The organism is Pseudomonas sp. R45(2017) (assembly GCF_002112305.1).
Classification (GTDB): domain Bacteria; phylum Pseudomonadota; class Gammaproteobacteria; order Pseudomonadales; family Pseudomonadaceae; genus Aquipseudomonas; species Aquipseudomonas paraglycinae.
On the sequence record NZ_NEHH01000014.1, the window covers coordinates 1 to 57,671 of the forward strand.

48 protein-coding genes and 1 rRNA gene (1 of these 49 running past the window's edge) are annotated in these 57,671 nt (G+C 60.9%); 34 read left to right on the forward strand and 15 right to left on the reverse strand.

All coding sequences use genetic code 11. From position 1 onward, the window contains the following. Positions 1–97 (forward strand): 5S ribosomal RNA (gene rrf / locus CAF74_RS26565); the annotation flags it as partial. Between the two features lie 204 nt (positions 98–301). Continuing rightward, entirely contained in the window at positions 302–2,194 is a 1,893-nt protein-coding gene (gene mrdA, locus CAF74_RS26570; protein ID WP_085748317.1) for a penicillin-binding protein 2, read from the forward strand. A gap of 12 nt (positions 2,195–2,206) precedes the next feature. Here mrdA and CAF74_RS26575 read toward each other — a convergent pair whose 3' ends face one another. After that, a complete protein-coding gene (locus CAF74_RS26575; RefSeq protein WP_085748318.1) occupies positions 2,207–3,166 on the reverse strand; it encodes a LysR family transcriptional regulator in 960 nt (319 codons plus the stop codon). A 144-nt stretch (positions 3,167–3,310) separates the two neighbouring features. On the opposite strand from CAF74_RS26575, the gene CAF74_RS26580 reads away from it, so the two are divergent. The 3 genes from CAF74_RS26580 to CAF74_RS26590 are packed head-to-tail and all read left to right on the forward strand — an operon-like array spanning position 3,311 to position 6,290. Continuing rightward, complete coding sequence (locus CAF74_RS26580) at positions 3,311–4,612, forward strand: MFS transporter (RefSeq protein ID WP_085748319.1); 1,302 nt, start codon at positions 3,311–3,313, stop codon at positions 4,610–4,612. Next, positions 4,609–5,364, forward strand: a complete 756-nt coding sequence (locus CAF74_RS26585) for a class II aldolase/adducin family protein (protein WP_085748320.1) — start codon at positions 4,609–4,611, stop codon at positions 5,362–5,364. Before CAF74_RS26580 ends, CAF74_RS26585 begins: the two co-directional genes overlap by 4 nt. Beyond that, positions 5,361–6,290, forward strand: coding sequence for a glyoxylate/hydroxypyruvate reductase A (locus CAF74_RS26590; protein ID WP_085748321.1), 930 nt, complete (start codon positions 5,361–5,363; stop codon positions 6,288–6,290). Before CAF74_RS26585 ends, CAF74_RS26590 begins: the two co-directional genes overlap by 4 nt. Here CAF74_RS26590 and CAF74_RS26595 read toward each other — a convergent pair. Beyond that, complete coding sequence (locus CAF74_RS26595; protein ID WP_085748322.1) at positions 6,284–7,219, reverse strand: LysR family transcriptional regulator; 936 nt, start codon at positions 7,217–7,219, stop codon at positions 6,284–6,286. The genes CAF74_RS26590 and CAF74_RS26595 overlap by 7 nt on opposite strands. Positions 7,220–7,382: 163 nt before the next feature. Between CAF74_RS26595 and CAF74_RS26600 the strand changes: the two genes are divergently transcribed. The 7 genes from CAF74_RS26600 (at position 7,383) to CAF74_RS26630 (ending at position 16,682) form a co-directional block, all read left to right on the forward strand. Beyond that, positions 7,383–8,693 carry an MFS transporter gene (locus CAF74_RS26600; RefSeq protein ID WP_085748323.1) on the forward strand — a complete coding sequence of 437 codons (1,311 nt, stop codon included), beginning with the start codon at positions 7,383–7,385 and terminating at the stop codon, positions 8,691–8,693. A 22-nt stretch (positions 8,694–8,715) separates the two neighbouring features. Next, positions 8,716–9,954: a Zn-dependent hydrolase gene (locus tag CAF74_RS26605; protein ID WP_085748324.1), complete on the forward strand. Its 1,239-nt coding sequence runs from the start codon at positions 8,716–8,718 to the stop codon at positions 9,952–9,954. A 3-nt stretch (positions 9,955–9,957) separates the two neighbouring features. Next, positions 9,958–10,983 carry a histone deacetylase family protein gene (locus tag CAF74_RS26610; RefSeq protein WP_085748325.1) on the forward strand — a complete coding sequence of 342 codons (1,026 nt, stop codon included), beginning with the start codon at positions 9,958–9,960 and terminating at the stop codon, positions 10,981–10,983. Positions 10,984–11,100: 117 nt separating this feature from the next. After that, positions 11,101–13,005 carry a sigma-54-dependent Fis family transcriptional regulator gene (locus CAF74_RS26615; protein ID WP_085748326.1) on the forward strand — a complete coding sequence of 635 codons (1,905 nt, stop codon included), beginning with the start codon at positions 11,101–11,103 and terminating at the stop codon, positions 13,003–13,005. Next, positions 13,005–14,723, forward strand: a complete 1,719-nt coding sequence (locus tag CAF74_RS26620; RefSeq protein ID WP_085748327.1) for an ABC transporter ATP-binding protein — start codon at positions 13,005–13,007, stop codon at positions 14,721–14,723. The genes CAF74_RS26615 and CAF74_RS26620 overlap by 1 nt, the downstream gene beginning before the upstream one ends. Continuing rightward, a complete protein-coding gene (locus tag CAF74_RS26625; RefSeq protein WP_085748328.1) occupies positions 14,713–15,390 on the forward strand; it encodes a S8 family serine peptidase in 678 nt (225 codons plus the stop codon). Before CAF74_RS26620 ends, CAF74_RS26625 begins: the two co-directional genes overlap by 11 nt. Beyond that, positions 15,387–16,682, forward strand: coding sequence for an NAD(P)/FAD-dependent oxidoreductase (locus CAF74_RS26630; RefSeq protein ID WP_085748329.1), 1,296 nt, complete (start codon positions 15,387–15,389; stop codon positions 16,680–16,682). The genes CAF74_RS26625 and CAF74_RS26630 overlap by 4 nt, the downstream gene beginning before the upstream one ends. Positions 16,683–16,698: 16 nt before the next feature. Here the strand turns inward: CAF74_RS26630 and CAF74_RS26635 are convergent, their stop codons facing one another. After that, positions 16,699–18,189, reverse strand: a complete 1,491-nt coding sequence (locus CAF74_RS26635; protein WP_085748330.1) for an aldehyde dehydrogenase — start codon at positions 18,187–18,189, stop codon at positions 16,699–16,701. 356 nt (positions 18,190–18,545) lie between these two features. On the opposite strand from CAF74_RS26635, the gene CAF74_RS26640 reads away from it, so the two are divergent. From CAF74_RS26640 to peaD, 5 genes are all read left to right on the forward strand, one after another. Next, entirely contained in the window at positions 18,546–18,743 is a 198-nt protein-coding gene (locus CAF74_RS26640; RefSeq protein WP_007953098.1) for a hypothetical protein, read from the forward strand. Between the two features lie 603 nt (positions 18,744–19,346). Next, a complete protein-coding gene (peaA, locus tag CAF74_RS26650) occupies positions 19,347–20,927 on the forward strand; it encodes a quinohemoprotein amine dehydrogenase subunit alpha (protein ID WP_085748331.1) in 1,581 nt (526 codons plus the stop codon). 94 nt (positions 20,928–21,021) lie between these two features. After that, the gene (gene peaB, locus CAF74_RS26655) at positions 21,022–22,452 is read left to right on the forward strand and encodes a quinohemoprotein amine dehydrogenase maturation protein (protein ID WP_085608195.1); all 1,431 of its coding nucleotides are present in this window, start codon (positions 21,022–21,024) and stop codon (positions 22,450–22,452) included. Position 22,453: 1 nt separating this feature from the next. Then, positions 22,454–22,777, forward strand: a complete 324-nt coding sequence (qhpC, locus tag CAF74_RS26660) for a quinohemoprotein amine dehydrogenase subunit gamma (protein ID WP_008016081.1) — start codon at positions 22,454–22,456, stop codon at positions 22,775–22,777. Positions 22,778–22,800: 23 nt separating this feature from the next. Further along, positions 22,801–23,922: a quinohemoprotein amine dehydrogenase subunit beta gene (peaD, locus tag CAF74_RS26665; protein WP_085748332.1), complete on the forward strand. Its 1,122-nt coding sequence runs from the start codon at positions 22,801–22,803 to the stop codon at positions 23,920–23,922. A 114-nt stretch (positions 23,923–24,036) separates the two neighbouring features. Here the strand turns inward: peaD and CAF74_RS26670 are convergent, their stop codons facing one another. Then, the gene (locus CAF74_RS26670; protein WP_085748333.1) at positions 24,037–24,441 is read right to left on the reverse strand and encodes a lysozyme inhibitor LprI family protein; all 405 of its coding nucleotides are present in this window, start codon (positions 24,439–24,441) and stop codon (positions 24,037–24,039) included. 58 nt (positions 24,442–24,499) lie between these two features. Next, positions 24,500–25,417 carry an ADP-ribosylglycohydrolase family protein gene (locus CAF74_RS26675; RefSeq protein ID WP_085748334.1) on the reverse strand — a complete coding sequence of 306 codons (918 nt, stop codon included), beginning with the start codon at positions 25,415–25,417 and terminating at the stop codon, positions 24,500–24,502. Positions 25,418–25,613: 196 nt separating this feature from the next. Here CAF74_RS26675 and CAF74_RS26680 point away from each other — a divergent pair, with 196 nt between their 5' ends. Both CAF74_RS26680 and CAF74_RS26685 read left to right on the forward strand, forming a co-directional pair. Further along, complete coding sequence (locus tag CAF74_RS26680; protein WP_039772808.1) at positions 25,614–26,102, forward strand: SRPBCC family protein; 489 nt, start codon at positions 25,614–25,616, stop codon at positions 26,100–26,102. Then, complete coding sequence (locus CAF74_RS26685) at positions 26,095–26,910, forward strand: aminoglycoside phosphotransferase family protein (RefSeq protein WP_085748365.1); 816 nt, start codon at positions 26,095–26,097, stop codon at positions 26,908–26,910. Before CAF74_RS26680 ends, CAF74_RS26685 begins: the two co-directional genes overlap by 8 nt. Before the next feature lie 289 nt (positions 26,911–27,199). Here CAF74_RS26685 and acnA read toward each other — a convergent pair whose 3' ends face one another. Then, positions 27,200–29,941 (reverse strand): aconitate hydratase AcnA, encoded by a 2,742-nt coding sequence (gene acnA, locus CAF74_RS26690; RefSeq protein ID WP_085748335.1) that lies wholly within the window; start codon positions 29,939–29,941, stop codon positions 27,200–27,202. A 221-nt stretch (positions 29,942–30,162) separates the two neighbouring features. Between acnA and rlmM the strand changes: the two genes are divergently transcribed. Together rlmM and tusA are read left to right on the forward strand one after the other, a co-directional pair. Then, the gene (gene rlmM, locus CAF74_RS26695; protein ID WP_085748336.1) at positions 30,163–31,236 is read left to right on the forward strand and encodes a 23S rRNA (cytidine(2498)-2'-O)-methyltransferase RlmM; all 1,074 of its coding nucleotides are present in this window, start codon (positions 30,163–30,165) and stop codon (positions 31,234–31,236) included. Positions 31,237–31,301: 65 nt separating this feature from the next. Then, entirely contained in the window at positions 31,302–31,553 is a 252-nt protein-coding gene (gene tusA, locus CAF74_RS26700) for a sulfurtransferase TusA (protein WP_011335204.1), read from the forward strand. Positions 31,554–31,603: 50 nt separating this feature from the next. Here the strand turns inward: tusA and CAF74_RS26705 are convergent, their stop codons facing one another. Then, complete coding sequence (locus CAF74_RS26705; protein WP_007953077.1) at positions 31,604–33,013, reverse strand: MATE family efflux transporter; 1,410 nt, start codon at positions 33,011–33,013, stop codon at positions 31,604–31,606. A 180-nt stretch (positions 33,014–33,193) separates the two neighbouring features. On the opposite strand from CAF74_RS26705, the gene pdxB reads away from it, so the two are divergent. Continuing rightward, positions 33,194–34,336, forward strand: a complete 1,143-nt coding sequence (gene pdxB / locus CAF74_RS26710) for a 4-phosphoerythronate dehydrogenase PdxB (RefSeq protein WP_085748337.1) — start codon at positions 33,194–33,196, stop codon at positions 34,334–34,336. A 57-nt stretch (positions 34,337–34,393) separates the two neighbouring features. Here the strand turns inward: pdxB and CAF74_RS26715 are convergent, their stop codons facing one another. Next, positions 34,394–34,573, reverse strand: a complete 180-nt coding sequence (locus tag CAF74_RS26715) for a PA1571 family protein (protein ID WP_085748338.1) — start codon at positions 34,571–34,573, stop codon at positions 34,394–34,396. Positions 34,574–34,832: 259 nt separating this feature from the next. Between CAF74_RS26715 and CAF74_RS26720 the strand changes: the two genes are divergently transcribed. After that, positions 34,833–36,626 (forward strand): ABC transporter transmembrane domain-containing protein, encoded by a 1,794-nt coding sequence (locus CAF74_RS26720; protein WP_176240516.1) that lies wholly within the window; start codon positions 34,833–34,835, stop codon positions 36,624–36,626. A 105-nt stretch (positions 36,627–36,731) separates the two neighbouring features. Here the strand turns inward: CAF74_RS26720 and CAF74_RS26725 are convergent, their stop codons facing one another. After that, positions 36,732–38,660: a transglycosylase SLT domain-containing protein gene (locus tag CAF74_RS26725; RefSeq protein ID WP_007953066.1), complete on the reverse strand. Its 1,929-nt coding sequence runs from the start codon at positions 38,658–38,660 to the stop codon at positions 36,732–36,734. Positions 38,661–38,875: 215 nt separating this feature from the next. Between CAF74_RS26725 and CAF74_RS26730 the strand changes: the two genes are divergently transcribed. Further along, the gene (locus tag CAF74_RS26730) at positions 38,876–40,798 is read left to right on the forward strand and encodes an ATP-binding cassette domain-containing protein (RefSeq protein WP_011335198.1); all 1,923 of its coding nucleotides are present in this window, start codon (positions 38,876–38,878) and stop codon (positions 40,796–40,798) included. A gap of 76 nt (positions 40,799–40,874) precedes the next feature. Here CAF74_RS26730 and CAF74_RS26735 read toward each other — a convergent pair whose 3' ends face one another. Next, positions 40,875–41,312 carry a universal stress protein gene (locus CAF74_RS26735; RefSeq protein WP_011335197.1) on the reverse strand — a complete coding sequence of 146 codons (438 nt, stop codon included), beginning with the start codon at positions 41,310–41,312 and terminating at the stop codon, positions 40,875–40,877. A 103-nt stretch (positions 41,313–41,415) separates the two neighbouring features. Between CAF74_RS26735 and CAF74_RS26740 the strand changes: the two genes are divergently transcribed. The 7 genes from CAF74_RS26740 (at position 41,416) to CAF74_RS26775 (ending at position 49,863) form a co-directional block, all read left to right on the forward strand. Continuing rightward, a complete protein-coding gene (locus CAF74_RS26740; RefSeq protein ID WP_085748340.1) occupies positions 41,416–41,853 on the forward strand; it encodes a hypothetical protein in 438 nt (145 codons plus the stop codon). A 540-nt stretch (positions 41,854–42,393) separates the two neighbouring features. Next, on the forward strand, positions 42,394–44,541 hold the full coding sequence (fadB, locus tag CAF74_RS26750; RefSeq protein WP_085748341.1) for a fatty acid oxidation complex subunit alpha FadB: 2,148 nt from the start codon (positions 42,394–42,396) through the stop codon (positions 44,539–44,541). A 29-nt stretch (positions 44,542–44,570) separates the two neighbouring features. Further along, positions 44,571–45,746 carry an acetyl-CoA C-acyltransferase FadA gene (gene fadA, locus CAF74_RS26755; RefSeq protein ID WP_007953060.1) on the forward strand — a complete coding sequence of 392 codons (1,176 nt, stop codon included), beginning with the start codon at positions 44,571–44,573 and terminating at the stop codon, positions 45,744–45,746. A 99-nt stretch (positions 45,747–45,845) separates the two neighbouring features. Continuing rightward, positions 45,846–46,082: a DUF1653 domain-containing protein gene (locus tag CAF74_RS26760; protein ID WP_007953059.1), complete on the forward strand. Its 237-nt coding sequence runs from the start codon at positions 45,846–45,848 to the stop codon at positions 46,080–46,082. Between the two features lie 114 nt (positions 46,083–46,196). Continuing rightward, complete coding sequence (gene topA / locus CAF74_RS26765) at positions 46,197–48,827, forward strand: type I DNA topoisomerase (protein ID WP_007953057.1); 2,631 nt, start codon at positions 46,197–46,199, stop codon at positions 48,825–48,827. Positions 48,828–48,998: 171 nt separating this feature from the next. Beyond that, positions 48,999–49,523 carry a DUF6586 family protein gene (locus tag CAF74_RS26770; RefSeq protein ID WP_085748342.1) on the forward strand — a complete coding sequence of 175 codons (525 nt, stop codon included), beginning with the start codon at positions 48,999–49,001 and terminating at the stop codon, positions 49,521–49,523. A gap of 106 nt (positions 49,524–49,629) precedes the next feature. Further along, positions 49,630–49,863, forward strand: a complete 234-nt coding sequence (locus CAF74_RS26775) for a hypothetical protein (RefSeq protein ID WP_007953047.1) — start codon at positions 49,630–49,632, stop codon at positions 49,861–49,863. Between the two features lie 86 nt (positions 49,864–49,949). On the opposite strand, the gene sulA is transcribed toward CAF74_RS26775, so the two are convergent. Further along, positions 49,950–50,423 carry an SOS-induced cell division inhibitor SulA gene (gene sulA, locus CAF74_RS26780; RefSeq protein WP_085748343.1) on the reverse strand — a complete coding sequence of 158 codons (474 nt, stop codon included), beginning with the start codon at positions 50,421–50,423 and terminating at the stop codon, positions 49,950–49,952. Positions 50,424–50,433: 10 nt separating this feature from the next. Beyond that, a complete protein-coding gene (lexA, locus tag CAF74_RS26785) occupies positions 50,434–51,042 on the reverse strand; it encodes a transcriptional repressor LexA (RefSeq protein WP_007953044.1) in 609 nt (202 codons plus the stop codon). 230 nt (positions 51,043–51,272) lie between these two features. On the opposite strand from lexA, the gene CAF74_RS26790 reads away from it, so the two are divergent. The 3 genes from CAF74_RS26790 to CAF74_RS26800 all read left to right on the forward strand — a co-directional run bounded on the left by CAF74_RS26790 (position 51,273) and on the right by CAF74_RS26800 (position 53,899). Next, complete coding sequence (locus tag CAF74_RS26790) at positions 51,273–51,980, forward strand: TetR/AcrR family transcriptional regulator (RefSeq protein ID WP_007953037.1); 708 nt, start codon at positions 51,273–51,275, stop codon at positions 51,978–51,980. Positions 51,981–52,150: 170 nt separating this feature from the next. After that, on the forward strand, positions 52,151–53,149 hold the full coding sequence (nagZ, locus tag CAF74_RS26795; RefSeq protein WP_176240518.1) for a beta-N-acetylhexosaminidase: 999 nt from the start codon (positions 52,151–52,153) through the stop codon (positions 53,147–53,149). Positions 53,150–53,161: 12 nt separating this feature from the next. Beyond that, a complete protein-coding gene (locus CAF74_RS26800) occupies positions 53,162–53,899 on the forward strand; it encodes an S-methyl-5'-thioinosine phosphorylase (RefSeq protein WP_007953033.1) in 738 nt (245 codons plus the stop codon). A gap of 41 nt (positions 53,900–53,940) precedes the next feature. On the opposite strand, the gene CAF74_RS26805 is transcribed toward CAF74_RS26800, so the two are convergent. The 3 genes in view from CAF74_RS26805 to mfd are tightly spaced (at most 11 nt apart) and all read right to left on the reverse strand, a layout consistent with a single transcriptional unit that may run on beyond the window. Next, on the reverse strand, positions 53,941–56,631 hold the full coding sequence (locus CAF74_RS26805) for a DEAD/DEAH box helicase (RefSeq protein WP_085748345.1): 2,691 nt from the start codon (positions 56,629–56,631) through the stop codon (positions 53,941–53,943). 11 nt (positions 56,632–56,642) lie between these two features. Further along, entirely contained in the window at positions 56,643–57,209 is a 567-nt protein-coding gene (locus CAF74_RS26810; RefSeq protein WP_007953029.1) for a CsiV family protein, read from the reverse strand. Positions 57,210–57,219: 10 nt separating this feature from the next. Further along, positions 57,220–57,671: the 3' portion of a transcription-repair coupling factor gene (mfd, locus tag CAF74_RS26815; protein ID WP_085748346.1), read on the reverse strand. Its footprint extends 2,998 nt past the window's final position; the window shows 452 of its 3,450 coding nt (coding positions 2,999–3,450); its start codon lies off the right edge, out of view — the gene reads right to left on this strand; its stop codon occupies positions 57,220–57,222.

Below are 57,671 nucleotides of genomic sequence, written 5' to 3' on the forward strand. Positions count from 1 at the left end.
TGGAACCACCTGATCCCATCCCGAACTCAGAAGTGAAACGATGCATCGCCGATGGTAGTGTGGGGTTTCCCCATGTGAGAGTAGGTCATCGTCAAGATTGAATTCCGAAACCCCAATTGCGAAAGCAGTTGGGGTTTTGTTTTGCCCGCAGGAAAGTGGTCCGACCGCCGTTACTGCAACCATTGGGGAAATCCCTCTGAAATGACCGCTCCGTTTTTGGTATGGTGCAGCTCGTTTTTTAACGGACTGATGTCACGCCCAAGGATCGGCGCTCATTTTTTGTCAAAGAGTGGCTGCAGAAATGCCCGAACCCATCCCTATCAAGGATCACGAAAAAGAGACGCGATTGGTCAACAAACGCCTGATCGCCTGTGCCTTGTTCGTCTTCGCTGTCAGTTGCGCCCTGGTTGTGCGCCTGTACATCCTGCAAGTCGTCGAGTTCGACTACCACTCGACTATCTCCGAAAACAACCGCGTCCATGTCCTGCCGATCCCGCCGACACGCGGCTTGATTTACGATCGCAACGGCGTATTGCTGGCCGACAACCGTCCCAGCTACAACCTGACCATCACCCGCGAACGCGCGACCGACGTCAACCAGGAGCTGGATGAAGTCATTAGCCTCCTGCACCTGCCCGCTGAAGACCGCACAGTCTTCGACAAGGCCATGAAGCAGTCGCGTCACCCGTTTACACCCGTAACGCTGTTCTATGAACTGACCGAAGAACAGATCGCCGTGCTGGCAGTCAACGAGTTCCGCTTGCCCGGCCTGGATGTCGAGCCGCAATTCGTTCGTAACTACCCGCTGGGCGCACACTTCGCACACTCGATCGGCTACGTCGGCCGCATCAACGAGAAAGAATCCAAGACTCTCGATTCCGTCGAATACCGCGGCACCCAATCCATCGGCAAGACCGGTATCGAACGCTTCTACGAGCCACAGCTGCACGGCCACGTCGGATACGAGGAAGTAGAAACCAATGCTCAGGGCCGCGTCCTGCGCGTGCTAAAACACACCGATCCGGTACCCGGCAAAAACATCGTCCTGAGCCTCGACGTCAAACTCCAGGAAGCCGCCGAAGCCGCACTCGGCGACCGTCGCGGCTCGGTCGTTGCACTAGACCCATCGACCGGTGAAGTGCTGGCCATGGTCAGCAACCCCAGCTTCGACCCCAACTTGTTCGTGACCGGTATCAGTTCCAAGGAATATTCCGCGCTGCGCGACTCAATCGACCGCCCGTTGTTTAACCGCGTACTGCGTGGCCTGTATGCACCCGGTTCGACGATCAAGCCGGAAGTGGCCATCGCTGGTCTCGATGCCGGCGTGGTCACGCCTCAGACCCGAGTCTTCGATCCTGGCTACTACCAACTCCCGGACTTCGACCACAAATACCGCAACTGGAACCACAGCGGCGACGGCTGGGTGGACATGGACGCGGCGATCATGCGCTCCAACGACACCTACTTCTACGACTTGGCGCACAAGCTCGGCATCGATCGCCTGCATGACTACATGGCGATGTTCGGTCTCGGCGAGAAAGTCTCGCTGGACATGTTCGAGGAGTCACCCGGCCTGATGCCGTCCCAGGCATGGAAGCGCGCCACGCGCCGACAAGCCTGGTTCCCCGGCGAAACCGTGATCCTCGGCATCGGTCAGGGCTACATGCAGGTCACGCCGTTGCAACTGGCTCAAGCCACCGCACTGATTGCCAACAAGGGCATCTGGAACCGTCCGCACCTGGCCAAGACTGTCGACGGTGTAGCGCCGGTGGACGAACACCCGATGCCGAACATCCTGCTCAAGGATCCGCGTGACTGGGAACAGGTCAACCACGGCATGCAGATGGTGATGCACGATGCCCGAGGCATTGCCCGTGCGGCGGCGGCCGGTGCGCAATACCGCATCGCCGGCAAGAGTGGTACGGCGCAAGTAGTGGCGATCAAGCAGGGTGAGCGCTACAACCGCGAGAAAACCCTCGAACGTCACCGTGACAACGCCTTGTTCGTTGGCTTTGCGCCCGCCGAACATCCAAAAATCGCGATCTCGGTGATGATCGAAAACGGCGAGGCCGGTGGCCGGGTCGCAGGTCCCGTGGTACGGCAGATCATGGACGCCTGGCTACTCGACCAGGACGGTCATCTCAAGCCGCAATACGCGGCGCCGACCAAAGCGCCGGGCGATCCCCACGTCTAATCCGCTGCAGCTTCACAGCACAGGCTCACGCAAGCTGAGCATGTGCTGGAAGCTGTCGAGGAACACCGTTTCCGCCTGAGTCATCTTCTGCTCGCGATTCCACAGCAGCTGAATATCGAAATCCACCACCCCATCCTCCGGCGGCAAACGCCACAGCAAGCCCTGTTCGACATCCCGTCGAACCAGGTGAATCGGCAAGCAACCAATCCCGAACCCTGCACAGATCAGGCGGTAAATCTCTTCGAAACTGGTGGAAGAGGCTACGATCTTGCCGGTAAAGCCCTGCTGGTCACGAAACAGCGTCAACGGCGAAAGATTGCCGCCGAGCTGATCGCTGGTGAAACTGACAAAGTTCTCTGCCGCCAGTTGCTCCAGCGTCAGATTCTGTTGCCCGAACAATCGATGTCGCTGTCCGCAAAAGTACGCATAGCGCTCACGAAACAATACTCGTTGTTCCAGCCTCGGCTGCGGTAGACGACACAATCCCACTCCCACCGTAGCGGTCTTCTGCAGCAATGAACTGATGATGTTCGAGCTGCCCATCACCTCGACTTCCAGTTCGATTTTCGGGTGAGTTTCGTGGAAGTCCGCGAGGAACTCATCGTAATGCCGCGCCTGCACGCCACTTACAGTGAGTATGCGAATCTTGCCCACCACGTCGTCATGGCGATTCTCGACCACCGTGCCCAAACGGGAAATATCGCCATAGATATCCGCCGCAATCCGCAGGACTTCTTCCCCGGTTTCCGTCAGATCAAAGCGCCGTCCGCTGCGGGCAATCAATACACAATCCAGTTGCTCTTCGAGACGTTTCAACGCCTGACTGACCGCCGACTGCGTGATGTGCAATCGCGCAGCGGCGCGACTCATGCTGCCTTCCTGACCGATCACCAAATACGTGCGCAGCAGGTTCCAGTCGAGCCGATCATTGAGAAAGCGTCGGCCGATCCAGGGATTAGCGATAGAGGTCATGTAGTAGCCACGCTAATAGTAAAGATAAGTTTTTGAAAATTGACTAATCCTGTCACGGAAGCGATAAAGCCCACAAGCGCCACAGAGCGCGACCGTCAGCCGCCTCGATACCTGCCCAAAACTATAAATACACAGGGTTCTTGCATGCACACCACCGCTCAGCCGCGTCGCGCCGCGGCCGCTGCCTTCATTGGCACGACCATCGAGTTCTACGATTTCTACATCTACGCCACCGCCGCTGCATTGGTACTCGGGCAAGTGTTCTTTCCCAGCAGCGATCCAGTGACCAGCACGCTCGCCGCGTTCGGCAGTTTCGCCGTCGGCTTCATCGCCCGTCCGATGGCCGGCATGGTGTTCGGCCATTTGGGTGATCGCCTCGGCCGCAAGAAAATGTTGCTGGTGACCATGGCACTGATGGGCTTGGCCACGGCGGGTATCGGTCTGTTGCCGAGCTACGCCAGCGTCGGCATCTGGGCGCCGATCGGGCTGATCGTATTACGCCTGATTCAGGGCATCTCCGTCGGCGGCGAGTGGGGCGGGGCGGTGTTGATGGCCAGTGAGCACGCACCGGCCAAACGCAAAACCTTTTACGCCTCGTTCGCCCAGCTCGGCAGCCCGGCGGGTTTGCTGCTGGCGTTGATCGCGTTTCGACTGGTGACGTCGCTGTCGCCGGAAGACTTCCTCGCCTGGGGCTGGCGTCTGCCGTTTCTCGCCAGCGGCGTGTTGATGATGGTCGGCCTGATGATCCGCTCCGGGGTGCATGAGTCGCCGGAATTCGCCAAGGCCAAGGACAACAACGAGACGGCGAAGTACCCGGTGAAAGACGTGATCCGGCAGTGCTGGCAGCAGATCCTGTTTGCTGCCGCCGCCGTCACCATCGGCTCGGCCGGCTTCTTCTTCACCAACACCTTCATGATCACCTACGTCACCCAATATCAGGGCATCCCGCGCTCGACCATTCTCGACTGCCTGTTCCTGGTGACGGTCATTCAGTTGCTCTCGCAACCGTTGTCGGCGCTGCTCGCCGAGCGCATCGGCGAAGGGCGGTTCCTGATGCTGGTCGCGTTGCTGTGCATGGTCACGCCCTATCCGATGTTCCTGCTGGTCGGCACTCAAAACATTCTGTTGATGACCCTCGGCATCGCCGTCGCGGTGGTGATTCTCTCGGCTTTGTACGCGGTGATCGCCGGGTACATGACCCAGGCCTTCCCGGTGCACCTGCGTTACTCGGGCATTTCCATCGCTTACCAATTGAGCTGCGCAGTAGCCGGCGGCACCACGCCGCTGATCGGCACGCTGCTGGCCAGCAAGTTCTCCGGACAGTGGCTGCCATTGGCGGTGTTCTTCACGCTGCTGTCGGCCCTGTCCCTGATCGGTGTCTGCGGCCTCGCGCGCTTGCGGGCCAACCCGGTCGTCCTTCATACCAGCAAAGAGGTGTATTCGTGAGTAAGCCCGCCCATATTGACCCGATCGAATGGCAAGCCCGTTGCGAGCTCGCGGCGTTGTACCGATTGATCGCGCACTTTCGCATGACCGACCTGATCGACACCCACATCACTCTGCGGATTCCGGGGCCGGAGCATCATTTCCTGATCAACCGCTACGGGGTGATTTTCGACCGCATGCGCGCTTCCGATATGGTGCGCATCGATCAGGACGGGCGCATCGTCGATCCTGAATACGCCGGGCATCGGGTCAACGCCGCCGGCTTCGTGATCCATTCGGCGATCCACATGGCGCGGCCGGATCTGAACTGCGTGATCCACACCCACACGGCCGCCGGCATGGCCGTCGCCGCGCAGAAACAAGGCCTGCTGCCGATCAGTCAGCACGCACTGAAGTTCTACGGAAAACTTGCTTACCACACCTACGAAGGCATCGCGCTGTCGCTGGATGAACGTGAGCGTTTGATCGCCGATCTCGGCCCGCACCGAGCGATGATCCTGCGCAACCACGGCTTGCTGGTCGGTGGTTCGAGCGTGGCCCAGGCATTCCAGGAAATCCACTTTCTGGAGCGCGCCTGCCAGGCGCAAGTGCAAGCGTTGGCCGGCGGTTGCGAGCTGCATTTCCCGTCGCCGGAAGTCTGCGCCCACACCGCCGAACAGTTCGACCGCGATGAGCAGGACAACATCATCGACCTGGCCTGGGAGGCCGCTCTGACCCTGATCGAATCCCAGCGCGAGTCCTATCTGTCATGAATACCGTTGCACTGATGTCCCGCGATACGCTGTTGCTCAAACAATTGCAGGAGGCCTTTGCCCGCCGTGCGCCGCAGCTTTCAGCGGTGCTGGCCGACGATCCCCGGGCGGCGAATGCGCAGATCGCGGCGTGCTGGTTTCCGCTGCCGGACAGCCTCGCCGCGTTGCCCAATCTGCAAGTGATTCACTCGGTCGCCGCCGGTATCGATCATTTGGAGCACGATCCGTCGTGCCCGGATTTGCCAGTGTGCAGGGTGGTTGATCCCGGCCATCGCCAAGGCATGACCGAGTATGTGCGCTGGGCGGTGATTCATTTTCATCGCGGCTTCGATCAAGTGCTCGAGCAACAACGCCACCAGCATTGGGAGCGACCGCTGCAGCGCCCGGCCCATGAGTTCCGGATCGGGGTGATGGGCCTCGGCTCGCTCGGCAGCGCGATCGCCCAAGACCTGGCCAGCGCCGGTTACGAGGTGCGGGGCTGGGCGCGTAGCAGCAAGGATTTGCCGGGCGTGCAGACCTTCGCCGGCAGCGATGCCTTCAACCCGTTCCTCGACGGCGTGGAGTTGCTGATCAATCTGTTGCCGCTCACCCAGGAGACTCGCGGCATCCTCAATCAGCAGACTTTCGAACGAATGGCCAACGGCGCGGCGCTGGTCAACGTCGGACGCGGCGGGCACCTGAACATCGATGATCTGCAACAGGCACTGGCCCGTGGAAAACTGCGCGGTGCATTGCTGGATGTCTTCGAGCAGGAACCGCTGCCCGCCGAGCATTCGCTGTGGAAAACTCCGGGTGTAACCGTCACCCCGCACATGGCTTCGGCGGCTTCGCACGACTGCATCGCCGAGCAGATCGCCGAGAACTTTCGCCGTTTGAACGCCGGCGAACCGCTGCTCAACAGCGCGGATCGACTGCTCGGCTATTGATCCGCCAGACAGGCCTGTAAACGCTCGATGAACAGCGTTTCGGCGCGACTCATGCGCTGGTCGCGGTTCCATAGCAGATGAATGTCGACATCGGCAATCCCCTCGTGGGGCGGCAGGCGCCAGAGCAATCCGGCCTCGACGTCCGCCGCCACCACGTGCTCCGGCAAACAACCGATACCGAACCCGGCGATCACCAGTCGCCGCACTTCCTCAAGGCTTGGCGATGAGGCGACGATGCGTCCGCTGAAGCCTTGCTGATCACGAAAAATCGTCAGCGGCGAGAGCATCCCGCCAATCTGGTCGCTGGTAAAACTGACGAAGTTTTCCCGCTGCAAATCGCCTTCGCCGATGTCCTGTCGGCCAAACAGCGCGTGGTGTTTGCCACAGAAAAACGCATAGCGTTGACGCAGAAACAGACGCTGTTCCAGACGCGGTTGCGGGCGCCGATTGAGGCTCAGACCAAGGGTCGCGGTTTTCTCCTGAAGCGCGCTGACGATGTCCGAACTGCGCATCACATCCACCTCCAGATCCACCCGTGGATACTGCCGATGAAAGTCAGCGAGGAAGTCATCGAAACGCTCGGAAAAGATCCGGCTGATGATCAGCAGTCGTACCTTGCCGATCACTTCGGCGGCCGGTTGCTCCAGCAGGCTGCTGACTTGGGACATTTGCCCGTAGATCTCGCCGGCCAGTTCGAAAATCTGCTCGCCGACTTCGGTGAGGGCGAAGCGCGGGCCGCGTCGGGCGATCAACTGGCGGCCCAGTTGCTCCTCCAGACGCTTGAGTGCCTGGCTCACCGCCGGTTGGGTCAGGTGCAGACGCGCGGCGGCGCGGCTGATGCTCAGCTCCTGGCCGATCACCCGGAAGGTGCGCAGCAGGTTCCAGTCGAGGCGGTCGTTGAGCAGGCGTTGTACATCACGTTCAGCCATGGCGGCTCTCTATTATAAGTTTAGGTAATACTCGGAATAATAAATAGAAAATTGACTAATCATAGCCCCGGGACGATAAATCACCCCCACGACAGGCGCCGCCAGAGCGCCTCGGATTTACGTTTTCCTCCTGCCAAAAAAACAATCAAAGGAGCCCGACCCCATGAAGCCCCACGCTTCGAACCAGCCGCGCCGTGCGGCCGCCGCTGCCTTCATCGGCACCATGATCGAGTGGTACGACTTTTACATCTACGCCACCGCCGCCGCGCTGGTGTTCGGCGCGCTGTTCTTTCCTTCCGACGATCCGCTGTTCAGCACCATGGCGGCGTTCGGAACCTTCGCCGTAGGCTTCTTTGCCCGGCCATTGGGCGGGATCATCTTCGGCCATATTGGCGACCGCATCGGCCGCAAGAAATCGCTGATCATCACGCTGTTGATGATGGGCGTGGTCACGGTGTGCATCGGTCTGCTGCCGACCTACGCGCAGATCGGCGCGACGGCGCCGGTGCTGCTGATTTTGCTGCGCATCGTCCAGGGCATCGCCGTCGGTGGCGAGTGGGGCGGGGCGGTGTTGATGGCTGGCGAGCACGCGCCGAAGGGCCGGCGCAATTTCTTCGCTTCGTTCGCGCAACTGGGTAGTCCGGCAGGTTTGATCCTGTCGCTGCTGGCCTTCAGTGCCGTGACCCGTTTGCCGGAAGAAGACCTGATGAGCTGGGGCTGGCGTCTGCCGTTCCTCGCCAGTGCGCTGTTGCTGCTGGTGGGCCTGGCGATTCGCCTGGGCGTGAACGAGTCGCCGGAGTTCCTCGCCAGCCGCGAGCAGGCCAGCAAGCAAATCAAGAAAGAACAGGCGCCGGTAATGGAAGTCCTGCGCACCGCGTGGCGGCCGCTGTTGCTGTGCATCGGTGCCAACACGCTGGGCATCGCTGGCGTGTATTTCACCAACACTTTCATGATCGCCTACACCACTCAGCAACTGGCGCTGCCGCGCTCGCTGATTCTCGAATGCCTGTTCTTCGTTGCGATCATCCAGTTCTGCATCCAGCCGCTGGCCGCGTGGACGGCGGAGAAGATCGGCGCGACACGTTTCCTGTGCCTGGTGTCGCTGCTGGCGATGGCCTCGCCGTATCCGATGTTTGTGCTGGTCAGCTCGGCCCAGGCGCCGCTGATCATCCTCGGCATCGCGCTGGCGGTGGTGTGCATGGCCTCGTTCTACGCGGTGATTGCCGGGTACGTCAGCGGCATGTTCGAGACCCGCGTGCGCTACACCGCGATCTCGCTGGCCTATCAGATTTGCGGCGCGGTGGCCGGTGGGCTGACGCCTCTGATCGGCACGATGCTGGCGCACAAGTTCACCGGGCAATGGTGGCCGATGGCGGTGTTCTACAGCCTGATCGCCGGCATATCGCTGGTCTGCGTGCTGTCCCTCGCCCGTCGTCACGCCAGCGCCCATCGCGCGGAAATGGCCCGCGCCTGACCCGGAATTTCAGGAGAAACTCATGTTGAAAATCAATGGCGAACGCCTGTGGGCGAGCCTGATGGCCATGGCCGAAATCGGTGCGACAGCCCGAGGCGGCAGCTGCCGTCTGGCATTGAGCGACGAAGACAAGGCCGGTCGCGAACTGTTCGCCCACTGGTGCCGCGAAGCCGGCATGACCTTGAGCGTGGACGCCATCGGCAACCTGTTCGCCCGTCGCGCCGGCACCGATTCGGACGCCGCGCCGGTGATGATGGGCAGCCACCTCGACACCCAGCCCGAAGGCGGGCGATTCGACGGCGTCTACGGCGTGCTCGCCGGGCTGGAAGTGGTGCGTTGCCTCAATGACCAGAACATCCAGACCCGCAAACCGCTGGAAGTGGCGGTGTGGACGAACGAAGAAGGCGCGCGCTTCACCCCGGCCATGTTCGGCTCGGCGGTGTTCACCGGGATCATGGATCTGAACGCCGCGCTGGCGGTGCGCGATATCGATGGCATCAGCGTTGCCGAAGCCTTGCAACGTACCGGTTACGCCGGTGATCGCCCGTTGGGCGGCGCGGTGGACGCGTATTTTGAAGCGCACATCGAGCAAGGCCCGATCCTTGAAGACAACGCCAAAAGCATCGGCGTAGTCACGGGCGGTCAGGCGATCCGCTGGCTCGATGTGCGCGTGGAAGGCATGGCCGCCCACGCCGGCACCACGCCGATGCCGCTGCGCAAAGACGCGCTGTACGGTGTGGCGCGGATGATTCAGGCAATCGAAGGTCTGGCCGCAGATTTTGCCCCCGAAGGCCTGACCACTGTCGGCGAGTTGAGCATCAACAAATCCTCGCGCAACACCATTCCGGGGCTGGTGAATTTCACCGTCGATCTGCGTCATCACCGCGACGACGCCATTGCCGCCATGGAGCAACAAGTCCGCGCCCGCTTACAGGCGATCGCCGATGGTCGAGGCCTGAACCTGACGATCACCCCGCACTGGATCAGCCCGGCCACGCCGTTCGACGCCGAATGCGTGGCGGCCGTGCAAGAGGCGGTGGATGCGCTGGGCTACGCTCAGCAGTCGATTGTCAGCGGCGCCGGGCATGACGCGATTCACCTCGCGCGCTATTGCCCGACGGCGATGGTGTTCATCCCGTGCGTTGGCGGCTTGAGCCACAACGAAGCCGAAGACGTGTTGCCCGAAGATGTGAAGCAGGGCACCGATGTATTGCTCAACGCCGTACTGGCCCGTGCCGGTCGAATCGAACAGGGAGCCTGAACCATGCGCAGTTTTTTCCACCCCGAACAATTGCTCCACCATCCACGCAGCTATTACTCGCGCGGGCAGATGCGTACGCCGCAAGAAGTTCCCGAGCGTGCGCAGCGTCTGGTTCAGGCCGCCCACGGTCTGGGCTTCAGTGTCGAGCAGCCCGCCGATGCCGGCCTCGCACCGTTGCTGGTGGTGCATGGCGCGCCGTATCTGACCTTTCTTCAGGAAGCGCACGCACGCTGGAAAGAAATCCCCGAAGACTGGGGCGACGAGGTGATGTCGAACATTTTCGTCCGCGAGCCCAACGCCTTGCGCGGCATCCTCGCCCAGGCGGCGCGCTATCTGGCGGACGGCAGTTGTCCAGTCGGCGAGCAGACCTGGCGATCGGCTTATTGGTCAGCGCAAAGCGCGGTGGCCGGGGCTCAAGCGCTGATCGATGGCGAGCCTGCGGCCTACGCCTTGTGCCGTCCGCCGGGGCATCATGCCCGGGCCGAAGCGGCGGGCGGTTTCTGCTACGTGAACAACGCGGCGGTGGCGGCGCAGGTGCTGCGTGACAAGTTTGAAAAAGTCGCCGTGCTCGACACCGACATGCACCACGGTCAGGGCATCCAGGAGATTTTTTACGACCGCGATGACGTGCTTTACGTCTCGGTGCATGGCGATCCGACCAACTTCTATCCGGGCGTCGCCGGATTCGCCGACGAACGCGGCAGCGGCGCGGGGGAGGGCTTCAATCTCAACCTGCCGATGGTCCATGGTTCAAGCGAAGCGGATTTCCTCGGGCAACTGGACGTCGCGTTGAACGCGCTACGTGAGTTTGGCGCGGAGGTGCTGGTGCTGTCGCTGGGCTTCGATATCTATGAGCTGGATCCGCAAAGCAAAGTCGCCGTGACCCGTGAAGGTTTTGCAACATTGGGCGAGCGGATTCGCAGCCTGGGCCTGCCATGCCTGATCGTGCAGGAGGGTGGTTATCACCTGGAAAGTCTCGAAGACAATGCCCGGGCGTTTTTCGTGAATGGCGAGGTGTGGCAGCGCTGAGGCAATCCACCTGACGAAGCGCCCTGTGGTGCTTGCCATCGCCCTGACGTTAACGTAAACATTGGCGTCAGGGCGCTGATGTAAAAAAGCGCAAAGCGGACCGCTCCGGAGCGCTTGATGACTCTTATAAAAACAACCGATCCCAAGTCTCACCACGAAGCCCGGCTGGCCCGGGAAAAACTCCATCTCGAAGGGCAGGTCCCGGATGGCGTGTTGCGTGCGGAGATCGATGCTTCGTGGCGGCGCAGCCTGAGCCACGGCGTGCATTTCAATGGCAAACATGAGTTGGCGCTGGAGTCGAGCGCCAGTCTCGATGTGTTGCTGGCGAGCAATCGCCTGCTGATCGATGCGGCGATACCGGCTATCGATTACCTGGCCGAACGTCAGGGCAAGGAAGGCCTGATCATCCTCGCCAATTCCGACGCCACCATCCTTGCGGTCGAGGGACGTGCCGACCGGCTCAAGGGCAGCGGTCTGCAGGACATCACCCTCGGCGCCTGCTGGAGCGAAGCCGCTCGTGGTACCAACGCCCTCGGCACGGCGTTGGTCGAAGCGCGGCCCACCCTGATTGATTGCGGCGAACACTACCTCGACCGCCTCACCGATTTTTCCTGCACCTCGGTGCCGATTCATTGCCCTCAGGGCGAAATTCTTGGCGTCCTCGACCTGACCCGCGAAGGCCCGCTCGGCCGCGTCCACGACAGCACCGCGCTGCTGAGCATGGCGGTCAGCCAGATCGAGAGCCGGGTGTTCAACAACAGCTTTCCCGATCAAATCGTCCTCGCCTTCCACAGTCGCCGCCAGTATCTCGAATCGCCATGGCAAGGCCTGCTCGCGGTCAGTCTCGGCGGGCAGATTCTGGCGGTCAGCGCCCAGGCCTGCCAGTTGCTGCGGGCCGAACGTTCGGCGCTGGTCGGACGGCGTTGCGAAGAATTTCTCGGGGTCGATGGCGTGCAATTGCTGACCCGTCTACAACAGGGGGGCGTCGGCAGTGTGCAGACCGCCAAGGGCGAATTTTTCTACAAGACCCTGCGAGCCCCAGCGCGTTCGGTCAACCTCGGCGGCCCGCCGCGCAGCGTGGCGAAAACCGCCAAGGCACAGCCGGATCTGGAAGCACTGGCCGGCAACAACCCTCGCTACGCTCGAGCCCTGCGCATGGCCCGCCAAGGTCTCGCCAATGAACTACCGGTGCTGTTGCTCGGCGAAACCGGCACCGGTAAAGAAGTGATCGCCCGTGCCCTGCACCTGGCCGGCAGCCGCAGCGACAAACCGTTCGTGGCCGTGAACTGTGCGGCAATTCCCGAAGGCCTGATCGAGTCGGAACTGTTCGGCTACCGCGAAGGCGCATTCACCGGATCGCGCCGGGGCGGCATGATCGGGCGCCTGCAACAGGCCCACGGCGGCACCTTGTTCCTCGATGAAATCGGCGACATGCCGCTGGCCTTGCAGGCGCGTTTGCTGCGCGTTTTGCAGGATCGTAAGGTCGCGCCGCTGGGTGCCGGGGAAGAGCAGGACATCGACGTCGCGCTGATCTGCGCCACCCACCGCGACCTCAAGCGTCAGGTCGAAGACAAGCAATTTCGCGAGGACCTGTTCTACCGGGTCAACGGCATCAGCGTGATGCTCCCGGCCCTGCGTGAGCGCGATGACTTCAGCGCGCTGGTCACTCGGCTGCTGAATAAACTCGACGCGCCGAACGCCGTACTGCACGACGACCTCAATCGCCTGCTCGCGGGTTATCACTGGCCGGGCAACATCCGCCAACTGGAAATGGTCTTGCGCACCGCTTTGGCCATGCGCGAACCCGGTGAAACGGTGCTGACCCTCGATCACCTGCCCGACAGCATGCTCGACGAACTGTCCGCCACCGAGAAACCCCACACCGGCAGCATTCGCGAGAACGAACTGGAGATGATCCGCCAGTCCCTCGACACCCATCAGGGCAACGTCTCGGCCGCGGCCGACGCCCTCGGCATCAGCCGCGCGACTCTGTACCGCAAACTCAAACAGTTGCGCTCGTGATGCAGCGCCTGTTCGTGCGGCTGATCGACAGCCAGAACCCCGCCGCACTGCAAGCGGCGTTGCGTTGGCTGTACGGTTTCGTGCGGCCGCAGCGTTTGGCCATTGCCGGCCTGCTCGGTCTTTCGGTGTGCGCGTCGCTGCTGGTGCTGGTGCAGCCGTGGCTGATCAAACTGCTGATCGACGACGGGCTGCTGGCGCGCAACTTTCCGATGCTGGTACTGATCGCGGTGTTGATGATCATCGCGGGACTGCTCGGCACGGCGTTGTCGGGGATCAACCGCTATCTGCACACGCGCCTGTCCGGGCGGATTCTGTTTGCCCTGCGCGATGACCTTTACCGGCATTTGCAGAAGCTCTCGCCGAGCTTCTACGGTCAGCGCCGGATCGGCGATCTGATGTCGCGGCTCGACGGCGATGTGGCGGAGATTCAGCGCTTTGCCGTGGACTCGTTGTTCTCGACGGTATCGAGCGTGATCGGCTTGGTGGTGGCGATCGTGATGCTGCTCACTCTGTCTTGGAAACTCTCGTTGCTGGCGCTGGTACTGATCCCGCTCGATGTGCTGTGGCTGCGCTGGATGCGGCGCAAGGTCGAGCGCGATGTGCGGCAGTTGCGCGAGCGTTCGGCGGACATGTCGTCGTTCATGGTCGAGACCTTGCCGGTGATGAAATTCATCCAGTCCGCCGGCCAGCAACAGCGTGAAGCGCGGCGTCTGGAAAGCCTCGGGCAGGGCTACATGAACCAGTTGCTGCGCCTGCAAGTCACCGAGTTTTTCACTCAGGCCGTGCCCGGTACGTTGACCTCGCTGTCCCGCGCCTGTGCGTTTCTGATCGGCGGATATTGGGTGGTGCAGGGCACCTGGCAACTCGGCGCGCTGATCGCGTTTTCCACCTATTTGGGGATGGCGGTCGGGCCGGTGCAGAGCCTGTTGGGGTTGTACGTGGCGATCCAGCGGATGACCGTCAGTCTTGGGCGAGTCATGGAGTTGCGTGGCGAAGAACCCACGGTGTTTTCACCAGCCGCGCCGAAACCGTTTCCGACTTCGGGCGAGCTGCGTTTCGACGCGGTGCACTTCAGCCATCCGGGCCGCCCAAGTACGTTGAGCGGGATCGAAGCGACGATTCCCTACGGTTTGAAAGTCGCCTTGAGTGGCGGCTCCGGCGTTGGCAAATCGACTCTGATCGATCTGCTGCAACGGCATCACGATCCGCAGTCCGGGCGGGTGTTGCTCGGCGAAGTGGACCTGCGTGAACTGGAACTGTTCGAACTGCGCCGACGCATCGCCGTGGTCAGTCAGGACATCGTGCTGTTTCGCGGCAGCCTCGCCGACAACCTGGCTTACGCGGTGCCGGACGCCAGCCGCGAAGCCATCGCAGAAGTCGCACGGCTGGCGCAACTCGACAGCTTGATCGCGTCGTTACCCGAGGGCCTCGACAGTCCTTTGGGCGAGCGCGGTCAGCAACTGTCCGGCGGGCAGAAACAGCGGATCGCGATTGCCCGGGCGCTGTTGCAGGATCCGCTGATTCTGGTGCTCGACGAGGCTACATCGGCCGTCGACGAAACCACCGAGCGCGAAGTGATCGAAGCCATCGACCGGTTGTTTGCCGGGCGCACGCGGATCCTCATAAGCCATCGTCCGTCGACCCTGGCCGATGCCGATCTGCGTTTCGAATTGCTCGACGGTGTGCTGATTTCGAAAACGGTGCTGCATGAAGCCTGAGTTGCGGATTGGTGTGGTCGACAGCGGACACTCCGCAGCGCAACGGGTGCAGGTGATTGCCGGGCGGCGATTCTCGTTGCTGGAGGATGGTCTGGCTGAATCCGATTTGCGCGACGATCCCCTCGGGCATGGCAGCGCGGTGATCGAAGCGATCAGTCGTCGGGCACCCGCCGCACAGATTTGCGTGGCGCAGGTATTCGATCAGCGCGGCGTTACCAGTGCATTGCAGATCGCCTCGGCCATCGACTGGCTGGTGGCGCAGGACGTGCGGCTGATCAATCTGAGCCTGGGCCTGCGCCAGGATCGCAGCCTGTTGCGCGAAGCCTGCGCGGCGGCGGTGGCCCGTGGAGTGTTGCTGTGTGCGTCGAGCCCGGCACAGGGCGCGGCGGTGTTTCCGGCGAGTTATCCGCAGGTGCTGCGGGTGACCGGCGATGCCCGTTGCACCGATGAGCAATGGTCATGGCTCGATAGTGCGCAGGCGGATTTTGCCGCGTGTGTTCGTGGCACTTATCCGGGGCAGTCCGGGGCCAGTCTGGGGTGTGCAGCGTTGAGCGGGCATATTGCCCGTTATCTGCTGGAGCATCCGCAGGCGAGCAATGCCGAAGTTATCGACTGGCTGAAACAGCACGCTCGTTATCGTGGTCCTGAACGGCGTTTCGGCCCATGACTGCGAGCCTGATTCTCGGTGCCGGTCCGGCCGGTGCAGTGGTTGCATTGGGGCTGCGACGACTGGGTTACCCCGTGACGCTGGTCAGCGAATGGCGGCGGTTTGCGGCGCTCGAAGGTGTCTCGCAACGGGTGCTGGAGGCGTTGCGCGGTGCCGGGTTGAATCATGCTTTGGCGAATGCCACGTTGCCGTCCCAAAGGCAGGTTTCGTGGAACGGTCAGCAGCATGCGCAGAACATCGAGTTTCTGCTGGATCGCCCTACCTTTGATCGCGGTTTGCGGGAAGATCTGCGGGTGGCCGGAGTTGAGGTGATTGAAGGGCGGATTTTGAATGTTCAGTCCTCGGCCGACGGCCATCAGGTAGAACTTGATGGCGGGCAGAGGCTGACGGCAGATTTTCTGGTGGAAGCCCGTGGGCGACAGGCGCCAGCGTCGGGCAAAGGTCTGCGCGGGCCGGAGACGGTCAGCCTGCTCAATCGCTGGCAAGGCACGCCGGGTGTGACTGCCAGTGCCGTGGAAAGCCTCGAGGACGGTTGGGCGTGGATGGCTCGACGGGACGATGGTCAGTGTTATTGGCAGTGGACAGTGGATGTGGCCAGCGCCCAATTGCCGGGCAAGGCGCAGTTGCTCGATTACTGCCGCGCGCGACGTCTGGCCTCGGATTTTACTCAATCCTTCTTCGCCGGCGGGCAGGAATTGGAGTTGCAACTGCACGCTCGCAGCAGCACCGCGATCCTTGCCCCGAAGGTCTGTGGCGAAAACTGGATTCGTGTCGGCGATGCAGCGATGGCAGTGGACCCGCTGTCGGGCAACGGGATCTTTCAGTCGCTGTCCTCGGCGTTGCAGGCGCCGGTGGTGATCAACACGCTGTTGCGTAAACCTGAGCGGGCGGCGCTGGCGCAACGTTTTCACCGGCAACGTGTGGAGCAGTTGTTCCTGCGCTTTGCGCGGATCGGTCGGGACTTTTATGCCGATGAACAGCGCTGGCTCGATCGGCCGTTCTGGCAGGCGCGGCGACAGTGGCCGGACGCTGAAGTGGCCCATGCTGCGGTGGATTTTTCCGCGTTGCGGATCGAACGAATGCCGGTGTTGCGTGACGGGTTTGTCGATGAAGCCGAGGTGGTGATCACGGCGGATCAACCGCTGGGGATCTGGCATGTGCAAGGTGTCGAGCTGGCTCCGCTGGTGCGGCGCTTGCGCGATGAACCGGCGGATCAGGTGTTGGCGGGATTGACGCTTGAGCAGGGGCGAGCCGTTCGCGGGTGGCTGTTGGCCCAGGGTTTCAAACCCTGAGCCGTGAGCGCAGTCATTACAACTTGATCAACACCGACTTCAGTTCGGTGTAATGCTCGATCGCCGCATACCCCATCTCGCGCCCGATCCCGGACATCTTGTAGCCGCCAAACGGCAGCGCCGGATCCAGCGCGCTGTGGCAGTTGACCCACACCGATCCCGATTTGATCCGCGGAATCATCCGGTGCACCGCCGCCAGATCGTTCGACCAGATGCTCGCGCCCAATCCGTAAGGGCTGTCATTGGCCATGCGCAGCGCATCGGCCTCGTCATCGAACGGAATCGCCACCAGCACCGGCCCGAAGATCTCTTCCTGCACCAGCGAATGCCGCTGATCGACATCGACAATCACCGTCGGCTTGACGAAGAACCCCGGCCCGAACTGCTCGCCACCGCAGGCGATGGTCGCGCCGCTTTCCCGGCCCATTTCGATGTAGTTGTAGACCCGCTCCTGCTGGCGCGCGGAAATCAGCGGGCCCATATCGATGCTCGGGTCGAGGCCGTTGCCGAGTTTCATCGCATTGGCGATGTCGCTGATATCGGCCACCACATTGTCGAAATGCTTGCGCTGCACATACAGGCGCGAACCGGCGCAGCAGACCTGGCCCTGGTTGAAGAAAATCGCACTGGCCGCACCCGCCGCGGCGGTTTTCAGGTCGGCGTCGGCCATGACGATGGTCGGTGATTTGCCGCCCAGTTCCAGGGTGACCCGGGTCATCGAGTCCATGGCGATCTTGCCGATCTGCTTGCCGACGGCGGTCGAGCCGGTGAAGGTCAGCTTATCGACCAGCGGATTGTGGGTCAGGGCGGAGCCTGCGGTGATGCCGGTGCCGGTGACCACGTTGAACACGCCTTCCGGGTAACCCGCTTCCAGCACCAGCTCCGCCAGTTTCAGCGCGGTCAGTGGGGTTTCGTCGGCCGGTTTGAGCACCACGGTGCAACCGGTGGCCAGCGCCGGGCCGAGCTTCCAGCAGGCCAGCAGCAACGGGAAGTTCCAGGCGACGATGGCGCCGACCACGCCCACCGCCTCGCGCCGGATGAAGCTGTGGAACTGATCGCCGGGCATCAGCGGCAACGAAACGTCGACGCTGGAACCTTCGATCTTGGTCGCCCAACCGGCCATGTAGCGCAGGAAGTCGATGGCCAGTTGCACGTCCATCACCTGCGCCACCGCCGCGCTCTTGCCGTTGTTCAGGCATTCCAGTTGCGCCAGCAGCTCGGCGTCGCGCTGCATCAGGTCAGCGAGTTTCCACAGCAGGTTCTGCCGCTCGCGCGGACGGGTTCGGCTCCAGGCTGAATCATCGAAGGCTTGCCGGGCGGCGAGCACCGCGCGGTCGACATCTTCCGGCGTGGCGCGCGGTACCACGCACAGCACTTCACCGGTGGCCGGGTTGTGCAGCGGCATGGTCTGGCCGTCGGTGGCTTCGACCCAGTCGCCGCCGATCAGCATGCGTGGCGGGCGCTGGATAAAGGCCGAGGTGGCAGGGAGCAGATAGGGCAGGGGCATGGCGAAACCTCTTGTTGTTCGATGGGATCGAGAGGGGCTTTCGCAATGGTTGTGCCAAATGCTCGAAGGTGGCGCACAGCCCGGTTGCACGGGCGAAAGGAGGAAGAGTTTGAGTTGCAATGAGGGTGAATTTGTCTCAAAACGCGACACCCGTTGAGAAGCAAGATACGCGTCCTACAAAGCCAATCCAGCTGTCACGGAGCCTTGGCGAAATCGGGCCGTTTCAGGTGTAGGAAAAGTCGCGCGTCTGACAGTTTTTACCGACTGGTGGAGGCATGAGGTACGAGCTAAGTTGCTTGGTGTATAGGGTTTTCCTGCCATGGATTTGGCGGGTCAGTGTCTTCACAGGGATGTCGATGAACAACTTAACCATTCGATGGCTAACCAATTTTACGATGGGCGTGGGGACTGGATTTCTGGTGACAGGGATTGCGGCGCTATTGATCGGCGACTTGACCGATGTCGATACGATTCGGGCAGGTGCGTGGATGGCTTCAACCAGTTTTTTCGTAATCGTTACCTCATTCGGTGTTGCCATGATGGAGGGAAAATGATGGCGGCTTTAATTGTGGGGCTGTGGTGTATGGGCGTCAGTATGCTGCTCATGTATGCGTATCACCGGGATCGTCGAATTCAAGCGGCCCAGCGTGATTCCGCGGCATTGGCAGCCAAGGCCGGCGCCCACTGTGAATGCTCGATGGTTTGCAACCATTGTGGGCGTTACAAGGTTCACCCGGACAACTCTGTTCGCTAGGCGCGGGTAAACAACCAATACAAGAGCCCCGTCATTGGTGGGGCTTGTTTTCGTGCGGGTTCGGCAGGCGTCACTCTTCTGGAGGTTTTTCATGGGGGATACTGTCAGCTCCGGGTCATCTGTCGCGTGACGCAATGTCGCTGACGCCGCAACAACTATGCTTGTCTCAGACTGCAACAGCTGTCGCGAAATTGGACGCCGGCAAGCACCGGCGGCACCGCCACTTCGCCTTGATCTTCACGTAACTGCTTGATTGAAAAGCTTATCGGCAAGCTGGCACGCTCCGTGTATTGCTCACAGCAGACGTTTCGCTTGCCTCCGTTCGTGCATCGCCACGAACGGCAGAAACCATAAAAACGATAAGCCACAACAATAAGAAAGCACCGTGCGAGGTTCGACGTTGATGAAGAGAAAACTCCGATCAGGCATGAGCGCCAGCCTGCTGGCCGTGGCCGCTTGCGTGGCCCTGCATTCGCCGTACAGTCTGGCAGCCCGCGATGCCCAGACCATCCTCAAGGAAACCTGCCAGGGCTGTCACACCCCTGAAGCCGGCGACCAGTTGAGCCGCATCAGCCACCAGCGCAAGACCCCGGAAGGCTGGCTGATGAGCATCGCCCGGATGCAGACCATGCACGGTTTGCAGATCAGTGATGACGACCGTCGCACGCTGGTCAAATACCTCGCCGACACCCAGGGCCTGGCGCCCAGCGAAACCGATGGCGTGCGTTACGCACTGGAACGGCGGTTGAACACCGTCGAGCAGTTCGACGAGAAAACCGCGCAGATGTGCGGACGCTGCCACTCCGGCGCGCGGATCGCCCTGCAACGGCGTCCGGCTCAGGAATGGGAACGTCTGGTGAATTTCCACCTCGGTCAATGGCCGTCGCTGGAATATCAGGCCATGTCCCGTGATCGTGACTGGTTCGATATCGCCCGCAAGGAAATGGTCCCGCTGCTGGCCAAGCGTTATCCGCTGGACAACCCGGCGTGGCAGTCCTGGATCAAAACCGCACCGAAAGCGGAAGCTTTGGTCGGCGACTGGAGCTTCAGCGGCCACTTGCCGGGCAAGGGTGAACTGGCCGGCACCATGAGCGTCACCGCCGATGGCAGTGACACCTTCAAGGTCGCCGTCAAAGGTCAGTACGCCGACGGCAGCCCGTTCAACGGCGATGGCAGCGCAATCCTTTACAGCGGCTACGAATGGCGCGGCAACGTGACCGTCGATGGCGTGACCATGCGTCAGGTGTTCGCCGCACAAGGCAACGCCATGCAGGGCCGGATGTTCGAGGCCGAGCACGATGAGCGCGGTTTGGACTTTGTCGCCGCCAAACAAGGTTCGCAGCGTTTGCTGGCGGTGCAGCCAGGTTATGTGAAGGCCGGCAGCGAAACCGAAGTGACCCTGATCGGCAGCGGTCTGAGCGGCAAACCGAACTTCGGCAAAGGCGTGGACGTAGTCGAAGTGGTCGAGCAGAACGCCGACCGGATCAAGGTCAAAGTAAAAGCGGCAGCCAATGCCCAGCCGGGCCTGCGCGCGGTCAGCGTCGGCAGCCTGAAAGGCCCGAGCCTGTCGGTGTACAGCAGGATCGCCTCGGTCAAAGTGGTGCCGGAATTCTCGGTGGCACGGATCGGCGAGGGCGGCGGTTCGACGCCGAAAGTCCAGGGCCGCTTCGATGCCGAAGCCTGGGGCAAGGGTGCCGACGGCAAGCCGTATCGCATCGGCGTGTTCCCGGCGCAATGGAAAGTCGAAGCCTTCGACGAGCGCGCCAAAGAGGACGAGGACGTCAAGTTCGCCGGCACCATGCAGACCGACGCGGGCGTGTTCACCCCGGGCGATGCCGGGCCGAATCCGGCACGCAAGATGTCCACCAACAATGCCGGCAACCTCAAGGTGATCGCCGCCGTCGACGACGCAGGGAAATCCCTGACCGGCGAAGGCCACCTGATCGTCACCGTGCAACGCTGGAACAATCCACCCATTCCCTGATGTTGAAACGTGAGTTGAGCTGAGCGACAGCGATTCAGACACTTTTCGGAATGACCGCAAGTCCCCCAAGCGGGGCTTGCACAGGAGGTTTGCAATGGGCGCTATCTTGAATCTGGTCGAACGTAATCTGCACGAAGTGCACGTCGACGCCGACCGCATGCTGTTCCACATCCCCAGCAGTTCGCTGTTCGCCAGCGATGAACTGACCGGGACTATCATCGATGCGTTGCGCGGCCCCGGTTGCTCCTCGGAAGACCTGATCCAGCGCCTCGGCGCGCGGTTCAACGGCGAGGAAATCAACGAGACCCTGCGCGAGCTGATTTCGCTGGAACTGGTCAGCGACGGCTCGCCGCTGACGCCGGACATCGCGGTCAAACGTGTCGAGCGCACGGCGATCAACACCGTGGTGCTCAACGTCAACACCGGCTGCAACCTGAGCTGCACCTACTGCTACAAGGAAGACCTCGACAAGCCGTCCGCCGGCAAGAAGATGGACGTCGAAACCGCCATCGCCTCGGTGGAAATGTTGCTGCGTGAGTCCCCCGACGAAGAGCGGTTCACCGTGGTGTTTTTCGGCGGCGAGCCGCTGAGCAATCGCAAGCTGATCGAGTACATGGTCGATTACTGCGAAAAGCGGTTTGCCGAGGCCGGCAAGTTCGTCGAGTTCGTGATGACCACCAATGCCACGCTGCTCACCGAAGAAACCGTGGACTACCTGAATGCCCACCGCTTCGGCTTGTCAGTGAGCATCGACGGACCGAAAACCGTGCACGACCGCAACCGCATCACCGTGGGCGGGCAGGGCACCTATGACGTGGTGCGGCGCAAGGCTGAAATGCTGCTTTCGCGTTACAACAGCCGTCCGGTCGGTGCGCGGGTGACCCTGACCACGGGCGTCACCGACGTTGAAACCATTTGGGATCACCTGTTCAACGAGTTGGGGTTTGCCGAGGTCGGATTTGCTCCGGTGACCTCCGGCGATATCAGCAGCTTCAACCTGACCACTGACGAATTGATCGAAGTCTTTGCCAGCATGAAACGCCTCGGTCGGCGTTATCTGGAGGCTGCGCTGGAGCACCGCAACATTGGTTTTTCCAACCTGCATCAGTTGATCACCGATATCCACGAAGGCCACAAAAAAGCCCTGCCGTGCGGTGCCGGATTGAAGATGCTGGCGGTCGATCACAAGGGCGAACTCAACCTGTGCCATCGCTTCACCGGCTCGTCGCTGCCGACCTTTGGCAACGTCCACAGCGGCGTTAAGCAGGTTGAGTTGAACGACTTCCTGTCCCAGCGCCTGGATCGCACCAACACCGGTTGCCATGACTGTCAGATCCGCAACCTGTGCTCCGGCGGCTGCTACCACGAGAGTTATGCCCGCTACGGCGATCCGGCGCACCCGACTTATCACTACTGCGAACTGATGCGTGACTGGGTCGACTTCGGCATTGAGGTCTACACCCGGATCATGGCCAACAACCCTGCGTTCATCAGCAGCTACATCACTCCGCGCAAGGCTCACTGATATGAAACATCTCAAGGCAATCAATAACAAAGCGTTGAAGCTGGATCAGGCCGCGGACGAGAACCGCATCGAAGAAGTGGTGGCGATGAGCTCCGTCGCCGGCTGTGCCTCGACCACCGACCCGGGTTGGGAAATCGATGCGTTCGGCGGGGTGTCGTCGCTGTGCCAGCCGATGGAGGCTGACCTCTACGGCTGCTCCGATCCGTGCTGGTGGCCGGCTCAGGTGCCGGACATGATGAGCACCTACCCGGACTGGAACAAGGATGCCCAGGCGTCCAACGACAACTGGCGCAACCTCGGCACTGTCTTCCCGAAAGACAAGTGATCGCTAAGAAGAAGGATTCCAGCATGCCTAGCCTCAACAAAGCCTGCGGCCTTGCCGCACTCGCGGTTCTGAGCGCCTGTTCGCTCCCGGTTCTGGCCGATGAGAACACCGCGCTGCAAGACGGTCACGAGTACATGTTGACCACTAACTATCCGAACAACCTGCACGTCATCGACCTGGCGACCGACAGCCTGTACAAGACCTGCAAGATGCCTGACGCCTTTGGCCCCGGCACCGTGCAGCTGTCGCCGGATCGCAAGACCGCGTACGTGTTGAACAACCATTATGCCGATGTTTACGGTGTCGAACTGGACAACTGCAAGCAGGTGTTCCACGCCAGCATCACCCAGCAGCCGGGGGAAAAGGCGCGCTCGATGTTTGCTTTCACCGTCAGTCATGACGGCAAGGAGCTGTACACCATCGCCAACCCGACCCAGATGCTCAATGATCGCTACGAGGTCAAACAGCCGCGTCTGGATGTCTACGCCACCGACGCCGGGATGGACGCCAAACCGGTGCGCAGCTTCCCGGCGCCACGGCAGTTGACGATCATGCAGAGTGGCGATGACGGCACGCTCTATGTGGCTGGCGCTGATGTGTACAAGGTCGATGTGAAGAGCGGCAAGTTCGACGTGCTGATCCCCAGCCGTCACTGGAAACGCCCGAACTACAGCGCGCCGGACGTGCTTTACGTGTGGAACCAGCAGACTTACCGCCACGATTTCTCGCTGCTGTACACCGCCGCCAGGTTCAAGGACAAGAAGCAGGACCCGGCCACCGCTGAATACCTGTACGGCTTGTTCAGCGTCGATCTGAAAACCGGCAAGACCGAAACCACCGATTTCGGCCCGCTGACCGAGATCTACTTCAGCGGTATGCGCTCGCCCAAGGATCCGAACCTGATGTTCGGCGTGCTCAATCGTCTGGCCAAGTACGATATCAAGCAGAAAAAGCTGATACAGGCGGCGACACTGGACCATTCCTACTACTGCATTTCGTTCAACAAGGACGGGAGCAAGATTTACCTCGCCGGGACGTTCAACGACGTGGCGATCTTTGACGCCGAGACCATGAAACAGACCGGCAGCATCAAATTGCCGGGTGGGGATATGGCGATTACCACGGCGCAGATTTTTGTTCGGTAATTAGCGGCGTCAGGGATGACGCCTTCGCGAGCAAGCCCGCTCCCACATTTGAAATGCGGTTCAAATGTGGGAGCGGGCTTGCTCGCGAAGGGGCTCTCTAAACCGCCCCGAAAATCAGGCCCCGGGCACTGGGCAGCTCATGTCACCTTCTTCGCATTTCAAATACTGTTTGAGCGCCTCGGTTCGCGTTTTTGTCACCGAGGCGATGCAATTGTTGTAGATCAACGGATAAACACTCCCGCCTGCCACGCCGGATGCCGAAAACTTGCACTCGGCATCGCGAAAGCCGATCCACGCCCGTTGCGCGCTCACCAGCAGTTTTTTGCCATCAGGGTTGTCCTTCAACCGGGCGGTAATCTGCTGATAAACCGTGTTCAACTCCCTGTCCGCCGCCTTGTTTTCCTGCGCAGCGCACTGATTCATCGTCGCCTGATCGCTGGCACTGGCGCAGTCCACGGCAGCGTGAGCAACAGAAGTGAAAAGAAAGGGTGTCAAGGCCAGAAGCAGGCGTGGGGACATGAGTCATCTCGCTTTGGTGAATGAACGTGCCGGGCAGTTTAGCGACTTCGTGGCGCCATCAGGATTTGTGCTGTCTCGATGCGTTGAGCAACCGTTCGGCAGTCGCGGCAATTTCCTCTCCGTCATGCAGTTTTTCCAGCCATCCAAACGGGATTCCCTGCACGCCGTAATGGGCGCCGGCCAACTGGCCGACGATGGCAGCCGTGGTGTCCGCGTCATCGCCCAGATTCGCCGCTTGCAGGACGGCCGCGGCAAAGCTGTCGGTGTGCTGGAAGCACCATAACGCCGCTTCCAGCGATTCGACGCAGTAACCACTGCCGCGAATGTCGCGCTCGGTTTTGTGCAGGTACTCGCCCCGGGCAATCGCCGCCACCTTGGGCTGACTGAAGGCTGTTTGCGGCAGGGTGCGCAGTTGCGCTTTCGATGCGCCTTCCAGGGCCTTGCCAAGCAGTTCGGCAAACAGCTGGCAACATTCGATGGCCTCGGGCGCCGCGTGCGTGGTGCGTGAACTGTCGGCGGCGAATCGCCAGGTTTTCCGGGCATCGGGGAAATAAAACAGCACCACGGGCACCAGTCGCATCAACGAGCCGTTCCCGGCGCTGTAGGGATCGGTGTAGCCGGCAAACGCCTCTCCGGTGTGTTGATAGCGATCCAGCGCCTGACTCACGGTCATGCCAATATCAAAACATTCGCCGGTCGAACTCAGATAGCCCCATTGCCACCAGTTCAGATAGCGGCCCATCTGGTCAGCGGCATCGAAGCCGTTTTTGTTCAGCAGACTTTCCGCCAGGCACAACGCCATCGAGGTGTCGTCGGTCCATTGGCCGGGCTTCAGGCGAAACGGCCCGCCACCGACCATGTCGGTCAGGGGCTGGAAGCTGCCGCGCGGCTGGAATTCGACGGTGGTTCCCACGGCATCGCCGCAGGCCAGGCCGAGGAGGGCGCCACGGTAACGTTCGGGGAGAGAAGGCTGCATGATGACGTCCTTGTGTCGTTCAGTTCGCTGCGAACGTTATCAGTTTCGCAGCGCTGATCCGTGCGCATTCTGACGAACCGGCGCCGCAAAATACTGCCGGATATTTCAATCAGACCTGACCGTTGCACCGGATTGATACAACTTCGGATTGGACATGTGGTCATACAAGCCTACTGTTCAAAACAGGAGGTGACGTATGAAACCAGTACCCAACAGCTTTGAACGTAAAATCATGCTCAGGTCGCCGCGCTCCCATGTCTGGCGCGCCCTGGTCGATGCCGAAGCGTTCGGCCAGTGGTTCGGCGTTGCGCTGGAGGGCCGGCGGTTTATCGCCGGCGAATGGACGCAGGGGCAGGTCACATACCCCGGTTATGAACATGTGCTCTGGAACGTGCTGGTGGAGCGGGTCGAGCCGCAGCAACTTTTCTCCTTCCGCTGGCATCCCTATGCGGTAAATCCGAAAATCGACTACTCGCAGGAACCGACCACCCTGGTCAGATTCGAACTGCAGGACTACGAGAACGGCACGCTGCTGAAAGTCTCCGAGTCAGGTTTTGCACACATTCCCGACGTGCGTCAGAAAGAGGCGTACTACATGGACAGTCGGGGCTGGGAGGAACAGTTGAGTCGACTTGAGCACTTCCTCGCGGAGAGTGACCGGGCCCGCGAGCGTGAAGGTGGCTGATCCCGACCTGTTCACGCCGTGGCTGGAACGCTGGGCGCTGGCGCCGGACGGCGAGCCGATCATCACCCCGGGCAGCCGCCTGTTGCCGGTGCGTCAGGACGATACTCCGGCGATGCTGAAAGTCGCGGTGGACGACGAAGAAAAATACGGCAACCTGCTGATGACCTGGTGGGACGGCGACGGCGCCGCCCGGGTGCTCGCCCATCACGACGAAGGCCTGTTGCTGGAGCGGGCGATGGGCCAGCGCTCGCTGATGCACATGGCGCTCAACGGCGAGGACGACGAGTCCACGCGGATCATGTGCCGAGCGCTGGCGCGCCTACACGCACCGCGACCAACGCCGCCACCGCCGTTAGTGGAACTGACGCCTTGGTTCGCTTCATTACGAGTGGCCGCAGCCCGATACGGCGGCCCATATGCCGATTGCCTGCAAACCGCCCAGGCCTTGCTTGCCGAACCGCAGGATGTGGTGGTGTTGCACGGCGACATGCACCACGACAACGTCCTCGATTTCGGCCCACGGGGCTGGCTGGCCATCGACCCCAAGCGGGTGCAGGGCGAGCGCGGTTATGACTATGCCAACCTGATCTGCAACCCGGAATTGCCCACCGCCACCGACCCCGAGCGCTTTCGGAGACAAGTCGACGTGATCTGCGAAGCAGCGGGAATCGAGCGAAAACGCCTGCTGCAATGGGTACTGGCGTTCGCCGGACTGTCTGCCGCATGGTTTCTGGAGGATGACGAGCAAACTGCGGCAAAAGGGCAGCTGAAAGTCGCGCAGCTGGCGGCTTCTGCGCTCGATGCCTGACACGTCTAAGGGTTTTCGGAAGGCCCGCTATAGCGAATGTCTTACACGCGATGGTAGCTATTTCGACTATTGCCGATTGGATCCACAGCGTAATCTAGCCTCATCAACTGAAGCACAGGGAGTGTTTCAGGATCACGGATGATCGACCATTAGCAAGGATCGCTGCCGACAGGGAGTCGATAATGGTCTTGGGAAAAACCCGCTTCGGCGGGTTTTTTTTCGTCCACAGGAAAGTGCCGTGCCCAAACAGAAACACCGCCAATTGGCGGTGTTTCTGCATCTGCAGGTTTTACGAGGCGATCAACTGGCGCAACACGTAATGCAGGATCCCGCCGGACTTGAAGTACTCCACCTCGTTCAGGGTGTCGATGCGACACAGCACTTCGATTTTCTCCTGACGCCCGTCTTCACGGGTGATAACCAGGGTCAGGTTCATCCGTGGCGTCAACTCGACACCGCTCAGCCCCTGAATATCCAGGGTTTCCTTGCCGGTAAGGTTCAGGCTTTTGCGGTTCTGATCCAGCTTGAACTGCAACGGCAGCACGCCCATGCCCACCAGGTTGGAACGGTGAATCCGCTCGAAGCTTTCGGCGATCACCGCTTTCACCCCCAGCAGATTGGTGCCCTTGGCCGCCCAGTCGCGGCTGGAACCGGTGCCGTATTCTTGCCCGGCAATCACCACCAGCGGCGTGCCTGAGGCCTGATAACGCATGGCCGCGTCGTAGATCGCCAGTTTCTCGCCGGTCGGAATGTAGATCGTGTTGCCACCTTCTTCGCCGCCGAGCATTTCGTTGCGGATACGGATGTTGGCGAAGGTGCCGCGCATCATCACTTCGTGGTTGCCCCGGCGCGAACCGTAGGAGTTGAAGTCCCGTGGCTCGACGCCTTGTTCGCGCAGGTAACGCCCGGCCGGGCTGTCTGCCTTGATGTTGCCGGCGGGGGAGATGTGGTCGGTGGTCACCGAATCGCCCAACAGCGCCAGCACTCGCGCACCTTTCACATCGGCGATCACCGGCAATGGCCCGGCAATGTCGTCGAAGAACGGCGGGTGCTGGATGTAAGTCGAATCCGCCTGCCAGACGTAGGTCGCGGCTTGCGGCACTTCGATGGCTTGCCACTGTTCGTCACCGGCGAACACTTCGGCGTATTCCTTGTGGAACATTGCGGTGTTGACCTGATTCACCGCGTCGGCGATTTCCTTGCTGCTCGGCCAGATGTCACGCAGGTACACCGGGTTACCTTGCTGGTCGTTACCCAGCGGTTCGCTGCTGATATCGGTGCGCACAGTGCCGGCCAGGGCGTAGGCGACCACCAGCGGCGGTGACGCCAGCCAGTTGGTTTTCACCAGCGGATGCACCCGGCCTTCAAAGTTGCGGTTGCCGGACAGCACCGATGCCACGGTCAGGTCGGCTTTCTGGATGGCTTTTTCGATCGGTTCCGGCAGCGGTCCGGAGTTGCCGATGCAAGTGGTGCAGCCGTAACCCACCAGTGAAAACCCGAGCTGGTCGAGGTACTGCGTCAGCCCGGCGGCCTTGTAGTAATCGGTGACCACTTTCGACCCCGGTGCCAGCGAACTCTTCACCCACGGCTTGCGGGTCAGGCCCTTTTCCACGGCTTTTTTCGCCAGCAGGCCGGCGGCCATCATCACGCTGGGGTTGGAGGTGTTGGTGCAGGAGGTGATCGCGGCAATCACCACGGCGCCGTTTTTCAGGCGATAGGTGTGGCCGTCGTACTCGTAGTCCGTTTCGCCGACCAGATCGGCATTGCCCACCGCCACGCCACCGCCGCCTTCGCTTTCCAGGCGTCCTTCTTCCTTGCTGGTAGGTTTGAATTGCAAGTCGAGGAAGTCACTGAACGCCTGGCCGACATTCGGCAGCGAGACACGGTCTTGCGGACGTTTAGGCCCGGCGAGGCTGGCTTCGACGCTGCCCATGTCCAGCGCCAGGCTATCGGTGAACACCGGTTCCTGACCGGGCAGGCGCCACAGGCCCTGAGCCTTGGTGTAGGCCTCGACCAGTTTCACCACTTCAGGCGGACGGCCGGACAGGCGCAGGTAGTCGAGGGTCACGTCATCGACCGGGAAGAATCCGCAGGTCGCGCCATATTCCGGAGCCATGTTCGCGATGGTTGCGCGGTCGGCGAGCGGCAGGTCGGCGAGGCCGTCGCCATAGAACTCGACGAATTTGCCGACCACGCCTTTCTTGCGCAGCATCTGGGTCACGGTCAGCACCAGGTCGGTGGCGGTGATGCCTTCCTTGAGCTTGCCGGTGAGTTTGAAGCCGATCACTTCGGGAATCAGCATCGACACCGGTTGCCCGAGCATCGCCGCTTCCGCCTCGATCCCGCCGACGCCCCAACCGAGTACGCCGAGGCCGTTGATCATGGTGGTGTGAGAGTCGGTGCCGACCAGCGTGTCGGGGAAGGCATAAGTGCGGCCGTCTTCGTCCTTGGTCCATACGGTGCGGCCGAGGTATTCGAGGTTGACCTGGTGGCAGATCCCGGTGCCCGGCGGCACCACGCTGAAATTGTCGAACGCACTCTGGCCCCAGCGCAGGAAGGCGTAGCGTTCGCCGTTGCGCTGCATTTCGATGTCGACGTTCTGTTCGAAGGCGCTGGCACTGGCGAATTTGTCGACCATCACCGAGTGGTCGATCACCAGATCCACCGGCGACAGCGGGTTGATTCGTTGCGGATCACCGCCGGCCTTGGCCATAGCGGCGCGCATCGCGGCCAGATCGACCACGGCGGGAACGCCGGTAAAGTCCTGCATCAGCACGCGGGCAGGGCGGTACTGGATTTCGCGATCGGAGCGGCGCTCCTTGAGCCACGCGGCAATGGCCTTGAGGTCGGCGCCGGTGACGGTTTTTTCATCCTCCCAGCGCAGCAGGTTTTCCAGCAGGACTTTCAGCGACATCGGCAACCTGTCGAGATCGCCCAGGGTCTTGGCGGCATCCGGCAGGCTGAAATAGTGGTAAGTCTTGTCATCGACTTTCAGGGTTTTCAGTGAATTCAGACTATCGAGGGACGGCATTACGATCACTCCTTTGAGTCCGCACGGCTACGGACTGAGGGGACGGGCAGAGCTATCAACGTAGCCCTGTTTTCAGTAGCTGGCTAATAACTGGACTCTATGGGCAAGTCCAAGGTTCCGACATGGGCTATCATGCGCCGGTTTTCGTGACAGGCTTTGCTTCAACGCAGGTCTGGGCATCGCGCAGGGGATGAATGATCGCCCTCTGCCCAGGAGTAAGAATGAACACCCTATTCATGCATTGCCGGCCAGGCTTCGAAGGCGAAGTCTGCTCGGAGATTTCCGACCTCGCCGCCCGACTGAACGTGGCCGGCTACGCCAAGGCCAAACCAGCCACCGCTTGCGCCGAGTTTGTCTGCACCGAAGAAGACGGCGCCGAACGCCTGATGCGCGGTCAGCGTTTCGCCGAGCTGATCTTCCCGCGCCAGTGGGCGCGCGGTTTTTTCATCGATCTGCCGGAAACCGACCGCATCAGCGTGATCCTCGCGCACATGGCGGAATTCCCGGTCTGTGGCAGCCTGTGGCTGGAAGTCGTCGACACCAACGATGGCAAGGAGCTGTCGAACTTCTGCAAGAAGTTCGAAGGCCCGCTGCGCAAGGCCCTGACCGGCGCCGGCAAACTGGTGGAGGACGCCAGCAAGCCGCGTCTGCTGCTGACCTTCAAGAGCGGCCGTGAAGTGTTTCTAGGTCTGGCCGATGCCGGTAACTCGGCGATGTGGCCGATGGGCATTCCGCGTCTGAAGTTCCCTCGTGAGGCGCCGAGCCGTTCGACCCTGAAGCTGGAAGAGGCCTGGCACCACTTCATCCCGCGCGATCAGTGGGAAGATCGCCTGCACAGCGACATGACCGGCGTCGACCTCGGCGCGGCGCCGGGCGGCTGGACCTGGCAACTGGTCAATCGCGGCATGCTGGTGACCGCCATCGACAACGGCCCGATGGCCGAAAGCCTGATGGACACCGGTCTGGTGCAGCACTTGATGGCCGACGGTTTTACCTTCAAACCTAAGCAACCGGTGGACTGGATGGTCTGCGACATCGTCGAGAAGCCGGCGCGCAATGCCGCGATGCTCGAAGAGTGGATCGGCGAGGGGCATTGCCGGGAAGCGGTGGTCAACCTCAAGTTGCCGATGAAGCAGCGTTACGCCGAAGTGAAGCGCCTGCTCGAACGCATCGCCGACGGTTTCAAGGCCCGCGGGATCAAGGTCGACATCGGCTGCAAGCAGCTTTACCACGACCGCGAGGAAGTGACCTGCCATTTACGCCGCCATGACGTGAAGAAAGCCAAAGCCCGCTGAGCGCGCGACAGGTGACCGAACACCCGGCATTGGGCGACAATGCCGGCCAGTTTCAGGAGTGAATCATGAGTGAAATGATCAATACGCCGGTCGACGGCACCCTCGACGCTACGGGCCTCAACTGCCCGGAGCCGGTGATGATGCTGCACCAGCACATCCGTGACCTGGTGCCCGGCGGCCTGCTCAAGGTGATCGCCACCGACCCGTCGACCCGTCGCGACATCCCCAAGTTCTGCGTGTTTCTCGACCATGAACTGGTGGGGCAGCACGAAGAAGCCGGGACCTATCTGTACTGGATTCGCAAGAAGTCCGGTTGATCGGAAGGCAAAAAAAAGACCTGCATGTGCAGGTCTTTTTTTATGGCCGGTCAGCCCATCGAACGGCTGATGCGAATGCGTTTGCGTGCACTGCGCGTCAGGCGGATCGACAGCATCAGCGCCGCGCAGCTCAGGCCGACGATCAGGCCTTCCCACAAGCCGCTCGGGCCGCGTGGCTCGCCGAGCCAGTCGGTCAGGCCGAGGGCGTAACCTACCGGCAGGCCGATGCCCCAATAGGCGAACAGGGTCAGGATCATCGTCACGCGAGTGTCCTGATATCCGCGCAACGCACCGGCGGCAGTAACCTGAATCGCGTCGGAAAACTGGAACAGCGCCGAATACACGATCAGCATCGCCGCGATGTGAATCACCATCGGATCCGACGTGTAGATCGCCGCAATGTGTTCGCGCATCAGCAGCATCATGCTCGCCGACAGGCAGGCGTAGGCCAGCGCGGTGCCCATGCCGACACCTGCGGCGAAACGTGCTTCACGGGGTTCTTCACGGCCCAGAGCCTGGCCGACGCGCACGGTCACGGCCATGCCCAGCGAATACGGAATCATGAACACCAGCGAGCTGACGTTCAGCGCGATCTGGTGCCCGGCCACCACGGTGGCGCCGAGGCTGCCGATCAGCAGCGCGATCACCGCGAAAATGCTCGACTCGGCAAACACCGCGATGCCGATCGGCAGACCGATGGCCAGCAAACGCTTGATCACCGCCCATTGCGGCCAGTCGAAACGGCTGAACAGTTCGCTCGACTTGTAGGCCGGCGCCCAGCGCTCGTAACCGGCCAGACCCAGTGCCATCACCCACATCACGATGGCTGTAGCCCAGCCGCAGCCGACGCCGCCCATGGCCGGCACGCCGAAGTGACCATAAATGAACACGTAGTTCAGCGGAATGTTCAGCGCCAGACCGCACAGACCCAGCACCATCGCCGGGCGGGTACGACCGAGGCCGTCACTGGTGCAGCGCAGCACATGGTAGAAGGCCACCGCTGGCAGGCCGCTGGCGATGCCGTGCAGGTATTGCATGCACGGGCCGATCAGTTCCGGATCGACTTTCATCAGGTGCAGGATCGGTTCGGCGCTGAACAGCATGGTGGTCGCCATCAGTCCGACTACCAGAGCCAGCCACAGGGCCTGACGCACGATCGGGCCGATTTCGCTGTGAGTGCCGGCGCCGAAGCGCTGAGCGACTTTCGGCGTGGTGGCCAACAGGGTGCCGGTCATCAGCAGGAACACCGGCACCCAGATCGAGTTGCCCAGCGCCACAGCCGCGAGATCCTTCGGCCCGACGCGCCCGGCCATCACCGCATCGACGAAGCCCATGGCGGTGGTCGCCAGTTGCGCGATCATGATCGGCAGGGCCAGGCCGAGCAGATTCTTCAGCTCCAGGCGAACCCGGGCAGGGCGGTTGAGGGAAACGGCAGCGGGGCGGTCGGTCACGGAATTCACAGGCAAAGCGTCCACAGGGGTTGATGCGCAAGGCCGGGCATTCTACGCCGCTGACGTTGTGGTCAGGAAAAATCCTCTGTTGCGGATTTGTAATCGCCTTCGACCGATCAAGAAAGAACAGCCTGCTGGCTCATCGCAGTCCCAGCGCCTACACTGCCGATCCGCCCAAGGAGCCCCGCCATGCTGATTGTTGCCGACGAAAATATCCCGCTGCTCGATGCCTTTTTTGCCGGTTTCGGTGAGATTCGCCGAGTACCGGGCCGTTCCATCGACCGGGCCACGGTCGAACAGGCCGATGTATTGCTGGTGCGCTCGGTGACCAACGTCAACCGCGCACTGCTTGAAGGCAGCAAGGTGCGTTTTGTCGGCACCTGCACCATCGGCACCGATCATCTGGATCTCGATTACTTCAATGAGGCCGGGATCACCTGGTCCAGCGCGCCCGGCTGCAATGCCCGGGGCGTGGTTGATTACGTACTCGGCAGTCTGATGACCCTGGCTGAAATCGAAGGTGTCGATTTGCGTGAGCGCACTTACGGTGTGATCGGCGCCGGTGAGGTCGGCGGTCGCCTGATCAAGGTGCTCAAAGGCCTGGGCTGGAACGTGAAAGTCTGTGACCCGCCGCGTCAGGCGGCCGAGGGCGGCGACTATGTCAGCCTGGAGCACGTCATCGCGCAGTGCGACGTGATCAGCCTGCACACCCCGCTGACCCGCAGCGGCGACGGCGCGACCTGGCATTTGTTCGACGAGCAGCGTTTGCAGCAGCTCAAGCCCGGCGCCTGGCTGATCAACGCGGCTCGCGGTCCGGTGGTGGATAACAACGCGTTGCGCGAAGTGCTGCTGGAGCGTGAAGACTTGCAAGCGGTGCTCGATGTCTGGGAGGCCGAGCCGCAAGTCGATGTCGCGCTGGCCGAACTCTGCGTGCTGGCAACGCCGCACATTGCCGGTTACAGCCTCGACGGCAAACAGCGCGGCACCGCGCAGATCTATCAGGCGTACTGCGAATTTATCGGTGAGCCCGCCAGCATTCAGCTCGGTGATCTGCTGCCGGCACCATGGTTGTCGGAAGTTTCCCTGCATGCCGACAGCGATCCGGCCTGGGCGCTGGCGATGTTGTGCCGTGGCGTGTACGACCCGCGCCGGGACGACGCGGATTTCCGTCGCACGCTGCTGGGCAGCGTCGGTGAGCAACGTGCCGCGTTTGATTTGCTGCGCAAACAGTATCCGTCGCGACGCGAGATCGAAGGTTTGAAAGTGCGGATCGACGGTGATTCGCCGGCCTTGCGCCAGATCGTGACCGCGTTGGGCGCTGTGGCCGTATAAACAGCGGGCAGAAAAAACCCGGCCTGCAGGGGCCGGGTCAGGAAGACGGTGGCGATATCACTCTTGTTCGGCAGGCTTGACCAATCGCTTCTCCAGTTCGCGGCAGGCGTCCTGGATCATGTCTTCAGTGATTGGCACTTCGCGCCCATCCTTATCGATGATCGAGCAACCCAGAGGTTGGCCGGGCTTGGTGCGGATCACTTCAATTCTGTCATCGCTGCTGTTTTGCAAGGACATGGCCTGTCTCCTCATCAGGTTGTGTGCCTAGATTAAAACCGTCAGGTGACCAGGCTGTGACAACTCCCTGCGGTCGGTCCGGAACGGCATCTCCACTCAAACAGAAATGACCGTCTGTCTCAACCCGGACCTTAGACCAATAGCATCTAGGGAGTAGTCGGACCGGTCATATTTAACCTGACTCATTGTGATTTACAGAGTTCCACCCCATTTGAGTCTGTAGGCTGGCCCTATCCATCAGCACACGACGTGAATCTGAATGATCCCGATGCTTTCCTCGCGCCACCGCCGGGCCTTGCGCCTGACCAGTCATTTCCTTGCTCCTTATCGCTGGCCGGCCTTCGGCGCACTGCTCGCGCTGATCGTCACGGCCGGCATTACCCTGTCGATGGGGCAGGGCATCAAGTTGCTGGTCGATCAAGGCTTCATGACCCAGTCGCCGCACCTGCTCAATCAATCCATAGGCCTGTTCATGCTTTTGGTATTCGGCCTGGCGGTCGGCACGTTTGCGCGGTTTTATCTGGTGTCGTGGATCGGTGAGCGCGTGGTGGCGGACATCCGTCGACAGGTATTCAACCATCTGGTGTACCTGCATCCCGGGTTTTACGAGGACAACCGCAGCTCGGAAATCCAGTCGCGGCTGACCGCTGACACCACGCTGCTGCAATCGGTGATCGGCTCGTCGCTGTCGCTGTTCCTGCGCAATTTGCTGATGGTCATCGGCGGGGTGGTGCTGCTGTTCATCACCAACCCCAAGCTCACCAGCATCGTGGTGATCGCACTACCGCTGGTAATTGCGCCGATCCTGATTTTCGGCCGCCGCGTGCGTAACCTCTCCCGGCTGAGTCAGGACCGGATCGCTGACATTGGCAGCTATGTTTCGGAGACTCTTGGCCAGATCAAGACCGTACAGGCCTACAACCATCAGGTGCAGGATGAAGAGCGTTTCGCCAGTACTGTCGAGCAGGCGTTCGAAACCGCGCGCAAACGGATTTTCCAGCGGGCCTGGCTGATCACCCTGGTGATCGTGCTGGTGCTCGGCGCCGTCGCGGTGATGTTGTGGGTCGGCGGCATGGACGTAATTGCGGGGCGGATTTCTGCGGGTGAACTGGCGGCGTTCGTGTTCTACAGCCTGATCGTCGGCAGTGCGTTTGGCACGTTGAGTGAGGTCATCGGTGAATTGCAGCGAGCAGCCGGCGCTGCCGAGCGCATCGCCGAACTGCTGCGTTCGGAGAACATCATCCAGCCCCCGACCACCGGACTAGTGACGCTGCCGGAACGGGTCAAAGGCGAGCTGGAACTGCAGGAAGTGCGTTTTTCCTACCCTTCGCGTCCCGAAAGCCTCGCCGTCGATGGCTTGAGTCTGACGATCAACGCCGGCGAAACCCTCGCGCTCGTAGGGCCGTCCGGCGCGGGCAAGTCCACGGTGTATGATTTGCTGCTGCGTTTCTACGATCCCCGGGAAGGACGGATCCTGATCGATGGCGTGCCGCTGACGAGCCTTGATCCGCTGGACCTACGTCGTTGCTTCGCGCTGGTCTCGCAAACTCCGGCGCTGTTCTTCGGCAGTGTCGAAGAAAACATCCGTTATGGCTGCCCGACCGCCACGCTGGAGCAGGTGCGGGAAGCTGCGAAAATTGCCCACGCCCACGACTTCATCGAACAGATGCCCGACGGTTACCAGACCCACCTGGGCGACGGCGGCCTCGGCCTGTCAGGCGGCCAACGCCAGCGCCTGGCCATCGCCCGGGCGCTGTTGGTGGATGCACCGATCCTCTTGCTTGACGAAGCCACCAGCGCCCTCGACGCCCAGAGCGAACACCTGATCCAGCAAGCGCTGCCGAGCCTGATGCAAAACCGCACCACACTGGTCATTGCCCACCGCTTGGCCACGGTGAAAAACGCCGACCGGATCGCGGTGATGGATCAGGGCAAACTGGTTGCGATCGGCACGCATCAGGAGCTGATTGCGAGTAATCCGTTGTATGCGCGGTTGGCGGCGTTGCAGTTCAGTGATGGTCATCAGGCTTCGACCGACCATGTAACCGACTAAGTAGCCGACCATGTAACCGACCCAGTAGAGCGCCATAAAAAATGCCCGCATCTCTCGATGCGGGCATTTTTGTTTACGTCGATCTATCGGCGAAACACGCCCCGATCACTGATCGTCGAAATACCGCTCATGCCAATCCACCAGCGGTTGCGGCGAATTGAGTTTCTGGCCGTAGATCACCGAGTAGGACAGCACGTTCTGCACGTACTGGCGGGTTTCGTCGAACGGGATGCTTTCCACCCACACGTCGAAGCTCAGGTGGTCGGCGCCACGCAGCCACTGGCGCACGCGGCCGGGGCCGGCGTTGTAGGCGGCGGAGGCGAGCACGCGGTTACCGTTGAACTGGCTGTGCACCTGGCTGAGGTAAGCGGCGCCGAGCTGGATGTTTTTATCCGGATCGAGCACCTGCTGTGGCGAGGCCAATGGAATGCTGAACTTGCGCGCGGTTTCCTTGGCGGTGCCGGGCATCAGTTGCATCAGGCCGCTGGCGCCGACGCTGGAGCGGGCGTCGTCCATGAATGCACTTTCCTGACGGGTGATGGCGAACACCCAGCTCGAATGCAGGCCGCGCACCTTGGCTTCGCGCACCAGAGTGTCGCGGTGGGCCATCGGGAAGCGGATGTCCAGATCATCCCAGTACTGCGCCTGACTGATGGTGCGGATGGCCGGGAAATACCATTTCAGGTCGTAGGCCAGTTTCGCCTGGGCAACCATTTCGTCGCGGCTGAAATGCCGGCTGACGTGATACCACTCGCGGCGGCCGTCGACGATCTGCCCACGGGCGTGGAACTCCAGCGCACGACGCACGCCTGGGGTGTTGCGCACCTTGTTGATCAGCGCCTGACTGAGCACCAGCGGCTTGTTGTTCAGCGAGTACGGCGATTGTGAGCGGTCAGCGGCGAGGAAACCGTAGAAATCCCGTTCCCGCGACAGATTTTTGTACAGCGTCTGCGCTTCCGGGTTTTGCGGTTGTGCCAGTTCCAGACTGCGGGCCTGCCAGTAGCGCCAGCGGTTGGTGGTGGCCAGATCCTGCGGCAGACGGCGAGTCAGTTGATAGGCGTCGTCCCAACGCGCCAGGCGCAGCAGCAGTCGCAGGCGCCATTCGGACACGGTGTTGTCGCGCAGTTCCGGATCGTATTTGGTCATCACGTCCAGCGCGCGGCTGTCGAAGCGGCGGGCGAGGGTCAGGCCGATTTCCCGGGCGATCGCGACTTTTTCATCGCGGGAGAAATGCATGCTGCTGGCATAACCGTCGAGCAGGGCCATGGCCTTGTCCGGGTCTTGACGCGCGAGGCGGCGCAGGCCGAGGCTGACCACGTCCGACATCGGTTCATCGGCCGGCGTGAACCGCGAAGGCTGATTGAGCAGTTCCGGTTTCTGCGCCACGTCCACCAGCAGGCGGCCGCGCGGGGCGAGGGTGGTCAGGCCGTTGACCAAGCTGTTGGCCAGTGGGTAGTTGCGGTGCTGGGCGGCGAGTTTGGCGCGTTCCCAGCGTTTCTGTTCGGTCAACTGACCTTCGGCGGCCCACATGCCGAACAGCGCATCGCAGGCGGCGGGCTGGGATTTGCCGGTCAGCCAAAGCTTCTCGGCATTGGCGTAGCCCTCGGCCTTCTTGTTGTGGCTGATCTGGTACTGCGCGTTCAGGCAGTCGAGTTCGGTGAAATTCAGCTTGGGGTCGTAATACTTGACGAACGTCGCCCAGTCGCCGCGATCGGCCAGCCAGCGCAGCCAACGCAACTTCATCCAGTTGGCCTGGGGCAGGTCACCGTGTTCGGCGAGGAATTTTTCGATCTCCGCGTTGCTCGCGGTTTTCAGCCGGGCGGTCAGCTCGTCGTAAGCCAGGTATGGTTCCAGCGGATAATCGGCGAGGGCCTGGCTGTAACGGAAATACGGGCCGGTGTCGCCCTTGGCCAGGGCGCGCTTGGCTTCATCGTAATACTGGCGTTGGGTGGACAGGTCCACCGCCTGGGCGGATTGAACGGCAGCGGCGGAAAGCAGCAAACATGACAAAACACTGAAGAGGCGACTGCGCATGAGACATCCGGGCAGAGAAATCATGACAAGTGCCGGCCCAAAACCCGCACTGAATTGTCTGTAGCTTAGCCTTTTGCCAGCAGGGGGCGAAAGCTTTGCCGGCCTTGCAGCACAAGTTCGCAACAATTGTTGTGCAGAGTGCGTCAGCGGCGAAATTGCCGGCCTGCTCGGGCCCCGATTCAGGTAGAATGCGCGCCCGGTTTTTGGAGAAGCTCATGACCCTGCTCAAATTCAGCGATGTGTCCCTTGCATTCGGCGCGATGCCGTTGTTGGACAAGGTGTCCTGGCAGATCGCCCGTGGTGAGCGGGTGTGCATCATCGGCCGCAACGGCACTGGCAAATCCAGCATGATGAAACTGGTCAAGGGCGACCAGAAGCCTGATGACGGCTCGGTGTGGCGTGCCCCCGGTCTGAAAATCGGTGAATTGCCGCAAGAATTGCCGGTGGCCGACGAGCGGACTGTGTTCGACGTGGTTGCCGAAGGCCTCGATGGCGTTGGCGCCTTGCTCGCCGAATACCATCACCTGAGCCAGAACATCGTCACCGACGCCGATCTGGACAAGCTGATGCACGTCCAGCACGACCTCGAAGCCCGCGATGGCTGGCGCTTGCAGACTCTGGTCGACAGCACCCTGAGCCGCCTGCAACTGCCGGCCGACAAGACCCTCGCCGAACTGTCCGGCGGCTGGCGTCGTCGTGTGCTGCTGGCGCAGGCGCTGGTGTCCGAGCCGGATCTGCTGCTGCTCGACGAGCCGACCAACCACCTGGACATCGGTGCGATTGCCTGGCTTGAAGAAGCGCTGAAGGATTTCCAGGGCGCCGTGCTGTTCATCACGCACGACCGTTCCTTCCTGCAAAACCTCGCCACCCGCATCCTCGAACTGGATCGCGGTGGCCTGATCGACTGGAACGGCGACTACGCCAGTTTCCTCGTCCATAAAGAAGCCGCACTGGCCGCCGAAGAAACCGCCAACGCGCTGTTCGACAAGCGTCTGGCCCAGGAAGAAGTGTGGATTCGCCAGGGCATCAAGGCCCGTCGCACCCGTAACGAAGGCCGCGTACGTGCGCTGAAAGCATTGCGCGTGGAGCGCAGCGAGCGTCGCGAGCGCACCGGCAAGGCCAACATCCAGCTGGAAACAGCGGAGAAGTCCGGCAAGCAGGTGATGGTGCTGGATAACGTGAGCTTCGCGCATCCTGGCGGTCCGTTCCTGATCCGTGATTTCTCCATGGTGCTGCAGCGTGGCGACCGGATCGGTCTGCTCGGCGCCAATGGTACCGGCAAGACCACCCTGCTGAAACTGATGCTCAGCGGTCTGCAACCGACCAGCGGCAAAGTGGAAGAGGGCACCAAGATCGATGTGGCCTACTTCGACCAGTTGCGCCATCAGCTGGATCTGGAAAAGACCGTGATCGACAACGTCGCCGAAGGTCGCGACTTCATCGATATCGACGGCCAGAGCCGCCACGTGCTGAGCTACCTCGGCGACTTCCTGTTCAGCCCGCAGCGTGCCCGCACGCCGGTGAAGGCGTTGTCCGGTGGCGAGCGTGCGCGTCTGTTGCTGGCCAAATTGTTCAGCAAGCCGGCGAACCTGCTGGTACTCGACGAACCCACCAACGACCTCGATGTGGAAACCCTCGAGCTGCTCGAAGAAGTGCTGCTGACCTTCAACGGCACTGTGCTGATGGTCAGCCACGACCGGGCATTCCTCGACAACGTGGTGACCAGCACCCTGGTATTCGAAGGTGAAGGCAAGGTTCGCGAATACGTCGGTGGCTATCAGGACTGGATCCGTCAGGGCGGTTCGCCGCGACTGCTGGGCGTGACCGAAAGCAAATCCGGCAAGGCCGACCTGAATTCGGCGGTGGTCACTGCCGAACCGGCTCCGGTCGCTGCGCCGGTTGCTGCGGCCCCGGCTGCGAAGAAGAAGTTGAGCTACAAGCTTCAGCGCGAGCTGGAAGCGCTGCCGGGCGACATCGACGCTAAAGAACAGCAGATTGCTGCTGTCGAGGCTGAAATGGCCGAGGCCGGCTTCTATCAGCGTCCGCCGGCCGAGACGGCCAAGGTGATCGCTTCTCTGGAGCAGTTGCAGGCCGAGCTGGATGCACTGGTGGAGCGTTGGGCCGAGCTGGACGCCTGATTGTTTCAAGGCATGAAAAAGCCCGGCGTCCAGTGATGGGCGTCGGGCTTTTTTAGCTTTTCACAAGTGCCTGGGATCAGCGCTTGACCAGATGCACCGCCAGCACATCGCAAGGTGCGCCGTGCAGCACGTCGTTGGCGGTCGAGCCCAGCAACAGCGCCAGACCATGCCGGCCATGGCTGCCGACCACGATCAGGTCGCATTGCTGTTCCTTGGCGAAATGGTGGATTTCCTGACGCGGCTGGCCGTAGGTCAGGTGGCAGTTGGCGCCTTCGAGCTCGGTGTACTTGTGCTTCAGGCGTTCAAGGCGTTCCTTGGCCTGATCGAATTGCTGTTGTTGCAGTTGTGACAGATCCATCGGTACGTCACCGCCGAAGGCCATGGCCATCGGTTCGACGATATGCACCAGCGACAGCTTGGCGCCATTGCTCACCGACAGCTCTCGGGCGCGGTGGATCACAGGGTCGCACTCTTCGGTCAGATCTACGGCGACCAGGATATGGTGGTAGGGCATGAGGTGCTCCTCGTGAGGGATCAATATTGTTAAGTATGGCTGGTTTCAAGCGCATTGGTTCCAAAGTGACGCAATGGGCTCATGACAAAACGGGAGTAGAGATATGACGGTCTGGCTGGTGGTGTCAATCCTGCTGGTGGTGTTGAGTCCGCTGGCGTGGTTGCGTCCGTCACGTGCACAGAGTGGCCGGATAGCCTTGCGCACCGAGGCCCGGCGCATCGGTCTGGCCATGCAGCTGGCGCCTCAGGAGTGGCCGCACTGGATGTCTCAGGAGCCGCCAAACCCGTGCGCGCAATACCATCGGCCACGCCGTGGCAAGCAGCCGGCGTGCTGGACGTATTGGCAGAAATCCCCGGGGGTTTGGGTGAATCAGTGGCAGGAAGTTTGTGAGGATCCACTGCTGCTGAATCATTTCGAGAAATTGCCGGGCAACGTTTTCAAAGTCGAGGCGGACAAGCAGATGATCGCCCTCTATTGGGGCGAGAAGGGCGATGCGTCGGTTTTGCTGGATATTGATGCCACGCTGAAAGCGCTGGCATGACTTGCGGACTTTTCGCGCTGCAACGGTGCGAAACGTCCGGCAGACGCGCAATAAAAAGCCCGACATGATTCATCGGGCGGGGTTGGCCAGGCAGGCCGGAAATTCTTTTTGGCGTTGAACCGACGTCATCCGGTCAGCAAATCTGCGCCTGTTTTCCTTCGTAGTCCAGCCAGCGTAGCCTGTTAAACAAGGCTTGCGGCGAATTAGGGCGACTTTTCTAACTATTAATCTTATGAATGCCCTCACATGCAAGCGTGTGTGGCCGGGCTGCGTCCTACAGAAATGACCGCAAAGTCGAATTTCAACCCGTATTTAGGGCGATTGACAATTGTCGGAAATTCCGTGAAGGTGGCGTACCCAAATCAAACGGGCGTATGAATTGAGCGTTTGTATTGCAGACTGCTCCTACAGAATCCCGACTATCGCGTTGGCGGGTGTGCCGGGTGGATGAGTGTCAGCATCGACGAAAAAACGTCCTGCCGAGCCATTTGCCTGCGTCCGACGTGTACTGTTCAGCTTCCATATCGTGGAGATCAGTTGATGATTTACGAAGGTAAAGCCATCACGGTTAAAGCTCTTGAAAGTGGCATCGTCGAATTGAAATTCGACCTCAAGGGTGAGTCCGTCAACAAGTTCAACCGTCTTACCCTGAACGAACTGCGTCAGGCCGTAGACACCATCAAGGCAGATGCTTCGATCAAGGGCGTGATCGTCAGCAGTGGCAAGGACGTATTCATCGTCGGCGCCGACATCACCGAATTTGTCGACAACTTCAAGCTGCCGGATGCCGAGCTGGTTGCTGGCAATCTCGAAGCCAACAAGATCTTCAGCGATTTCGAAGACCTCAACGTTCCGACCGTCGCCGCGATCAACGGCATCGCCCTGGGCGGCGGTCTGGAAATGTGCCTGGCAGCGGACTACCGCGTCATGTCGACCAAGGCCAAGATCGGTCTGCCGGAAGTCAAACTGGGCATCTACCCGGGCTTCGGCGGTACCGTGCGTCTGCCGCGCCTGATCGGTGCCGACAACGCCATCGAGTGGATCGCCGCCGGCAAGGAAAACCGTCCTGAAGACGCGCTGAAAGTCGGCGCCGTCGATGCCGTGGTTGCCCCTGAAAAACTGCAGGATGCCGCCCTTGAGCTGATCAAGCGCGCCGTCTCCGGCGAGTTCGACTACAAGGCCAAGCGCCAGCCTAAGCTGGAAAAGCTCAAGCTGAACGCCATTGAACAAATGATGGCTTTCGAAACCGCCAAAGGTTTCGTGGCTGGCCAGGCCGGCCCGAACTACCCGGCCCCGGTTGAAGCGATCAAGACCATCCAGAAAGCCGCGAACTTCGGTCGTGACAAGGCGCTGGAAGTCGAAGCCGCAGGTTTCGTGAAACTGGCCAAGACCTCTGCCGCGCAGAGCTTGATCGGTCTGTTCCTGAACGATCAGGAACTGAAGAAAAAGGCCAAGGCCTATGACGAAATCGCCAAAGACGTGAAGCAGGCTGCCGTACTGGGCGCCGGCATCATGGGTGGCGGTATCGCCTATCAGTCGGCTTCCAAAGGTACGCCGATCCTGATGAAGGACATCAACGAGCACGGCATCGAGCAAGGTCTGGCTGAAGCCGCCAAGCTGCTGGTCGGTCGCGTTGATAAAGGCCGCATGACCGCCGCGAAAATGGCTGAAGTGCTCAACGGCATTCGTCCTACGCTGTCCTACGGCGATTTCGGTCACGTCGACCTGGTCGTTGAGGCCGTGGTCGAGAACCCGAAAGTCAAGCAAGCCGTTCTGGCGGAAGTCGAAGACAAGGTCAAAGAGGACACCATCCTCGCGTCCAACACCTCGACCATTTCCATCAGCCTGCTGGCCAAGGCCCTCAAGCGTCCGGAAAACTTTGTCGGCATGCACTTCTTCAACCCGGTGCACATGATGCCGCTGGTGGAAGTGATCCGTGGCGAGAAGTCCAGCGAGCTGGCCATCGCCACCACCGTTGCCTACGCCAAGAAAATGGGCAAGAACCCGATCGTCGTCAACGACTGCCCGGGCTTCCTGGTCAACCGCGTACTGTTCCCGTACTTCGGCGGCTTCGCCAAACTGGTCAGCGCCGGTGTGGACTTCGTCCGTATCGACAAGATCATGGAAAAATTCGGCTGGCCGATGGGCCCGGCGTACCTGATGGACGTGGTCGGCATCGACACCGGCCACCACGGTCGCGACGTAATGGCTGAAGGCTTCCCGGACCGGATGAAGGACGACCGTCGTTCGGCCATCGACGTGCTTTACGAAGCCAAGCGTCTGGGTCAGAAGAACGGCAAGGGCTTCTACGCCTACGAGGCCGACAAGAAAGGCAAGCAGAAGAAAGTCGCCGATCCGTCGGTACTGGAAGTGCTCAAGCCGATCATCTACGAGCAGCGCGAAGTCACTGACGAAGACATCATCAACTGGATGATGATCCCGCTGTGCCTGGAAACCGTGCGTTGCCTGGAAGACGGCATCGTCGAAACCGCCGCCGAAGCCGACATGGGTCTGGTCTACGGTATTGGTTTCCCTCCATTCCGTGGCGGTGCGCTGCGCTACATCGACTCGATCGGTGTTGCCGAGTTCGTTGCCCTGGCCGACCAGTACGCTGATTTGGGCGCGCTGTACCACCCGACCGCGAAGCTGCGCGAAATGGCCAAGAACGGCCAGAGCTTCTTCGGTTAAGCGCCCCCAACTAGAGTGAGAGTGAACTTATGAGCTTGAATCCTAGAGACGTCGTGATTGTCGACTTCGGTCGTACTCCGATGGGCCGCTCCAAGGGCGGCATGCACCGCAACACCCGCGCCGAAGACATGTCGGCGCACCTGATCAGCAAACTGCTGGAACGCAACACCAAGGTCGATCCTGCCGAAGTCGAGGACGTGATCTGGGGCTGCGTCAACCAGACCCTGGAGCAAGGCTGGAACATCGCGCGCATGGCGTCGCTGATGACCCAGATCCCTCACACCTCGGCCGGCCAGACCGTCAGCCGTCTGTGCGGCTCGTCGATGAGCGCGCTGCACACTGCTGCGCAAGCGATCATGACCGGTAACGGTGACGTGTTCGTGGTTGGCGGCGTCGAGCATATGGGTCACGTAAGCATGATGCACGGTGTCGATCCGAACCCGCACATGTCCCTGTACGCGGCGAAAGCCTCGGGCATGATGGGCCTGACCGCTGAAATGCTGGGCAAAATGCACGGCATCACTCGCGAACAGCAGGACGCCTTTGGCGTGCGTTCCCACCAGTTGGCCCACAAGGCGACTGTGGAAGGCAAGTTCAAGGACGAAATCATCCCGATGCAGGGTTACGACGAGAACGGTTTCCTGAAAACCTTCGACTACGACGAAACCATTCGTCCGGAAACCACCCTGGAAAGTCTGGCGGCTCTGAAGCCGGCGTTCAATCCAAAGGGCGGCACCGTAACGGCCGGTACTTCGTCGCAGATCACCGATGGTGCTTCGTGCATGATCGTGATGTCGGCACAGCGTGCGCAAGACCTGGGCATCCAGCCTCTGGCCGTGATTCGCTCGATGGCGGTAGCGGGTGTGGACCCGGCCATCATGGGCTATGGTCCGGTACCGGCTACTCAGAAAGCACTGAAACGTGCCGGCCTGGGTATCAACGATATCGACTTCTTCGAGCTCAATGAAGCGTTCGCCGCACAGGCCCTGCCAGTGCTGAAAGACCTGAAAGTGCTCGACAAGATGAATGAGAAGGTTAACCTGCACGGCGGCGCGATCGCCCTGGGTCACCCGTTCGGTTGCTCCGGTGCCCGTATTTCCGGCACTTTGCTGAACGTGATGAAGCAGAATGGCGGCACCTTCGGGGTGGCCACCATGTGCATTGGCCTCGGCCAAGGCATCTCCACCGTCTTCGAACGCGTTTAAGCGTCTCGTCGATGGAAGCCGGGGCCAAGTGCCCCGGTTTTTGTTTTTGCGGATTTATTTTTGTTTTTATTTTGAAAAAATTTGAGTGAGGGCCGAAGCATGCCGATACAACCTGGGCTCTACCAACATTACAAAGGTCCGCAGTACCGCGTATTCAGTGTTGCGCGGCATTCCGAGACCGAAGAAGAAGTGGTCTTTTACCAAGCCCTGTATGGCGATTACGGCTTTTGGGTGCGTCCCTTGAGCATGTTCCTGGAGTCCGTCGAGGTTGACGGGGAGCAGGTCCCACGCTTTGCTTTGGTGCAAGCCGAACCGAGCCTTTTTTCGAAGCCGTAAGGCGAGTGCGCGCAAAACCCTGCGCTTGACCTCACCTTGTAGCCACTATATATAGCGGTGCCGCGTCAGGCGCCAACCGCCTTTCACTTCTAGAATTCAGGAATTTTCTGATCCATGGGCAAATCGCTGGTCATTGTGGAATCCCCGGCTAAGGCCAAGACCATCAACAAGTATCTGGGCAACCAATACGTGGTGAAGTCGAGTATCGGCCATATCCGAGACCTGCCCACCAGCGGTTCGGCTAGCGCCAGCAAGGAGCCTGCCGCCAAGCGCGGCAAGGCTGCTGCGGGCGAAGCGCCAGCGCTGTCGCCGAAAGAGAAGGCGCGCAAGCAGCTGGTCTCGCGCATGGGGGTCGATCCCGAGCATGGCTGGAAAGCCAAGTACGAGATCCTCCCGGGCAAGGAAAAGGTCATCGAAGAGCTGCGCCGGCTCGCCAAGGATGCTGACACCATCTATCTCGCAACCGACTTGGATCGCGAGGGGGAAGCCATTGCCTGGCACCTGCGCGAAGCCATCGGTGGTGATGACAGCCGCTACAAGCGCGTGGTGTTCAACGAAATCACCAAGAAGGCGATTCAGGAAGCCTTCTCGGAGCCGGGCGAACTCGACATTGATCGAGTGAACGCGCAGCAGGCCCGTCGTTTCCTCGACCGCGTCGTCGGCTACATGGTCTCGCCGCTGCTGTGGGCCAAGATCGCTCGTGGCCTGTCTGCCGGTCGCGTGCAATCGGTTGCCGTGAAACTGGTGGTGGAGCGTGAGCGTGAGATTCGTGCGTTCAACCCGGAAGAGTACTGGGAAGTGCATGCCGATCTCGGCACCGCCAAAGGTTCGACCGTGCGTTTCGAAGTGGCTCGCGAGAAAGGCGAAGCCTTCAAACCACTGAACGAAGCGCAGGCCACGGCCGCGCTGGAGAAGCTAAAATCCTCCAGCTACAGCATCGTCAAGCGTGAAGACAAGCCGACCAGCAGCAAGCCGTCGGCACCGTTCATCACCTCCACGCTGCAACAGGCCGCGAGCAACCGCCTGGGCTTCGGTGTGAAGAAAACCATGATGATGGCCCAGCGTCTCTACGAAGCCGGCTACATCACTTATATGCGTACCGACTCGACCAACCTCTCGGCTGATGCCGTGGCGATGGCGCGCGATTACATCGAAACCGAATTCGGCAAGAAGTACCTGCCAGAGTCGCCGAACGTCTACAGCAGCAAGGAAGGCGCACAAGAGGCTCACGAAGCGATTCGTCCGTCTGACGCCAACACCACGCCAGCCAAGCTGGCCGGCATGGAGCGCGACGCTGAGCGCCTCTACGAGCTGATCTGGCGCCAGTTCCTGGCTTGCCAAATGCTGCCGGCGCAATACCTGTCGACCACCGTCAGCGTCGCTGCCGGCGACTTCGAGCTGCGCGCCAAGGGTCGCATTCTGAAGTTCGACGGTTACACCCGCGTGCTGCCGCAAATCACCAAGCCTGGCGATGACGACGTTTTGCCCGACATGGCGCAGGGCGACGTGATGAAGCTGATCAAGCTCGATCCGTCCCAGCACTTCACCAAGCCGCCGGCCCGTTATTCGGAAGCCAGCCTGGTGAAGGAAATGGAAAAGCGCGGCATCGGTCGTCCTTCGACCTACGCAGCGATCATCTCGACCATTCAGGATCGCGGCTACGTGACCCTGCACAACCGTCGTTTCTATTCGGAAAAGATGGGCGACATCGTTACCGAGCGTCTGTCGGAAAGCTTCTCGAATCTCATGGACTACGGCTTCACCGCCGGCATGGAAGAGAATCTCGATGACGTGGCTCAGGGCGAGCGCGACTGGAAAAACGTGCTGGACGAGTTCTACGGCGACTTCAAGAAAAAACTCGAAGTGGCGGAGAATCCGGAAGCCGGCATGCGTGCCAACCAGCCGGTGATGACCGATATTCCATGCACCACTTGCGGCCGTCCAATGCAGATCCGTACTGCATCGACCGGCGTGTTCCTCGGCTGCTCGGGCTACAGCCTGCCGCCGAAAGAGCGCTGCAAGGCCACCGTCAACCTGGTGCCGGGCGACGAAATCGCGGCGGATGACGAGGGTGAGTCGGAATCCCTGGTACTGCGCGGCAAGCATCGCTGCCCGATCTGCAGCACAGCGATGGACGCCTACCTGCTCGACGAGAAGCGCAAGCTGCACATCTGCGGTAACAACCCTGATTGCGCCGGCTACGAAATCGAAGAAGGCAGCTACCGCATCAAGGGCTACGAAGGTCCGAGCCTGGAATGCGACAAGTGCGGCAGCGAGATGCAGCTCAAGACCGGCCGTTTCGGCAAGTTCTTCGGTTGCACCAACCCGACGTGCAAGAACACCCGCAAGCTGCTGAAGAGCGGTGATGCGGCGCCGCCGAAGATGGATCCGGTGAAGATGCCTGAGCTGAAATGCGAGAAGGTCAACGACACCTACATCCTGCGTGACGGTGCGTCCGGCCTGTTCCTGGCGGCCAGTCAGTTCCCGAAAAACCGCGAGACCCGTGCTCCGCTGGTGATCGAGATTCTGCCGCACAAGGACGAGATCGATCCGAAGTATCACTTCCTGTGTGAAGCGCCGCAGAAGGATCCGGATGGTCTGCCAGCCGTGATCCGCTACAGCCGCAAGACCAAGGAGCAATACGTTCAGACCGAAGTCGACGGCAAGCCGACAGGCTGGAAAGCGTTCTTTGACGGTGGCAAGTGGACGGTTGAAGACAAGCGTCCGGCGAAAGCCAAGGCTTGAGCAGGCGTTGATCTGAAGGTGTCCTGACTGGGCATCTTCAACACAAAAGGCCGCATGACAACCTTCGGGTTTTCATGCGGCCTTTTTGTTTAATGCTTGCGGTCGGATCGGCTGATCCATGACACTGTCCGGCCTGTGTGAAGCAATTATTTCGTTGTGGAGAGTGCCGACATGGCCCACGAGCTCTATACCCGTACCAATCAGAAGATCTATTTCGCGGGTTTGTCGCTGGAAGCGCTGGCCAGGGCCGAAGAGGGGCGGGCGATGAATTCGCTGGCGCTGATTCAGGCCGGGCGCGAATCCGCACTGTTTCATCTCTACGGTGCGTTGTTGGGGCTGTGTCATGAAATCGCCGGCTTCTACCGTCTGCCGCAAGCCAATGCGTCGCGGGCGGAAGCCTTGCTGACCCGCGAAGTGCTGGAGTCGATTGCCATTCCAGAGCTGGCGGAAATGATTGAGCTGGCAGGCAACCCGGAGACTTGGCTGGCTAAATTGCTGGCTGCGCACTCGGCGCTGTTTCAGCCACCACGGGTGCCACACAAACCGAAGGGCGATGTGACGCAGCCGTTGATTCAGACCGTGAATCTGGATGAAGAAGAGGTGGTTGAAGAGCTGAGCCGCGAAGAGCTCGAGAGCTGGCGGCAGAACCTCAAAGGGCTGGCGATTCGCTTCCGTGAAGGCTTGAACGAGTGCTGAGGAACTTTGGACTGGCGGCGACGAGAGGCGTGCTGCTGGTCAAGATCCCGAGCGAAGCCTGAATGATGTCTATATAATCCCTGCCTTTCGTGGAGAACAGACCTATATGCCAACGTCCTTTCTAGAAATTGTCGAGCTACCAGACGGCCGAATCGAACTGCGCAGAGCCGAGGACGAGGGTTCTCTGGTGACTCTGGATTTCTCCGAGGATGCCAAGGCGTTTCTGCAGGGCCAGCACGTTGAAATTGCCAAGGCGATGTTGAGCGTCGGCGTGCAAATGGCGGGGCGTATGGTTGAAGGCGAATTCGATAAGGATGAGGGGCCGCGGGTTCTTCATTGATCCGCTGTCTGTCAGTTACTGCTCCAGATCGGCTTCTCTATCCCTGGAGAAGCCCTGCGCTTTACATGGCGCGCATTGTTGCTGAATCACCCCAAACGAATGTTCAGGCTTTGAGCGTCCCCGGTGCGGGCGGCGCTGATCAGCTGTTGCCGTGACCCTGCGCTCAGTGTGTTCAGCCACGTGACGACCGTGTGGCTGCGGCCCAGGCGTAATGCTTCGCAGGCCAGTTGCTGGGCGCTTTGAGCGCCGCGCGGTTGTAACAGCAGGATGCGTTCGCGATTCAATCCTGCGTCCCGTAGCCAGGTCTGGGTCAGGCTGGCAGGCGGTGCAATCAGGGTCAGCCAGCGTGCGTCCTGATCCTCGCTCAGTTCGCGAAGAATCGGTGCCAGCAGGCTCAGGCAGTTCCCGGTCGCGCCGCGCAGTGACAGCTCGCTGAACGCTTCAGGTTCGGTATTCCACGGACGCTCGACGACATCTTTGAGGATGGGGGCGAGGGGCTGCGCCAGAAATGCCTCGAACAACGGCAGTTGTGTTTGCTGAGGTACGTGTGGGAACTGCATAAAGCCTCCTCTAGCGGCGGATGACGCCGACACTCAAGCCTTCGATCACCAGTTCCTGGTCTTTCAGGTTGACTTCGATAGGGGCGAACTCGGGGTTTTCGGCAATCAGCCAGACTTTGCTGCCGTCACGCTTGAAGCGTTTGACGGTAACTTCGTCGCCGATCCGCGCAACCACGATCTGACCGTTGCGCGCCTCGCGGGTGGTGTGAACCGCCAGCAGGTCGCCGTCGAAAATGCCGATGTCCTTCATGCTCATGCCGTGGACGCGCAACAGATAGTCGGCGCGTGGATGGAAGAAGGCGGGGTTGATGTTGCAGGACTCTTCGATGTGCTGCTGGGCGAGAATCGGCGCGCCGGCAGCCACTCGACCGATGATCGGCAGGGTGGATTCGTCGACCTTGGCTTCGAAGCCTGGGATGCGAATGCCGCGAGAGGCACCGGGAGTCATCTCGATTGCGCCTTTGCGAGCGAGCGCCTTGAGGTGCTCTTCGGCCGCGTTGGGCGATTTGAAACCCAGTTCCTGAGCGATTTCCGCACGGGTCGGCGGGTAGCCGTTGTCTTCGAGGCAGCGTTTGATAAAGGCCAGAATCTCGGCTTGGCGTGGCGTCAGCTTAAGCATATTGATCGCTCTGTCTTTTTATACAGTGACTGGGATTATATACAGTGAAGCAGTCTTGGCAATGATCGTTTTTTGCCATGCCGCCGGACGGTCAGTGACGACGCTGATTAATGTGGCGTCCTTGTTGTGGTTAAATAACTGACCGACCATTCCCAAAACGAACTGGCAGGCTTGACAAGGCATAGGCTGAAACGTATGTTTCAAACAAGTGTTTGTCAGGCGGAGTAGCCATGGCCCAGTCGGAAACCGTTGAACGCATTCTTGATGCTGCAGAACAGCTGTTCGCGGAAAAAGGTTTCGCTGAAACCTCATTGCGTCTGATCACCAGCAAGGCAGGGGTCAACCTCGCTGCGGTGAACTATCACTTCGGCTCGAAGAAGGCGCTGATCCAGGCGGTTTTCTCGCGCTTCCTCGGTCCGTTCTGCATCAGCCTCGACAAAGAGCTGGAGCGCCGCCAGGCCAAGCCAGAGAACAAGCCTTCGCTCGAAGAGCTGCTGGAAATCCTCGTCGAGCAAGCGCTGGTGGTTCAGCCACGCAGCGGCAACGATCTGTCGATTTTCATGCGCCTGCTCGGTCTGGCATTCAGTCAGAGCCAAGGCCACTTGCGCCGTTATCTGGAAGACATGTACGGCAAGGTGTTCCGTCGCTACATGCTCTTGGTGAACGAAGCCGCCCCGCGCATTCCTCCGATCGAACTGTTCTGGCGCGTGCACTTCATGCTCGGTGCCGCAGCATTCAGCATGTCGGGTATCAAAGCCCTGCGCGCGATTGCCGAGACCGACTTCGGCGTCAACACCTCCATTGAGCAGGTGATGCGTCTGATGGTGCCGTTTCTGGCTGCCGGCATGCGTGCCGAAACCGGCGTCACCGACACGGCCATGGCCACCGCGCAGTTGCGACCACGCAGCAAGTCCGCACCGGCACCTGCCAAGGTTTAACCGTCCATGGGTGGGCGCGGCAGCTGACATCCGCTAAGCTAGCCGCCCATGTCGACTCTCGTTCTGAACCCGTTTCTCATTGAAATCACCGACCCGCCGGGCAATGCCTCAGGTGGTGATTTCGTGGGCGACGGGTTTTTCGTTTTCAAGGAATCTCTATGACTGCTGGCCTGCAAGGCTCGTTGATGGTGGACGTCGCCGGTACCTGGCTGACGGCCGAAGATCGCCAATTGTTGCGCCAGCCCGAAGTGGGCGGCCTGATCATTTTTGCCCGCAACATCGAGCATCCGCGCCAGGTGCGCGAGCTGAGCGCGGCGATCCGTGCCATTCGTCCGGACCTGCTGCTGGCGGTGGATCAGGAGGGCGGTCGCGTCCAGCGCCTACGTCAGGGCTTCGTCCGTTTGCCGGCCATGCGCGCCATTGCTGATAACCCGAACGCCGAGTATCTGGCCGAGCAGTGCGGCTGGATCATGGCCACCGAAGTGCTGGCGGTCGGCCTCGACCTGAGCTTCGCGCCGGTGCTGGATCTGGATTACCAGCGCAGCGCCGTCGTCGGCACCCGTTCGTTCGAAGGCGACCCGGAGCGCGCCGCGCTACTCGCCGGCGCATTCATCAAAGGCATGAACAGCGCCGGCATGGCCGCCACCGGCAAGCATTTCCCTGGCCATGGCTGGGCGGAAGCCGACTCCCACGTCGCAATCCCCAACGACGAGCGCAGCCTCGAAGAGATCCGCGCCAACGACCTCGTGCCGTTCGCCAGGCTCAGCAGGCAACTGGCCGCCGTCATGCCGGCTCACGTGATTTATCCGCAAGTCGACGCACAGCCCGCCGGTTTCTCCCGGCGCTGGTTGCAGGACATCCTGCGCGGCGAGCTGCAGTTCGACGGCGTTATCTTCAGCGATGACCTGTCGATGGCCGGCGCGCACGTGGTTGGCGACGCCGCCAGCCGTATCGAAGCGGCACTCAGTGCCGGTTGCGACATGGGCCTGGTGTGCAATGATCGCGCGGCCGCCGAACTGGCCCTGAGCGCCGCGCAGCGCATGAAGGTCAAGCCGTCGCCGCGTATCGCACGCATGCGCGGTCAGGCGTTCGCCAACACCGAATACCGTCAGGATCCGCGCTGGCTGACCGCTGTCGGCGCGCTCAAAGACGCTCAACTGATCGATTAAGGATTTTTCGCTATGACGGTTTACGCAATCATCGGCGGCACCGGCCTGACCCAGCTGGAAGGCCTGAGCATTCGTCAGTCGCTGGCGGTGGACACGCCTTATGGCGCGCCATCGGCCGAGGTTCAGATTGGTGAGTACGCCGGCAAGGAAGTGCTGTTCCTCGCTCGTCACGGTCACCCGCATCGCTTCCCGCCGCACAAGGTCAACTACCGCGCCAACCTGTGGGCGTTGAAGCAGGCCGGAGCCGAAGCGATCATCGCGGTCAACGCCGTGGGTGGGATTCATCCTGCAATGGGCACCGGACATTTCTGCGTGCCGCATCAGATCGTGGACTACACCAGCGGTCGCGAGCACACCTATTTCGCCGATGACCTGGAACATGTCACACACATCGACTTCAGCTTTCCCTACAGCGAACCGCTGCGTCAGCAACTGATTGCTGCATTGGCCGCTGAAGGTTGCGAGTACAGCGATCAGGGCGTTTACGCCTGCACACAGGGCCCGCGTCTGGAAACCGTGGCCGAGATCGTGCGTCTGGAGCGTGACGGCTGCGACATCGTCGGCATGACCGGCATGCCGGAAGCGGCGCTGGCCCGTGAGCTGGATCTGGATTACGCCTGCCTGTCTCTGGTGGTGAACCCGGCGGCGGGCAAGACCACTGAAGTGATCACCATGGCCGAGATCGAGCAGGCATTGCACGATGGCATGGGCAAGGTGAAGTCGACGCTGGCGCGCGTACTCAAGGGCTGATTCTGGCTCCGCAATGACTTGAATGAAAAGCGCTGAGGATCTCAGCGCTTTTCAAACTTGTCCGGCAACGGCGCAAACAGTGCCTCGATATCATCACTCTGCAGCTTCCAGTCCCCGGCCTTGCGCCCATCCAGCACGCCGGCCGCCAGGTCGGACTTTTCCTTCTGCAGAAGCTGAATTTTCTCCTCGACCGTGCCCCGGGCAATCATCTTGTAGACAAACACCGGCTTCTCCTGACCAATACGATACGCGCGGTCGGTTGCCTGATTCTCGGTCGCCGGGTTCCACCACGGGTCGTAGTGAATCACCGTATCCGCTTCCGTCAGGTTTAGACCCACACCACCAGCCTTCAGGCTGATGAGAAAGATCTGACGCTTGCCGCTCTGGAATTCCTTCACAGGCGTTCGCCGATCCCGAGTCTGTCCCGTCAGCAGCGCATAGGCGACATTGCGTTTTTTCAGCTCGTCCTCGATCAGTGACAACATCGACGTGAACTGCGAGAACAGCAGAATCCGCCGGCCTTCCTCAAACAACTCCTCGAGCATTTCCATCAGGCTGTCGAGCTTGCCCGATGTGCTGCCGCGAGCGGGCAGGGTGGCGTCGTTGACCAGGCGCAAGTCGCAGCAGACCTGCCGCAGCTTGAGCAATGCCTCGAGAATGATGATCTGGCTGCGCGCCACACCTTTGCGAGTGATCTCGTCGCGAACCTTCTTATCCATCGCCAGACGCATGGTTTCGTATACGTCGCGCTGGGCCTCGTTGAGCTCGACCCAATGGATGATCTCGGTTTTCGGCGGCAGTTCGGTCGCAACCTGTTCCTTGGTGCGGCGTAGCAGGAATGGTTTGATCCGGCCGTTGAGGTGCTGAAGTCTGACTTCGCTCGCGCGCTTTTCGATCGGCACGCGGTAATCGGCGTTGAAGCTTTTGACGTCGCCGAGCCAGCCGGGCAGCAGGAAGTGAAACAGCGACCACAGTTCGCCCAGGTGATTTTCCAGTGGCGTCCCGCTCAGGCACAGGCGCTGGCGTGCATTGAGTTCACGGGCAGCCTGGGCGGCTTTGCTGTTCGGGTTCTTGATGTACTGCGCTTCGTCGAGCACCAGTACGTGCAGCGGCTGCTGGGCCAGACGCTCGACATCCTTGGGCAGCAGCGCATAGGTCGTGAGGATCAGGTCGTAGTCGGCCAGATGCTCGAAATGCTTTTTACGGCTGGCACCGTACAGCGCGACAACCTTGAGCTGTGGCGTGAAGTGCGCCGCTTCGTCGAGCCAGTTGGGAATCAGGCTGGTGGGCATTACCACCATGCACGGCCGATCCAGACGCCCGGCGTTCTTTTCGCTGAGAATATGCGCCAGTGTCTGTAGGGTTTTGCCCAGGCCCATGTCGTCCGCGAGAATCCCGCCGACTTCAAGTTGTCGCAGCGACTGCATCCAGCTCAAGCCTTCGAGCTGATAAGGACGCAGCGTCGCATTCAACCCCTTCGGTGCTTTGGCACTGTAATCGCGGATATCACGCAAGCGCTGGGCGAAGCTGCGAATCTGCTCGCCACCCTCCCACAGCAGCGGAATACCTTCCAGCGAATTCAGGCGCGTGGCGTCGGCCTTGCTCAGGCGCAGGGTGGTTTCGCCCGGCTCCTGCAGATAGAACTCGCCAAGGGTCGCCAGTACCGGTTTCAGCCGGCCGAGGGGCAGGGCGACTTGCAACGGTCCGTGCTCGCTGTTGCGTTGCGGGATGTTCACCAGAATCAGCTCATCGTCGCGACGGCGGGCGAGACGTTCCGGATTAAGTATTTCCGTGTGCGAGCGCATCAGGTTGAGCAGGATCGGCAGCAGGCTCAGGCGCTCACCGTTGACGATGATCCCCAGCTCCAGATCGAACCAGTCGCGTTCCGGCGTCTGCTCGACAGTGGCGTACCAGTCGTCGACGGCGGTCAGGTCGAAACCGAATTCATCGTCGACCAACAGCTCCCAGCCTTGGGTGCGCAGTTTCGGCAGATCGTTGAGGGTGAACGTCAGCCAGGCGCTGTCGTTGACCATCTCGTAGAGTTCGCCGGCGCTTTCCGGCAGGGCCTTGCTCTGCCGGGTGGCGATGCGGAAGCCGAGAATTCGCAGCTGCTCGCGGTAGCTTTGTTCGACGTCCGGGTGGCGTTTGACCCGCAAGGTCTGGGCTTCCTGGCGAATCAGAATGTCGCCGTTCTTCTGGCCGCTGACGTATTCGTCGAGATAGCTGAAGGACAGCGCCGCACGGTGCTGGATGTAGCGCTGCATCTTGCCGTTGCGCGGTTCGAACGCGCTGAATTCGACGCTGGCCAGCCACAGGCGCGGTACCGGTTGCACATTGTCCACCAGCACTTGCGGTGGCGCCTTCGGGCTGCGGTTTTCCAGGACGGCCTGGAGTTTTTCCAGCAGTTCGGCGTCTTTGGCGGCGGCGGGGTATTCGAGGGTTTCCTGCACTTGCAGCAATACCGCCGCACAGTGTTTGCAGTTGCTGTGGACTGGGCAGGTGCAGGTGGCGTCGACCATCAGCAGCGTGCCTTTGGCTGACTCGCGCAGATGAATCGTCTGACGGTAGACGTTACCGCCAGAGCCTTCGCAGCTGGCGGTAATGGTCGCGTCGCCGACCTGTACGAATCGCACCCGGTTTTCCAGCGCGTAGCGGCGGCCACGTTCCAGGCTTTGTTCCTTGAATCGGCTGACCCAGGAGGAGGCCAGCGGTTTACTCAGTGGCGGGGGCATAAGGACTTCGATCAGTCCGGAACGACTTCAGGCGCTTCCCGAGGCGCGGGCGCCGTCAGTGAAGTGATCTTGATCAGCAGGGCCAGATGACCGTTGTCGAGGTAGTTGAGTTGGCCGTTCTTGGTGTGGCTGTCCTGTTTCAGGCGCTCGCTGGCGGTGACCATGCCGTTGGCGTCGATCTGATTGACCCAGAAGTCGGCGTTCACGTCGGTGAAGCGCCCGAGCTTCATTTCAATCGTGCCTTCGATGGGGAACTGGCCGAATTGCTCCTGACCTTCGCTGACTGCAACCTTCGCCGGTGTCTCGCCCAGCGTCTGTTGCCAGGCTTTGTGCATCAGCACGCTGTACTCGCCGCTGGCGGTGAGTTTGGTCACAACATCGTTCAGCGCCGGGGTGCGTTTGCTGTCATCGCCCAAACGCTGAGCGCCAGCCGCCCAGTCTTCCGGTGCAGCGCGGCTGACAATCGCCGGCACGGCGTTCTGGCGTACCAGAATCATTTCGACCTGATAGAGGTCATCGGCAAACGCCGTAGGTGCCACCAGAGTCAGTAGCAAAGTCAGAGAGCGAAACAGGCGCATGCGGCGTCCTTCAAGCAGTTTTCGGGATGAGGCGCTCGAACAGCGCCTCCACAGTATTAAAGCGCTCTTCCGGGCGCTCCATCGGCACCTGGAACTTGAACATCGTGGCGCCTTCGAATTTGTAGCGTTTTGGCTGGCTCTGGATCAGTTTGATCAGGGTCATCGGATCGACCGGCGTCTGCGCCGCGAACTCGATGCGCCCACCTTGCGGGCCGCCATCGACTTTCTTGATGCCCAGCTGTTCTGCCTGCAATTTCAGCGCCGTGATGCGCACCAGATTCTTGGTCGGCTCCGGCAGCAGACCGAAGCGGTCGATCATCTCCACTTGCAGATCTTTCAGACCTTCCTCGTCGGTGGCCGAAGCGATGCGCTTGTACAGGATCAGGCGTGCATGCACGTCCGGCAAATAATCTTCCGGAATCAGCGCCGGCACCCGCAGGTTGACCTCCGGGCCACCGCCGA

Coding starts and splice junctions, on each gene's coding strand:
- mrdA (WP_085748317.1), top strand. CDS start 302: ATGCCCGAACCCATCCCTATCAAGGATCACGAAAAAGAGACGCGATTG.
- CAF74_RS26575 (WP_085748318.1), bottom strand. CDS start 3,166: ATGACCTCTATCGCTAATCCCTGGATCGGCCGACGCTTTCTCAATGAT.
- CAF74_RS26580 (WP_085748319.1), top strand. CDS start 3,311: ATGCACACCACCGCTCAGCCGCGTCGCGCCGCGGCCGCTGCCTTCATT.
- CAF74_RS26590 (WP_085748321.1), top strand. CDS start 5,361: ATGAATACCGTTGCACTGATGTCCCGCGATACGCTGTTGCTCAAACAA.
- CAF74_RS26595 (WP_085748322.1), bottom strand. CDS start 7,219: ATGGCTGAACGTGATGTACAACGCCTGCTCAACGACCGCCTCGACTGG.
- CAF74_RS26600 (WP_085748323.1), top strand. CDS start 7,383: ATGAAGCCCCACGCTTCGAACCAGCCGCGCCGTGCGGCCGCCGCTGCC.
- CAF74_RS26605 (WP_085748324.1), top strand. CDS start 8,716: ATGTTGAAAATCAATGGCGAACGCCTGTGGGCGAGCCTGATGGCCATG.
- CAF74_RS26610 (WP_085748325.1), top strand. CDS start 9,958: ATGCGCAGTTTTTTCCACCCCGAACAATTGCTCCACCATCCACGCAGC.
- CAF74_RS26615 (WP_085748326.1), top strand. CDS start 11,101: ATGACTCTTATAAAAACAACCGATCCCAAGTCTCACCACGAAGCCCGG.
- CAF74_RS26620 (WP_085748327.1), top strand. CDS start 13,005: ATGCAGCGCCTGTTCGTGCGGCTGATCGACAGCCAGAACCCCGCCGCA.
- CAF74_RS26625 (WP_085748328.1), top strand. CDS start 14,713: ATGAAGCCTGAGTTGCGGATTGGTGTGGTCGACAGCGGACACTCCGCA.
- CAF74_RS26630 (WP_085748329.1), top strand. CDS start 15,387: ATGACTGCGAGCCTGATTCTCGGTGCCGGTCCGGCCGGTGCAGTGGTT.
- CAF74_RS26635 (WP_085748330.1), bottom strand. CDS start 18,189: ATGCCCCTGCCCTATCTGCTCCCTGCCACCTCGGCCTTTATCCAGCGC.
- CAF74_RS26640 (WP_007953098.1), top strand. CDS start 18,546: ATGAACAACTTAACCATTCGATGGCTAACCAATTTTACGATGGGCGTG.
- peaA (WP_085748331.1), top strand. CDS start 19,347: ATGAAGAGAAAACTCCGATCAGGCATGAGCGCCAGCCTGCTGGCCGTG.
- peaB (WP_085608195.1), top strand. CDS start 21,022: ATGGGCGCTATCTTGAATCTGGTCGAACGTAATCTGCACGAAGTGCAC.
- qhpC (WP_008016081.1), top strand. CDS start 22,454: ATGAAACATCTCAAGGCAATCAATAACAAAGCGTTGAAGCTGGATCAG.
- peaD (WP_085748332.1), top strand. CDS start 22,801: ATGCCTAGCCTCAACAAAGCCTGCGGCCTTGCCGCACTCGCGGTTCTG.
- CAF74_RS26670 (WP_085748333.1), bottom strand. CDS start 24,441: ATGTCCCCACGCCTGCTTCTGGCCTTGACACCCTTTCTTTTCACTTCT.
- CAF74_RS26675 (WP_085748334.1), bottom strand. CDS start 25,417: ATGCAGCCTTCTCTCCCCGAACGTTACCGTGGCGCCCTCCTCGGCCTG.
- CAF74_RS26680 (WP_039772808.1), top strand. CDS start 25,614: ATGAAACCAGTACCCAACAGCTTTGAACGTAAAATCATGCTCAGGTCG.
- acnA (WP_085748335.1), bottom strand. CDS start 29,941: ATGCCGTCCCTCGATAGTCTGAATTCACTGAAAACCCTGAAAGTCGAT.
- rlmM (WP_085748336.1), top strand. CDS start 30,163: ATGAACACCCTATTCATGCATTGCCGGCCAGGCTTCGAAGGCGAAGTC.
- tusA (WP_011335204.1), top strand. CDS start 31,302: ATGAGTGAAATGATCAATACGCCGGTCGACGGCACCCTCGACGCTACG.
- pdxB (WP_085748337.1), top strand. CDS start 33,194: ATGCTGATTGTTGCCGACGAAAATATCCCGCTGCTCGATGCCTTTTTT.
- CAF74_RS26715 (WP_085748338.1), bottom strand. CDS start 34,573: ATGTCCTTGCAAAACAGCAGCGATGACAGAATTGAAGTGATCCGCACC.
- CAF74_RS26720 (WP_176240516.1), top strand. CDS start 34,833: ATGATCCCGATGCTTTCCTCGCGCCACCGCCGGGCCTTGCGCCTGACC.
- CAF74_RS26725 (WP_007953066.1), bottom strand. CDS start 38,660: ATGCGCAGTCGCCTCTTCAGTGTTTTGTCATGTTTGCTGCTTTCCGCC.
- CAF74_RS26730 (WP_011335198.1), top strand. CDS start 38,876: ATGACCCTGCTCAAATTCAGCGATGTGTCCCTTGCATTCGGCGCGATG.
- CAF74_RS26735 (WP_011335197.1), bottom strand. CDS start 41,312: ATGCCCTACCACCATATCCTGGTCGCCGTAGATCTGACCGAAGAGTGC.
- CAF74_RS26740 (WP_085748340.1), top strand. CDS start 41,416: ATGACGGTCTGGCTGGTGGTGTCAATCCTGCTGGTGGTGTTGAGTCCG.
- fadB (WP_085748341.1), top strand. CDS start 42,394: ATGATTTACGAAGGTAAAGCCATCACGGTTAAAGCTCTTGAAAGTGGC.
- fadA (WP_007953060.1), top strand. CDS start 44,571: ATGAGCTTGAATCCTAGAGACGTCGTGATTGTCGACTTCGGTCGTACT.
- CAF74_RS26760 (WP_007953059.1), top strand. CDS start 45,846: ATGCCGATACAACCTGGGCTCTACCAACATTACAAAGGTCCGCAGTAC.
- topA (WP_007953057.1), top strand. CDS start 46,197: ATGGGCAAATCGCTGGTCATTGTGGAATCCCCGGCTAAGGCCAAGACC.
- CAF74_RS26770 (WP_085748342.1), top strand. CDS start 48,999: ATGGCCCACGAGCTCTATACCCGTACCAATCAGAAGATCTATTTCGCG.
- CAF74_RS26775 (WP_007953047.1), top strand. CDS start 49,630: ATGCCAACGTCCTTTCTAGAAATTGTCGAGCTACCAGACGGCCGAATC.
- sulA (WP_085748343.1), bottom strand. CDS start 50,423: ATGCAGTTCCCACACGTACCTCAGCAAACACAACTGCCGTTGTTCGAG.
- lexA (WP_007953044.1), bottom strand. CDS start 51,042: ATGCTTAAGCTGACGCCACGCCAAGCCGAGATTCTGGCCTTTATCAAA.
- CAF74_RS26790 (WP_007953037.1), top strand. CDS start 51,273: ATGGCCCAGTCGGAAACCGTTGAACGCATTCTTGATGCTGCAGAACAG.
- CAF74_RS26800 (WP_007953033.1), top strand. CDS start 53,162: ATGACGGTTTACGCAATCATCGGCGGCACCGGCCTGACCCAGCTGGAA.
- CAF74_RS26805 (WP_085748345.1), bottom strand. CDS start 56,631: ATGCCCCCGCCACTGAGTAAACCGCTGGCCTCCTCCTGGGTCAGCCGA.
- CAF74_RS26810 (WP_007953029.1), bottom strand. CDS start 57,209: ATGCGCCTGTTTCGCTCTCTGACTTTGCTACTGACTCTGGTGGCACCT.